58 protein-coding genes and 2 tRNA genes (1 of these 60 running past the window's edge) are annotated in these 56,438 nt (G+C 54.7%); 38 read left to right on the plus strand and 22 right to left on the minus strand.

The window, feature by feature from the left end:
* The 4 genes from PHF39_RS05175 to PHF39_RS05190 all read right to left on the minus strand — a co-directional run.
* On the minus strand, nt 1–662 hold a 662-nt coding region (locus PHF39_RS05175; RefSeq protein WP_300221101.1), incomplete at its 3' end, for a methyltransferase domain-containing protein.
* Nucleotides 662–1,003, minus strand: coding sequence for a nascent polypeptide-associated complex protein (locus PHF39_RS05180; protein WP_300221104.1), 342 nt, complete (start codon nt 1,001–1,003; stop codon nt 662–664). The genes PHF39_RS05175 and PHF39_RS05180, both read right to left, overlap by 1 nt.
* Nucleotides 927–1,454: a PUA domain-containing protein gene (locus PHF39_RS05185; RefSeq protein ID WP_366144177.1), complete on the minus strand. Its 528-nt coding sequence runs from the start codon at nt 1,452–1,454 to the stop codon at nt 927–929. Before PHF39_RS05185 ends, PHF39_RS05180 begins: the two co-directional genes overlap by 77 nt.
* Nucleotides 1,426–2,832, minus strand: coding sequence for a DHH family phosphoesterase (locus tag PHF39_RS05190; RefSeq protein WP_300221107.1), 1,407 nt, complete (start codon nt 2,830–2,832; stop codon nt 1,426–1,428). The genes PHF39_RS05185 and PHF39_RS05190 overlap by 29 nt, the downstream gene beginning before the upstream one ends.
* 37 nt (nt 2,833–2,869) lie before the next feature.
* On the opposite strand from PHF39_RS05190, the gene PHF39_RS05195 reads away from it, so the two are divergent.
* The 11 genes from PHF39_RS05195 (at nt 2,870) to PHF39_RS05245 (ending at nt 9,593) form a co-directional block, all read left to right on the plus strand.
* Complete coding sequence (locus PHF39_RS05195) at nt 2,870–4,270, plus strand: NAD(P)H-hydrate dehydratase (RefSeq protein WP_300221110.1); 1,401 nt, start codon at nt 2,870–2,872, stop codon at nt 4,268–4,270.
* The gene (gene moaC, locus PHF39_RS05200; RefSeq protein WP_300221409.1) at nt 4,270–4,737 is read left to right on the plus strand and encodes a cyclic pyranopterin monophosphate synthase MoaC; all 468 of its coding nucleotides are present in this window, start codon (nt 4,270–4,272) and stop codon (nt 4,735–4,737) included. Before PHF39_RS05195 ends, moaC begins: the two co-directional genes overlap by 1 nt.
* A 421-nt stretch (nt 4,738–5,158) precedes the next feature.
* Nucleotides 5,159–5,749: a 50S ribosomal protein L15e gene (locus PHF39_RS05205; protein ID WP_300221113.1), complete on the plus strand. Its 591-nt coding sequence runs from the start codon at nt 5,159–5,161 to the stop codon at nt 5,747–5,749.
* A gap of 32 nt (nt 5,750–5,781) precedes the next feature.
* Entirely contained in the window at nt 5,782–6,423 is a 642-nt protein-coding gene (locus PHF39_RS05210; protein WP_300221116.1) for an RNase P subunit p30 family protein, read from the plus strand.
* A complete protein-coding gene (locus PHF39_RS05215) occupies nt 6,424–6,915 on the plus strand; it encodes an Rpp14/Pop5 family protein (RefSeq protein ID WP_300221119.1) in 492 nt (163 codons plus the stop codon). It begins immediately after the preceding gene.
* A complete protein-coding gene (gene psmA, locus PHF39_RS05220; protein WP_300221121.1) occupies nt 6,915–7,637 on the plus strand; it encodes an archaeal proteasome endopeptidase complex subunit alpha in 723 nt (240 codons plus the stop codon). The genes PHF39_RS05215 and psmA overlap by 1 nt, the downstream gene beginning before the upstream one ends.
* A 4-nt stretch (nt 7,638–7,641) precedes the next feature.
* A complete protein-coding gene (locus PHF39_RS05225; RefSeq protein WP_300221123.1) occupies nt 7,642–8,346 on the plus strand; it encodes a ribosome assembly factor SBDS in 705 nt (234 codons plus the stop codon).
* A gap of 43 nt (nt 8,347–8,389) precedes the next feature.
* A complete protein-coding gene (locus tag PHF39_RS05230; RefSeq protein WP_015285172.1) occupies nt 8,390–8,686 on the plus strand; it encodes a 50S ribosomal protein L37ae in 297 nt (98 codons plus the stop codon).
* Between the two features lie 14 nt (nt 8,687–8,700).
* On the plus strand, nt 8,701–8,835 hold the full coding sequence (locus tag PHF39_RS05235) for a DNA-directed RNA polymerase subunit P (protein WP_012107386.1): 135 nt from the start codon (nt 8,701–8,703) through the stop codon (nt 8,833–8,835).
* A 67-nt stretch (nt 8,836–8,902) separates the two neighbouring features.
* Nucleotides 8,903–9,187: a KEOPS complex subunit Pcc1 gene (locus PHF39_RS05240; RefSeq protein WP_300221125.1), complete on the plus strand. Its 285-nt coding sequence runs from the start codon at nt 8,903–8,905 to the stop codon at nt 9,185–9,187.
* 43 nt (nt 9,188–9,230) lie between these two features.
* Nucleotides 9,231–9,593, plus strand: a complete 363-nt coding sequence (locus PHF39_RS05245) for a prefoldin subunit beta (RefSeq protein WP_300221127.1) — start codon at nt 9,231–9,233, stop codon at nt 9,591–9,593.
* A 40-nt stretch (nt 9,594–9,633) separates the two neighbouring features.
* Here the strand turns inward: PHF39_RS05245 and PHF39_RS05250 are convergent, their stop codons facing one another.
* From PHF39_RS05250 to PHF39_RS05260, 3 genes are all read right to left on the minus strand, one after another.
* The gene (locus PHF39_RS05250) at nt 9,634–10,581 is read right to left on the minus strand and encodes a PepSY domain-containing protein (protein WP_300221129.1); all 948 of its coding nucleotides are present in this window, start codon (nt 10,579–10,581) and stop codon (nt 9,634–9,636) included.
* Nucleotides 10,582–10,804: 223 nt separating this feature from the next.
* Complete coding sequence (locus PHF39_RS05255; protein WP_300221131.1) at nt 10,805–12,322, minus strand: 2-isopropylmalate synthase; 1,518 nt, start codon at nt 12,320–12,322, stop codon at nt 10,805–10,807.
* 40 nt (nt 12,323–12,362) lie between these two features.
* Nucleotides 12,363–12,548, minus strand: a complete 186-nt coding sequence (locus tag PHF39_RS05260; protein WP_300221134.1) for a hypothetical protein — start codon at nt 12,546–12,548, stop codon at nt 12,363–12,365.
* Between the two features lie 6 nt (nt 12,549–12,554).
* Here PHF39_RS05260 and PHF39_RS05265 point away from each other — a divergent pair, with 6 nt between their 5' ends.
* The 5 genes from PHF39_RS05265 (at nt 12,555) to PHF39_RS05285 (ending at nt 14,084) form a co-directional block, all read left to right on the plus strand.
* Nucleotides 12,555–13,109, plus strand: a complete 555-nt coding sequence (locus PHF39_RS05265; RefSeq protein ID WP_300221137.1) for a uracil-DNA glycosylase family protein — start codon at nt 12,555–12,557, stop codon at nt 13,107–13,109.
* A 192-nt stretch (nt 13,110–13,301) separates the two neighbouring features.
* Nucleotides 13,302–13,407 (plus strand) — tRNA-Tyr (locus PHF39_RS05270).
* 14 nt (nt 13,408–13,421) lie between these two features.
* Nucleotides 13,422–13,494, plus strand: a tRNA-Asp gene (locus PHF39_RS05275).
* Nucleotides 13,495–13,650: 156 nt separating this feature from the next.
* On the plus strand, nt 13,651–13,866 hold the full coding sequence (locus PHF39_RS05280) for a type II toxin-antitoxin system HicB family antitoxin (protein WP_300221140.1): 216 nt from the start codon (nt 13,651–13,653) through the stop codon (nt 13,864–13,866).
* A complete protein-coding gene (locus tag PHF39_RS05285; RefSeq protein WP_300221143.1) occupies nt 13,863–14,084 on the plus strand; it encodes a type II toxin-antitoxin system HicA family toxin in 222 nt (73 codons plus the stop codon). The genes PHF39_RS05280 and PHF39_RS05285 overlap by 4 nt, the downstream gene beginning before the upstream one ends.
* Nucleotides 14,085–14,190: 106 nt before the next feature.
* On the opposite strand, the gene PHF39_RS05290 is transcribed toward PHF39_RS05285, so the two are convergent.
* Both PHF39_RS05290 and PHF39_RS05295 read right to left on the minus strand, forming a co-directional pair.
* Nucleotides 14,191–15,609 carry a cache domain-containing protein gene (locus tag PHF39_RS05290; RefSeq protein WP_300221146.1) on the minus strand — a complete coding sequence of 473 codons (1,419 nt, stop codon included), beginning with the start codon at nt 15,607–15,609 and terminating at the stop codon, nt 14,191–14,193.
* Between the two features lie 115 nt (nt 15,610–15,724).
* Nucleotides 15,725–16,009 (minus strand): hypothetical protein, encoded by a 285-nt coding sequence (locus PHF39_RS05295; protein ID WP_300221149.1) that lies wholly within the window; start codon nt 16,007–16,009, stop codon nt 15,725–15,727.
* A 304-nt stretch (nt 16,010–16,313) separates the two neighbouring features.
* Between PHF39_RS05295 and PHF39_RS05300 the strand changes: the two genes are divergently transcribed.
* Nucleotides 16,314–16,892, plus strand: a complete 579-nt coding sequence (locus tag PHF39_RS05300) for a Yip1 family protein (RefSeq protein ID WP_300221152.1) — start codon at nt 16,314–16,316, stop codon at nt 16,890–16,892.
* Nucleotides 16,893–16,966: 74 nt separating this feature from the next.
* Here the strand turns inward: PHF39_RS05300 and PHF39_RS05305 are convergent, their stop codons facing one another.
* The gene (locus tag PHF39_RS05305) at nt 16,967–17,437 is read right to left on the minus strand and encodes a YkgJ family cysteine cluster protein (RefSeq protein WP_300221155.1); all 471 of its coding nucleotides are present in this window, start codon (nt 17,435–17,437) and stop codon (nt 16,967–16,969) included.
* Between the two features lie 61 nt (nt 17,438–17,498).
* Nucleotides 17,499–18,128 (minus strand): hypothetical protein, encoded by a 630-nt coding sequence (locus tag PHF39_RS05310; protein ID WP_300221158.1) that lies wholly within the window; start codon nt 18,126–18,128, stop codon nt 17,499–17,501.
* 116 nt (nt 18,129–18,244) lie between these two features.
* On the opposite strand from PHF39_RS05310, the gene PHF39_RS05315 reads away from it, so the two are divergent.
* From PHF39_RS05315 to PHF39_RS05325, 3 genes are all read left to right on the plus strand, one after another.
* Entirely contained in the window at nt 18,245–18,694 is a 450-nt protein-coding gene (locus tag PHF39_RS05315; protein ID WP_300221161.1) for a hypothetical protein, read from the plus strand.
* Nucleotides 18,695–18,806: 112 nt separating this feature from the next.
* Nucleotides 18,807–20,117 carry a zinc-ribbon domain-containing protein gene (locus PHF39_RS05320; RefSeq protein WP_300221164.1) on the plus strand — a complete coding sequence of 437 codons (1,311 nt, stop codon included), beginning with the start codon at nt 18,807–18,809 and terminating at the stop codon, nt 20,115–20,117.
* A gap of 153 nt (nt 20,118–20,270) precedes the next feature.
* The gene (locus PHF39_RS05325) at nt 20,271–20,903 is read left to right on the plus strand and encodes a PH domain-containing protein (RefSeq protein ID WP_300221167.1); all 633 of its coding nucleotides are present in this window, start codon (nt 20,271–20,273) and stop codon (nt 20,901–20,903) included.
* 5 nt (nt 20,904–20,908) lie between these two features.
* On the opposite strand, the gene PHF39_RS05330 is transcribed toward PHF39_RS05325, so the two are convergent.
* On the minus strand, nt 20,909–21,826 hold the full coding sequence (locus PHF39_RS05330; protein WP_300221170.1) for a DUF4349 domain-containing protein: 918 nt from the start codon (nt 21,824–21,826) through the stop codon (nt 20,909–20,911).
* Between the two features lie 224 nt (nt 21,827–22,050).
* On the opposite strand from PHF39_RS05330, the gene PHF39_RS05335 reads away from it, so the two are divergent.
* The 4 genes from PHF39_RS05335 (at nt 22,051) to PHF39_RS05350 (ending at nt 26,092) form a co-directional block, all read left to right on the plus strand.
* Nucleotides 22,051–22,668 carry a HEAT repeat domain-containing protein gene (locus tag PHF39_RS05335; protein ID WP_300221174.1) on the plus strand — a complete coding sequence of 206 codons (618 nt, stop codon included), beginning with the start codon at nt 22,051–22,053 and terminating at the stop codon, nt 22,666–22,668.
* Between the two features lie 230 nt (nt 22,669–22,898).
* Complete coding sequence (locus PHF39_RS05340) at nt 22,899–25,046, plus strand: PAS domain-containing protein (RefSeq protein ID WP_300221177.1); 2,148 nt, start codon at nt 22,899–22,901, stop codon at nt 25,044–25,046.
* A 145-nt stretch (nt 25,047–25,191) separates the two neighbouring features.
* Entirely contained in the window at nt 25,192–25,809 is a 618-nt protein-coding gene (locus PHF39_RS05345) for a superoxide dismutase (protein ID WP_300221180.1), read from the plus strand.
* A gap of 136 nt (nt 25,810–25,945) precedes the next feature.
* The gene (locus PHF39_RS05350; RefSeq protein WP_300221183.1) at nt 25,946–26,092 is read left to right on the plus strand and encodes a hypothetical protein; all 147 of its coding nucleotides are present in this window, start codon (nt 25,946–25,948) and stop codon (nt 26,090–26,092) included.
* Nucleotides 26,093–26,173: 81 nt separating this feature from the next.
* Here the strand turns inward: PHF39_RS05350 and PHF39_RS05355 are convergent, their stop codons facing one another.
* Nucleotides 26,174–26,725 (minus strand): NYN domain-containing protein, encoded by a 552-nt coding sequence (locus tag PHF39_RS05355; RefSeq protein ID WP_015285191.1) that lies wholly within the window; start codon nt 26,723–26,725, stop codon nt 26,174–26,176.
* Nucleotides 26,726–27,153: 428 nt separating this feature from the next.
* On the opposite strand from PHF39_RS05355, the gene PHF39_RS05360 reads away from it, so the two are divergent.
* Nucleotides 27,154–27,780 carry an ArsR family transcriptional regulator gene (locus tag PHF39_RS05360; RefSeq protein WP_300221187.1) on the plus strand — a complete coding sequence of 209 codons (627 nt, stop codon included), beginning with the start codon at nt 27,154–27,156 and terminating at the stop codon, nt 27,778–27,780.
* Nucleotides 27,770–28,189, plus strand: coding sequence for a hypothetical protein (locus PHF39_RS05365; RefSeq protein WP_300221190.1), 420 nt, complete (start codon nt 27,770–27,772; stop codon nt 28,187–28,189). The genes PHF39_RS05360 and PHF39_RS05365 overlap by 11 nt, the downstream gene beginning before the upstream one ends.
* Nucleotides 28,190–28,449: 260 nt before the next feature.
* Here PHF39_RS05365 and nrdD read toward each other — a convergent pair whose 3' ends face one another.
* Nucleotides 28,450–30,636 (minus strand): anaerobic ribonucleoside-triphosphate reductase, encoded by a 2,187-nt coding sequence (nrdD, locus tag PHF39_RS05370; RefSeq protein ID WP_300221193.1) that lies wholly within the window; start codon nt 30,634–30,636, stop codon nt 28,450–28,452.
* A complete protein-coding gene (locus tag PHF39_RS05375; protein WP_300221195.1) occupies nt 30,633–30,902 on the minus strand; it encodes a glutaredoxin family protein in 270 nt (89 codons plus the stop codon). Before PHF39_RS05375 ends, nrdD begins: the two co-directional genes overlap by 4 nt.
* Before the next feature lie 137 nt (nt 30,903–31,039).
* On the opposite strand from PHF39_RS05375, the gene thpR reads away from it, so the two are divergent.
* Nucleotides 31,040–31,579, plus strand: a complete 540-nt coding sequence (gene thpR, locus PHF39_RS05380; RefSeq protein ID WP_300221199.1) for an RNA 2',3'-cyclic phosphodiesterase — start codon at nt 31,040–31,042, stop codon at nt 31,577–31,579.
* Nucleotides 31,573–32,955, plus strand: a complete 1,383-nt coding sequence (gene cca / locus PHF39_RS05385) for a CCA tRNA nucleotidyltransferase (RefSeq protein ID WP_300221412.1) — start codon at nt 31,573–31,575, stop codon at nt 32,953–32,955. The genes thpR and cca overlap by 7 nt, the downstream gene beginning before the upstream one ends.
* 239 nt (nt 32,956–33,194) lie before the next feature.
* On the opposite strand, the gene PHF39_RS05390 is transcribed toward cca, so the two are convergent.
* Nucleotides 33,195–34,193: a DUF3883 domain-containing protein gene (locus tag PHF39_RS05390; protein ID WP_300221202.1), complete on the minus strand. Its 999-nt coding sequence runs from the start codon at nt 34,191–34,193 to the stop codon at nt 33,195–33,197.
* A gap of 603 nt (nt 34,194–34,796) precedes the next feature.
* Between PHF39_RS05390 and PHF39_RS05395 the strand changes: the two genes are divergently transcribed.
* The 5 genes from PHF39_RS05395 (at nt 34,797) to glnA (PHF39_RS05415) (ending at nt 43,807) form a co-directional block, all read left to right on the plus strand.
* Nucleotides 34,797–35,321 (plus strand): hypothetical protein, encoded by a 525-nt coding sequence (locus PHF39_RS05395; protein ID WP_300221205.1) that lies wholly within the window; start codon nt 34,797–34,799, stop codon nt 35,319–35,321.
* A 731-nt stretch (nt 35,322–36,052) separates the two neighbouring features.
* The gene (locus PHF39_RS05400) at nt 36,053–38,179 is read left to right on the plus strand and encodes a M3 family metallopeptidase (RefSeq protein WP_300221207.1); all 2,127 of its coding nucleotides are present in this window, start codon (nt 36,053–36,055) and stop codon (nt 38,177–38,179) included.
* Nucleotides 38,180–38,674: 495 nt separating this feature from the next.
* A complete protein-coding gene (locus tag PHF39_RS05405; protein ID WP_300221210.1) occupies nt 38,675–40,261 on the plus strand; it encodes a TIGR03768 family metallophosphoesterase in 1,587 nt (528 codons plus the stop codon).
* Nucleotides 40,262–41,136: 875 nt separating this feature from the next.
* Nucleotides 41,137–42,138, plus strand: a complete 1,002-nt coding sequence (locus tag PHF39_RS05410; RefSeq protein ID WP_300221213.1) for a competence protein CoiA family protein — start codon at nt 41,137–41,139, stop codon at nt 42,136–42,138.
* Between the two features lie 331 nt (nt 42,139–42,469).
* Entirely contained in the window at nt 42,470–43,807 is a 1,338-nt protein-coding gene (glnA, locus tag PHF39_RS05415; protein ID WP_300221216.1) for a type I glutamate--ammonia ligase, read from the plus strand.
* A gap of 302 nt (nt 43,808–44,109) precedes the next feature.
* On the opposite strand, the gene PHF39_RS05420 is transcribed toward glnA (PHF39_RS05415), so the two are convergent.
* From PHF39_RS05420 to PHF39_RS05435, 4 genes are read right to left on the minus strand one after another with little or no spacing between them, the layout of a single operon-like run.
* Nucleotides 44,110–45,132: a Coenzyme F420 hydrogenase/dehydrogenase, beta subunit C-terminal domain gene (locus PHF39_RS05420; RefSeq protein WP_300221219.1), complete on the minus strand. Its 1,023-nt coding sequence runs from the start codon at nt 45,130–45,132 to the stop codon at nt 44,110–44,112.
* 5 nt (nt 45,133–45,137) lie between these two features.
* Nucleotides 45,138–45,881 carry a hypothetical protein gene (locus PHF39_RS05425; RefSeq protein ID WP_300221222.1) on the minus strand — a complete coding sequence of 248 codons (744 nt, stop codon included), beginning with the start codon at nt 45,879–45,881 and terminating at the stop codon, nt 45,138–45,140.
* A gap of 3 nt (nt 45,882–45,884) precedes the next feature.
* Nucleotides 45,885–47,396, minus strand: coding sequence for a glutamate synthase-related protein (locus PHF39_RS05430; RefSeq protein ID WP_300221225.1), 1,512 nt, complete (start codon nt 47,394–47,396; stop codon nt 45,885–45,887).
* Nucleotides 47,393–48,445 (minus strand): glutamine amidotransferase family protein, encoded by a 1,053-nt coding sequence (locus tag PHF39_RS05435; RefSeq protein ID WP_300221228.1) that lies wholly within the window; start codon nt 48,443–48,445, stop codon nt 47,393–47,395. The genes PHF39_RS05430 and PHF39_RS05435 overlap by 4 nt, the downstream gene beginning before the upstream one ends.
* A gap of 127 nt (nt 48,446–48,572) precedes the next feature.
* Here PHF39_RS05435 and glnA (PHF39_RS05440) point away from each other — a divergent pair, with 127 nt between their 5' ends.
* The 5 genes from glnA (PHF39_RS05440) to PHF39_RS05460 all read left to right on the plus strand — a co-directional run bounded on the left by glnA (PHF39_RS05440) (nt 48,573) and on the right by PHF39_RS05460 (nt 54,927).
* Nucleotides 48,573–49,898, plus strand: a complete 1,326-nt coding sequence (gene glnA / locus PHF39_RS05440; RefSeq protein ID WP_300221231.1) for a type I glutamate--ammonia ligase — start codon at nt 48,573–48,575, stop codon at nt 49,896–49,898.
* A 214-nt stretch (nt 49,899–50,112) separates the two neighbouring features.
* Entirely contained in the window at nt 50,113–52,656 is a 2,544-nt protein-coding gene (locus tag PHF39_RS05445) for a PEP/pyruvate-binding domain-containing protein (protein ID WP_300221234.1), read from the plus strand.
* A 218-nt stretch (nt 52,657–52,874) separates the two neighbouring features.
* A complete protein-coding gene (locus PHF39_RS05450; protein WP_300221237.1) occupies nt 52,875–54,077 on the plus strand; it encodes an ammonium transporter in 1,203 nt (400 codons plus the stop codon).
* Nucleotides 54,078–54,094: 17 nt separating this feature from the next.
* Nucleotides 54,095–54,559 (plus strand): P-II family nitrogen regulator, encoded by a 465-nt coding sequence (locus PHF39_RS05455; protein ID WP_366144179.1) that lies wholly within the window; start codon nt 54,095–54,097, stop codon nt 54,557–54,559.
* A 14-nt stretch (nt 54,560–54,573) separates the two neighbouring features.
* Nucleotides 54,574–54,927 (plus strand): P-II family nitrogen regulator, encoded by a 354-nt coding sequence (locus PHF39_RS05460; RefSeq protein ID WP_300221415.1) that lies wholly within the window; start codon nt 54,574–54,576, stop codon nt 54,925–54,927.
* Nucleotides 54,928–54,997: 70 nt separating this feature from the next.
* Here PHF39_RS05460 and PHF39_RS05465 read toward each other — a convergent pair whose 3' ends face one another.
* A complete protein-coding gene (locus PHF39_RS05465) occupies nt 54,998–56,149 on the minus strand; it encodes a hypothetical protein (RefSeq protein ID WP_300221240.1) in 1,152 nt (383 codons plus the stop codon).
* 148 nt (nt 56,150–56,297) lie between these two features.
* Nucleotides 56,298–56,438, minus strand: the 3' end of a protein-coding gene (gene gdhA / locus PHF39_RS05470; RefSeq protein WP_300221243.1) for an NADP-specific glutamate dehydrogenase. 1,212 nt of this gene lie beyond the right edge of the window; only the last 141 of its 1,353 coding nucleotides appear in the window; its start codon lies beyond the right edge, outside the window; its stop codon occupies nt 56,298–56,300.

Here is a 56,438-nt window from a genome sequence, read left to right on the forward strand (position 1 = left end):
TTCGACCGGGTCATCTCCCGCTCGATCAGTTCGTGGGTGTGGACTTCCGCAAACTTCTCTGAAGCAGCGTCGACCACGATTGCCATCTGTTCCAGAAAGGGCGTGTAGCACGCAAGGTATCCTCCGGGCCGGAGCAGAGAGTATGCATGCGCAACATGCTCCGGCTGGATCTGCATGTCCAGGTGCACGACATCGAATGTGCCTTCCGCGGCAAGGAAGTCAGCGGCAATGGCTTCGACATTGGCGAGCTTTGCGTCCGTGATATTTTTCTTTGCCAGCGTGGAGAACTCCGGGCGGACCTCGTAGGTCTTCACGCTCTTTGCAACGCCGCCAAAGTAGATCGCGGCGATTCCGCTGCCGGTGCCGGCATCGAGCACGTCATCGTTGTGGTTCATGCCGGTGTAGGCGATGACAAGGCCGATGTCTTTTGGGAGCATCGGGGCTCCTGAGCGCTTCCCGTACGTGAAGAAGTCGGTTGGCCGGGGGATGCGGATGGTGAACTCCGCACCGGAGTGGGTGGTAATAATATCGCCGGGGCTCTTCCCGACAATCTGGGCAAGGTCAAGCTGGCCCTTGTCGGTGCCGAGACTCCCCGGCCCTGCTTTTACGAAAAATTCCCGTCCTGCCCCTGAGAGCAGGACCCGATCGCCAGTCTCGATCATCACGATGCGAGCTTCATGATGGCTTCGGCAATATCGCCCTTTGATGCAACCAGGGCTTCCTTTGCCTTCTCTTCAGAGACATTAGCCTGTGCGGCAACCATCGTGACATCCTCTTTTGGGATCTCGATTGCCGCAGCCTCGAACCGGGGCGTGCCGGAGATCTGGTAGGTTGTCGCACCCTGCATGGTCATGGCCGTAACTTCTGTGCCGGCATCAAAGATCCAGTTGCCTTTCGGCGTTTTGATAACGATACTCTGCACGTCTTCAATCTGCTCGACATTCATGCCGAGCTTCTTCATCATCGCCCTCATCTGGCGCGGATTGATGTTTCCCGGAAGCATCCTTCTCACTACCCTGCCGTACTTTTACCGCTACTCCGTAATTAAATGCAAGCATCTCGGGGCCTGAAACAGCCGCAGCGCCGCAGGCTACCAGCCGATCGTCCCCTGCCACAACGATAACATCATCCCCCGCGCGGATCTGCGGGTCGGCTGCGGTCACGTGCTTGGCAAAGGCGTTCTTCCCTTTTGCCACGAACTCTGCCACATCATCGCGGATGGTGACGCGGTATCCCGGAGCGGGCAGAGCCTCCTTCAGCCTGCGGGCACCTTCGATCCCGAGGGTCAGCCTCCCGTCCGATGCACGGACGGTCGCAAGCCGAATCCCTTCAAAAAGCACCTGCCGGACCCGTCCCGTGGTGGAATGGATGAACGTGCAGCCCTCGGGAAAGAGGGACGGCCCCACGTTCCCGCCGAACTGGAAGTCAGCGATTACCTGGACCCTTCGCAGCAAACTGTTCTCCGAGTATCCGGTTGACACGAATAACAAACTCCTCTTCCGCGGGTTTGGGAATATATGCGCCCGCTGCAATCTTATGCCCTCCGCCCCCGCCGCCGTATTCAGCCGATGCATCCGCGAGGGCTTTCTGGAGGTCGATTCCTTTCTCGACAACGCGCTCCGTTGTCCGCATCGAGACCTTGGTCAGGTTCCGGTCCTCCGGCACCTCGCACATGATCAGGACGGGCTTGCTGGAATTCAGTTTCGAGAGCGCCATGCCCGCGCCGATCCCGACAATCGTGTCGGGGTATTTCCCGCCCACGTGCAGCCACTGGAGGTATTCCAGCTCTTTCACGCCCCGCTCAACGATATACTGGAGGAGCTCGCGGAGGATGGCCCGGTGGTTGTTGAGCATGTGCTCGGCATCGCGGTACGCAGTGCCCCGGTCCCCGCGGAGGATGGCCCCTCCAATCTGGGGTTTAGACCAACGGCCGCAGGCATTGAGCAGGGTCGCGTACTCCTGGGCGTTCCGCAGGGGGGTCCTCGGGATCTCACCCGGGAACCTGTAGGATTCCATGAGCAACCGGTCGGTCTTCTCGCCGTTTGCCATCAGCTGCTGGGCGAGTCCTGAGATGATAGTCCTCCGTTCTTCATCGGAGAGTTCTTCCCATACATACCAGCGCCCGTCCGGGGCCTGCTGGCGGATGCCGAGTTTCTTTAAAAACTGCCGCGCTGCTTCGGGATTGTTGCTGATGCCCTTTACGAACGGGTCGTCATTGTAAGCGAGCGAGAGGTGGACCGGGCGGGTCGCTGTTCCGTAACAGTTCAGGTCCTTTTTCCGGACATCAACCGACCCGTGCCGGATCCCGTCCTCAACAATGATCTCCCGGGCAGGCCCGACAAGCCCGCATTTCTCGCGGGCCATCATGTCGCCGACATTGCCGATTACGGCCAGTTGTGCAAGGTCGATGTTAGCATCATCCAGCTCTTTTGCCACAAGGTACGAGACACCGGCTGCGCTCATCCGCGTGTGGCCGTAGGGGAGGCAGTTGACCTGCGTATACTCCCGCTCGCAGGGCTGGCTGACGTGGTGGTCGATGATAAGGACGTCCTTTTCGGTCAATCCCCGGTCGAGCATCAGGTTCTGCTGGCCGGCACCAAGGTCGGCAAAGATCTTAAGCGAGGTATCGTCCGGAACCTGCGGCATGGTCAGCGGCTCGAGCTGGCGCACGAAGACGGATTTGACCGGTATCTCAAGACGGGATATCGCCTGCGAGAGGATCCCCTCGCAGCTGATGCCGTCCGCATCGATGTGGGAGATGATGGTGATCTCCGGGGCTGCCGCGATCTGCTCCGCGGCCGCCTTTACATCATCGCAAAAACCCATTGCCATATATTTAGGGAGTTCAAACAGATGAATTGTACCAGCTATGCCTGCGAAACGCTCTCCTGAGTTCGTGGATACGGGGCTCATCACCCCTGCCCGGATGCGCGTTGTCGATGCCAATGCCATCGCGCTTGGCGTTACCGAGCTGCAGCTGATGGAGAGCGCAGGACGAGGGCTTGCCGAGCAGGTGCTCACGTTTGGCCCGTCGCGGGTGCTCATCCTCTGCGGGAAAGGCAATAACGGGGGGGATGGGATGGTTGCGGCCCGCCACCTCCGGCGCCACGCGGAGACGGAGGTATGTTACCTTGAAGCGGGGCCGCGAAGCAGTGCCTGCGAGCACCAGTTCCGTGCCGTGAAACACGCTCACGTGGGAATGCACCCGCTTGCGTCCCGCGACGATCTCGAACCCCTCTGCCCGCTCTTTGAGAAGGCGGAAGTCATTGTCGATGCGCTGCTCGGGACCGGGATGAGCGGGAGCCTGAAGGAACCACTGAAAACCTGCGTGGCAATGGCCAATGCCTCCCCCTCGAAGATCGTTGCCGCCGATATCCCAACCCCGGGGATGCGGGCAGACAGGATCTGCGCCTTCCACCGGCCCAAGGTCGAAGGGTCAAAGGTCATCGACATTGGGATCCCGGTGGAAGCCGAATGCTTCACCGGCCCGGGAGAGCTCACGCTTATCCCCCCGCGGGCAAAGAGATCGCACAAGGGCCATGGTGGCGAGGTGCTCATCATCGGCGGCGGCCCGTACCAGGGTGCGCCATGGCTCGCAGGACTCGGGGCGCTCCGGACCGGGGCGGATATCGTGCGGATTGCATCGCCGGTCTTCGAGCCGGTCCCCGACCTGATCTACGAGCGGCTGGAGGGAAAGGCCATCAGCCCTGAACACACGGAACGGCTCATCGCGCTTGTGGAGAAGGCTGATGCGGTTGTCTGCGGAAACGGCCTCGGTGCGGAGAGCCACGGGATCGTGACGGCCATTGCGCCGCACTGTAAAAAGGCAGTCTTCGACGCCGATGCCCTCCGGCTTCCCCTGCCCGTTGCCGCCGGCGAAACGATCTATACTCCGCACGCCGGCGAATTTGCGCGGCTCACCGGGAAAACCCTACCGGAGGATACCCGGGGCCGGGCACGAGTACTCAAGGGTACGGGGCTGCCGGGCACTGTCATCCTCAAGGGGCATATCGATATCATTTCCGATGGAAAACAGGTCAGGTTCAACCGGACCGGTGATCCTGCGATGACGGTCGGGGGAACGGGCGACGTGCTGGCCGGGATTGCCGGGGCCCTCCTCTGCCGGCTCCCCGCGTTCGATGCGGCCTGTATTGCTGCATATGTCAGCGGGAAGGCCGGGGAAGCGGTGGTTGCCGAGCGGGGCGGTGGGATCCTCCCCTCGGATCTGGTGGACAAGATCCCATCGATCCTTTTCAGGAAAGGTGCATGATGCCAAAATTCACTCATATCGAGAACGACAGGGCACAGATGGTGGATATCAGCGGCAAGGGTGAGGTCGTGCGAGAGGCGACTGCCGCAGGGAAGATCTTTCTCCGGCCGGAGACCCTGAAGGCAATACGCGAAGGAACGGTTGTCAAGGGTAACGTGCTTGCCACGGCCCGCGTTGCGGCAACGCTTGCGGTCAAGAACACCGCGTCCATCATCCCCATGTGCCACCCCATACCCATCAGTTCGATCTCGGTCGATTTCACTGATGGCGATGGGTATATCGAAGCGGTCGTTGTCGTGAAGATGACGGGCCGGACCGGTGTGGAGATGGAGGCGCTGACGGGGGTGTCGGTGGCTCTGCTGACGGTGTGGGATATGGTGAAATCGGCGGAGAAGGATTCTGCCGGACAGTACCCAGTTACTGCTATTACTGATATCCGGGTTGTGGAGAAGAAGAAGGGGAAGTGAGTACTCTTTTTTCCTGACGATTCTTTGACGCTCTTGGGGACTCGAAGAACGCAGAGGGGTTCTTCTCATCCTCATGGCTCTGATGAACTACTCGGACTTCGCCCCGCCACTGGGGCATCCCCCTTGCGATTCGACTACGCGCGAAACGCCTCGTCGGGTTTCGCGCTAGCCATTACCTGCTCAAGGCTGTAATCGGTAATTGAGGCCGCCGCGGGGAGCCCTTCGGGGCGGCGGCAGGCATCATAATCGGGGGTATGGGGGCATCAGCCCCCATCATTATTGTAGCGGTAACGTGAGATTCTTCATAAATCTCCCGCACCCCTCCTTTATTACCCCCATGAACCAATCTATACAGGCATACGGGATCCGTCCCTTGCACAAGGAATGTAGCCCTCTTTGGGCCGAACCTTAGGTGATTACCATGGTAAAGTCAATGTATGCGTTCGTCAGGGACGCATGGAAGAGACCTGACAAGTCAGAGGTTGCAGAGCTCCTCTGGAACAGGATGCAGGGATGGCGCCGCGAAGGCTCCGTTATCCGCATCGAGCGCCCGACCCGTATCGACCGCGCCCGCGCTCTTGGTTACAAGGCCAAGCAGGGTATCGCAGTCGCCCGCGTGCAGGTCCGCCGCGGTGGCCGCCGGGCATCCCGGTACGTCCGCGCACGCCGCTCCGCCCGGATGGGCAAGAACCGGCTCACGGCCGGCAAGAGCATCCAGCGCATTGCCGAGGAACGCGCGTCCCGGAAGTTCCCGAACATGGAAGTCCTGAACTCCTACTGGGTAGGGCAGGATGGCAAGCGGAAATACTACGAGGTCATTCTCGTTGACGGACACCACCCCGCAATCCAGGCGGATAAGCGCCTCTCGTGGCTTGCAGACCCTGCCCACCGCGGCCGTGCCGAGCGCGGCAAGACCTTTGCCGGCCGGAAGGGCCGTGGCATGAGGACCCGCGGCAAGGGTACCGAGAAGACCCGCCCGAGCATCCGGTCCCACGCGAACCGGGGCAAGTAACCTTCTTCTTTTTTTAGCACAACGTTATTCTCATGAAGATCACCGATGCGGCAGTCTGCCCGTACCCGAACGGGGATTCATCGGTGCGCAGGCTTGCGCTGGAAGCGGAAGCGCTGGGGTTCGACAGCCTTGTTGCCGTTGATACTCCGTCCGCAACCTATGGGGACGTGGATGTCCGGTGCGGGCTGTTCATCCAGAACACGGGCATGAAGGATGTCATTTCCCAGGTGAAACGGGTGAATGATCCTGGCACGGTCGTGTCGGTGAGGGCGGGGGATGCCGGGTTCAACCGGGGCGTGGTCGGTCTAAAGGGAGTGCATATCCTCCGCGGGCTCCATGCAGCCGACAAAAACGCCTTCGACCATGTGACCGCGAAGATGGCTGCGGACAACCGCGTTGCCGTGGATATCGATCTCTCGTGTTTAATCTCGGCACGGGGGATTGCACGCCAGAAGGCGATCCAGCGTTACCGCGATGTGATGGTGCTCGAACAGCGCTTTGAGTTCCCCCTCACGCTCTCGACCTATGCACGTTCGGTGCTGGACCTGCGGGCGGTCCGGGAGATCAGCGGTCTCTGTATGCTTGTTGGCATGGACCTTCCGGATGTCGAGAAAGCGCTTGCCGGTGTCGGTGCGGTCACTGCCCTCCCGGAACCTGCCGTGAAGGTGGTCTAGATGGCGGTCCGCCCTCCCACGCTCCGCGACAAACGGCGCTATCTTCTCGTGCGAGTCGATCCCCCGGGAACCACCATCGACCAGAAGGAACTCTATTATGCGGTATCGGACGCGGTCTCCTCGCTCTGGGGGGATGCCGTTGCCGGCATAATCGTCCAGGCCGTAATCTGTGCCGAGGGCGATTACGTGGTCATCCGGTGCCGGCGGGGGACCGAACGCGAGCTTGCGATTGCGCTCTCAACGGTCACCCGGCTCCGCGATGCGAAGATCGCCCTGCGGATCATCTCTGCATCGGGGACCATCGAGAGCCTGCGGGACCGGATGAAACCCCGGCCCCCGCCCCCCTCACCGGATGTAGTGCCGGAATACCGGTTTTTCGGGAAGGACTACGTTGCCGTTCACTGTGACGGTCAGAAGGTTGATGTGATTGAAAAGGGATTTAAAAATACAAGCCGATTGTTTCTGACAACAGAAGATATGGAGACTGAATAATGCAACCACAATACCAGATGGGATATGACCGGGCCATCACCGTCTTTTCGCCTGACGGCCGGCTCTACCAGGTGGAGTATGCCCGCGAGGCCGTGAAGCGCGGGACCACAGCCGTAGGGATCAAGGCAAAGGACGGGGTCGTCCTGATCGTTGACAAGCGCGTCAGCTCCAAGCTGCTCGAGGCCTCGTCCATCGAGAAGATCTTCAAGATTGACGAGCATATCGGGGTAGCGTCCAGCGGCCTTGTCGGGGATGCCCGTGCGCTCGTTGACCGGGCACGCGTGGAGTGCCAGATCAACCGGGTCTCCTACGATGAACCGATCGAGGTCGAGGCCCTGTCCAAGAAGCTCTGCGACCACATGCAGAACCTCACCCAGTACGGCGGCATCCGCCCGTATGGAACCGCTCTCCTTATTGCCGGTGTCAGCGATGGCGACTGCCGGCTCTTCGAGACCGATCCTTCGGGCACGCTCCTTGAATACAAGGCAACGGGTATCGGCATCGGCCGTCCCGCCGCGATGAAGGTCTTCGAGGAAGAGTACAATCCCGATGCCGAGATAAAAGACGTGATCCTCCTTGGCCTCAAGGCGCTCCACTCGGCAACCGAAGGCAAGTTCGATGTCGACACGGTCGAGATCGGGGTCATCGGCAAGGAAAACCCGGCGTTCCGCAAGATGAGCCGCGAAGAAGTGGCCTCGTTCGTGGAACAGTTCAAGCCGTGATCGTATGATTCCGCTCGACCATGCCGTGGTGGCGCGCCTCGAAAGCCACGGGGAGCGCTTCGAGATCCTTGTAGATCCCCATGGGGCCGCGCTGGTCCGGCAGGGACAGCCGGTGGAGATCGAGGACGTGGTAGCCGCGCTCAATGTTTTTGGCAATTCCTCGAAGGCGACCCGCGCTTCCGATGAATCGCTCATGAAGGTCTTCCAGACAACGGACTTCGATGCGGTTGCGCGGAAGATCATCATCAAGGGCGAGATCCACCTCACAGCAGACCAGCGCAAGCAGATGGTCGAGGAGAAGCGCCGGCAGGTCATCACGTTCATTTCCCGGAACGCGGTCAACCCGCAGGACGGGCACCCCCATCCCCCGCAACGGATCGAGCGGGCCATGGAAGAGGCACGGGTGAATATCGACCCGTTCAAGCATGTCGATGAGCAGGTGAAGGAGACGGTGAAAGCCCTGCGCCCCCTCCTCCCCATACGGTTTGAGGAACTCCGGCTTGCGATCAAGATACCGCCGGATTATGCAGCGCGTTCCTACGGCGACATCGCAGCAGCAGCCACCATGGAGAAGGACGAATGGTTAAAGGACGGCTCATGGGTCTGCGTTGTGCGGATCCCCGCGGGTATCCAGGGCGAGTTCTACGACCTGATCAACAAGCTCTCCAAGGGCGAGGGGCAGGTCAAGATCCTCAATCAAGTATATTAGCACAGACGTCAAATAAAAGAAGACAGATTGGTGGGGATCCATCATGGCAAGTTCAACAACTCACAAGGCAAAAGGAAAAGTGACCGGCAGCGCCGGGCGGTTCGGCTGCCGGTATGGCAGGTTTGTACGGAAGCGGGTAACCGATATCGAGAAGATTTCGCGCGCCCTCCACACCTGCCCCAAGTGCGACATGCAGTCTGTCAGCCGGGTCGGTACGGGCATCTGGGAATGCCGCAAGTGCGGGTACAAGTTCGCGGGCGGCACGTACCAGCCCGTGACCCCGACCATGAAGGTTGCCCAGCGTGCGATCGACCGCACGGTTGAAGAGATCAGGAAATAACCGGTTATACAGTTATGGCAAGTACCTACAAGTGTGCACGGTGCAAACAGAAAGTCGAGATCGACGTCAATGTCCGGTGCCCCTACTGCGGCCACCGGATCCTGTTCAAGGAACGCGGCGCGGCGATCAAGGAACTGAAAGCCCGGTAAGCACCGTCCCGTAACCCCGGGACATATCTATATCTCTTTTTCACCAATAATCCGGAGAGGGCATCCCATGCCACAGCACGAAGCCGTCTTCCGGTTCACCACAGAACATGCCGAAAATATCTACCGCTCGCTGCTCCCGGAACTGGAAGACGAGGTGAACCCCCGTTCATCCGTGTCCTGCCGGCTTGAAGGCTGCGACACCCTTGTCCTTACGGTGACAGCTCAGGATACGTCCTCGCTCCGGGCTGCGCTGAACATGTACCTGCGGCTTGTCACTGTGGCAGATGAGGTAACCGGAATTGCGCAAAATCACGAACCGCGCGACACCAGCGGTCCCGTATCAAAGGAATAATGCTTTTTATCACCGGCGCCGATATACTCTGCAGGATTTTTCTATGAACAATATCTCACCCAAGGTCCAGAACCAGCTGGCCATGCTCCAGCAGGTCCAGCAGCAGCTCCAGACGATCCTCCAGCAGAAGGCCCAGTTCGAGATGGCAGTCCGCGAGGCAAAGCGTGCACAGGAAGAGATCGCGGACTCTCCTGAAGACGCGGTCATGTACATGAGCGTTGGCACGGTCATGATGCAGAAGAAGAAGGAGGTTGTGAACACCAAGCTTACCGAGAAGGTCGAGACCCTTGAGCTCCGGATCAAGTCTCTCGAAAAGCAGGAGAAGATGCTCCAGGGCAAGTTCGAGCAGCTCCAGGCGCAGATCAAGGCAGCCATCGAGGGCAAGGGCGCCCCGACGGCTGCGTAAATTCTTTTTTCTTCCTGAACCCCTTCTGTATGTATCCGCATTATTGGCAAGGGTCGAATTTCACGACGTTTCCGGTGATGGCATCGATATAGACTGCGCCTCCGCGGTGGTCTTCAAACCCGAAACGGAGATCCATATACCGTAACTCCACCTGTACTATCCAGACTTTCCGGTTATCTCTATCCGGCATGACGGTCAGTAATACCGACGTTTCGTTACTGCTGATGTTACTGATTTTTGTTTTCTCGATCACGTACCTGGTGGCTGTATCAATCGCCTGGTTTTTCGAAATGCGGACCGGTTCCAATCTTGGTGCCGTCTTGTCCCGGGCATGGTAAGACCTGACACTCCCGTCAGTGTTGAGAGAGACATGGACCAGGTTCCCATTATTAATACTCTGGTCCTGTTCATTCCAGGTATAGGAATACTCGGTTGCTGCATCACCATGATCAATCGCTTGCGATTCTGTCAGCACCATATTTCGCCTGTTGAAGTTATAGTAATGGAGTAGTGCAAATGTCCTTGCGGAGTTTTTTGCCTGTTCCAGGCTGAGGGGGCCTTGATTTTCCTTCCGAACCTGAACAAACTGGGCCCCGGTCACCATTCCTGTTTTTGGGTCAACGATGAAATGATTGTCATTCACCCGGTATGAATCATAAGGTTCGCCCGCAACATTCACCATCCTCTCTTCAAAGACCACGACTACATCCGGATCCCCGATAAACTGACGGATGGACTCCGTCGGGTCAATTGGTTTGTTTTCTGAAACCGGTCCGGGGCCTGCAACAAACAAGAGACCTCCTGTTATTGCAATAACCGCTACAATTCCCAAAATGGGGTAGAAGATTTTTTTATCCGGCAACCTCATAATAAAAGTCCAATCTGATAAAATAGAATTTAAACATATTTTACTATTGCGATAATTCTCGGAAAAAGATGAGGAAATACCAAAATACCCGGAAAATTGTTCGATAGAAATCCTTTTCACAACGCACTCAGTTGAATTACGAGTGTGACCCCCTCTCTCCCCCAAGGGGGGAGGCAGCCCAAGGGGACAAGCGCCCTTGACCCCCCCGTTTTCTTTAAGGCTCGCATACAACCAGGTTCCACGGGGCGAGGGTCGGCAGACCCCGAGCACCCGTGGCCCCATCCTAGACTAGCACTATTCCACATAGGTTTTCTACAGAGCACGGAAAAAAGAGTGATTCCGGTTACGCCCGGTTGATCAGGTTCACGGCGTTCACCATTGCCTCGACCGATGACAGCACAATGTCATCGCCACTGCCACTGGCGTCAAAGATCCTGCCGCGCTCGTCCTCGACCGCGATGGTGACGTGGCACATCGCGTCCGAGCCGCCCGAGATCGCCTCGATGTTGAACTCCTTGAGCTGGAGTTTTGCTGGGGTGATCCCGAGGATCGCGTTCAGCGCCGCGTCAACCGGGCCGTTCCCTACTGCCGAGAAGACATGCTCCGTGCCGTTCACCTTTGCCCGGACGCTGGCCGTCGGGATGGCGTGGTTGCCCGTCATGATGGCAATGTCCTGGAGGTCGAATATCTTGTGGTTGAACTCGATGCCCATCACGCTCTCTGCAATCTCGTAGAGATCGGCATCGGTAACCCGTTTGCCACGGTTCGCGATGGCCTTGACCTTCTCGATGATAGCCTTGAGTTGTGTTTCACTGGGATCGATGTGGGCATCGGCAAGCATCTGCCGCACCGCGTGATGCCCTACGTGTTTCCCGAGCGTCAGCCGCCTGCGGTGACCGACCATCTCGGGCGTCATGATGCCCGGCTCAAACGTGGCCGCGTTCTGGAGCACGCCATGCGAGTGGATACCGCTCTCGTGCGAGAAGACATTCTCCCCGACAACCGGCTGGATGGGCGGGATGCCGAGGCCGGAGAAGCGGGAGACGAGGCGTGAGGTCTCAACGAGGCGCTCTTTTGCTATCCCCGTTTTGATCCGGTACATCGACTCCATGATCATGACGGTCTGGGCAAGATCGGCATTGCCGGCCCGTTCCCCGAGACCGTTCACGGTTACCTGCACCTGCGAGGCGCCGGCCTCGACTGCCGCGATGGTGTTTGCCACCGCGAGGCCGAAGTCGTTGTGGCAGTGGACATCGATGGGGCACCGGACCTCTTTATTGATCCGGGTAATCAGCGTCTTCATCGCGGACGGTGAGATGACTCCCACCGTGTCGGGCACGTTGATGATCGTTGCACCGGCATCTGCGGCAGTCTGGAATACCTCTATCAGGTAGTCCCAGTCCGTTCTCGTCGCGTCCATGGCGGAGAACATGCAGAGGTTGGAGCGTTTCCGGATATAGCCGATGATGTCGGCCGTGATCTCCAGGACCTCTTTTCTCGATTTCTTGATCGTGTTCTCGCGCTGGATGTCCGAAGTCGGGATGAAGACATGCACCATGTCGACATTGCAGTCAAGGCAGGTGTCTACATCGGCTTTCACGGAGCGGGCAAGCCCGCAGATCTTTGATTCCAGGCCGAGGTTCTTTATTGCCGTTACCGTCTCTTTCTCGGCTTTCGAAGACGCAGGGAAACCTGCCTCTATCGCGTGAATGCCGATTGCGGAGAGCTGGCGGGCAATATCGAGCTTCTGTTCGAATGTGAATGCAATACCCGGGGTCTGTTCTCCGTCACGTAATGTCGTGTCAAAAACAGTGACTTCTTCACGAGCTGCGCTATCGGTGAAGAAGACGATCCCCCGCAAAATCCTTGCGAGTAACCATACACAATTGTTGGCCCGCGTGTTATTTAAACAATCGCTGCACCAGATCCGGTTTCGGACGAATGGGATCTTTCCAGCCACGAGCATGATGCAGGGATATGCGGATCACTTCCGGCACCCACGGGCAGATTTTATATAACGAAAAATTCCAGAGCGAATTATGGGTATCAATACCTTCACGTGCGATTATCCCTGCACGGATGTCCATCCGAATATGATCTTCCCCAAGCCGGATCTCAATCCCCAAAAGATCAGGATTGTCATGGTATCCGAGTGTCCTCCTGCCAACCGGACGGATTACTTTTATGAGAGCGGTTCCGGCGCCTTTTTCCAGACAACAAAAACGGCATTCCGTGATGCAGGAGCAGTCATTGAAACCTATGAAGACCTGGCCAGAATGGGCATCTATCTTACGACTGCCATCAAATGCAACAAGACCGGTTATCTCGTTTCTGCAAAGACCATAAAAGAATGTGCGTTACGGTTTTTGAAACCTGAGCTGGAGCAGTTTCCCGATATCAGGATGATCCTGTGCATGGGAGACTTTGCTATAAAAGCCGTCAATTACGTCTATAAGGAAAAATATGGCAAAAGCCCGATCCCCGCAGGGTCTACTTACAAAATACGCAAACAGGAATATAGCCAGAACGGCATCCGGTTTCTCCCTTCATATACCCATACCGGGGACAGTTTCAATATCGAAAAGGTGAAGCGGCAGATGATTGCCGAAGATATACAGACTGCCCTGGCGTACCTGAAGTCTCATTGATTGGTTTGCGGCTGGGGAACTGTCTGGTGCAGGCGGGGAAAGCCATGTACGACCTGTTTTTCCCAAAAGAAATCTGCGCATCGTGCACGGTGAAATGGATCCTGGGATGAATCCAGGCATTTTAACCCGGAACCACCGGGGATCTTACGATACGTTTAATAGTAAACTTGCCCTACATTAGTAGCGCAGTGCCCCGCCTTAACTCAGCCTGGTAGAGTGCGCGGCTGTAGTATGGTTTGCCGATTCAGGCAACTGCGCGGCTACCGCGATGTCCCCGGTTCGAATCTGGGAGGCGGGATTACTGTAACAATTGCCCAGGTAGTGTAGTGGCCTATCATGATTGCCTGTCACGCAATCGACTCGGATTCGAATTCCGACCTGGGCGTACTCTTTTCGGGTCAGATGCCTGAAAAACCATAACCTGCTAGCGAAGGCAGGGCTTTTGTCAAATAGACCGGCTCGCAGAACGAGGATCTGGCCCAGGGCAACACAACATATTTGATTTCCGGGTACGCATATAGCCAGTAAGGATAGAACATCTATGAAACTCGGCATTATCCTCGAGGAGGAAGAGGATGGTACTTACTCTGTTCACTGTCCTGCCCTTAAGGGATGCCATTCTCAGGGAAAAAACCGCGAGGAAGCACTGAAAAATATCCAGGATGCCATCGATCTTTATCTTGAAGTATCCCGGGAAATGGCAGAAAAGGCAGCCAAAGGCCAGCCAAAGAGTACTCTTGTCGAGATCGCAGTATGACCGGCGATCGCCTTCTCCCGGTTTCCGGCAGGGAGATGGTGAAGGTCTTTTCCCGGCTCGGTTTTTCTGTCATACGCCAGCGAGGGAGCCATATTGTGATGGCCCGTGACGAGGAGATTCTTGTCATCCCCGATCACGATGTGGTTGCAAAGGGAACGGAGCGCGACCTGATTCGGGATGCGGGGATTTCCGTGAGTGAATTTAACCGGATGTTGTAAAGGCGCACACGTATCAGCATCATAATCCGGATTCCCCAAGGACTTACCTTTAAGAAAAAGAAGATAGAGTAACAATTCCCGTCAGGGAACAGATGTTGGTAGCCCATCAGGTTTTCTGCACACCGTAGATCCCGCTCCCGATCCACCAGGTGTCATCAACTGCCTTCGCGTACAGCAGTTTCGGTACAGAAGTCCCCCGTCCTCTGGCCGTGTCCATGAACATCGCGTGCGTGAACCCGGTCCCGCTCCGGATCGCATTGATATTGAGGACCGTGGTCTTTGAGCCGTACGGATCCGAGTAGTCCATCCAGTTCTTGCCAATGCCTTCCTTCCAGTACGGGTCGGCAAGGAGCGTCCCGTTGAAGTCCTCGGCCCAGACAAAGAGGTCGCCGTTCACGAACTCTCCTTTGGGATTGTTGATCTCCGCAAGCGTCCTTTCCTTCCCGTTGACCTTCGCGTAGGTTACGGCCCGGTCAACAAGGTCGTACAGTTCCGTTCGCGTATGGCTGCGCACGGTAATTCCGGTCAGGTTGCCCTCTCGGAGCTGCTCGTACTCCGGCACAATGATGCCGGAGAAAACCCAGTACGTGTCATCAACGGGCTCGGCATAATCGATCTTTGGCGCATACCCTGTCCGGCCATCCTTTGTCACGGCCGCAACCGTGTACGAATACCCGCCGCCCTGGAGGGCAAGGTCCCGCATCTCGCGGATTGTAGTCACGCCATCAGGGTCATGGTAGTTGATGAGGTTGATCCGGTTGTTCGCGGTATCAGGAGTGAGGGAATTAGCGAGCACCGTGCCGTTGTAGTCCACCGCGATGAGCGTGAGTTCACCATCAGCAAACTGTCCTTTGGGATCATTGAAGGCAATGAGCGCCTTTTCTTTGCCGTTCTCCTTTGCATAGGACACGGCACTCTTTACGAATGTTGTCAGGTTCCCGACCGTATACTCGCGGCTTTTCGGGCCGATACCGATCGAGGGATAGACCATTCCGGATCCGGCATACGTTCCGGCACCGATATAGTAGCTCCCGTCCACATCAGCGACAACCGAGAGTTTCGGGGTGATGGTCTTTTTGTCCTGCGGGTTGGGGTAATCGTAACTCACATACCCGATCCCGTATCGTGCGGTCTCCTGCAGGTTCTTAACAAGGGGGACGCCATACCGGTCCGTCATGTTCCCGATGTTTGTCCCGACAAGTTCCTGTTCGAAGGGTTCTGCAAGTGCGGTTCCGTCATACCTCTCAGTAAAGATGTAAACGCCGTTCCTGACAAACGAACCGTTCGGATCATTGAATTCAGCAATGGCTTTCTCCTTCCCATTCTCCTTTGCATAGAGAACGGCCTCCTTCACCTGGTCTGTCAGGTCAGCAGGAGTGATCTTTGCAGGCGATAGCCCGGTGGCAGGGGAAGCCGGGGGAGCCGGAGTCTGGCCCTTCTGCGCCGGAAGGGTTCCGGTGCAGCCTGCAGCAAGGATAAGCCCGGTGATCAGGAGAAAAATGAGGATTGGTGCCCACGGTTTCATGCCCGAATCTCTTGGTCCAAAACCATAAAAAAATACTGAAACAGGGGAAAGCCCCTGCGACAGGTGCATCCGGAATATGGCAGGATGCGATTAAAATCCCTGCGATCGTGAAAATTTATTCTGCGGCAGGAGCCTGGATCAGCAGGCGCCCCCGGGAAGTGAGCCTGAGAACGACTTCACTGCTGGATTTGCCCCCGTCAAGACACCCCCTGGACAAGAGACCCCTGACGCTGGACCGGATGAGGCTCTCGCTGAAACCGGGGTACAGCGTCTGTACAACCTGCCCGATGCGACAACTCTGGTTGTCGGCAACGGCCCGGAGGATAGCGAGATGAGCTGCTGTTGGCGTGAAAACCTCGGGTGGGGCAAATTCGATTGCTTTCATGGTTGTTTCTTTCATGATAGGTCCTGGTGATGGTGAAACACAACTGTTTCAGGCAGTAAAAGAACGAATCACCACTATACTCTTAGCTCTCTGACATAATGTAACCATGGTTGCCGTGCCCGGGGCAGATTTCCGCGGGAAGGGTAAAAACAACCGTTCTGCATAGTCAGTCATGATTCACGGGGAAAAAAGGTTCATGCGCCGGATGTTTTTCCAAAGCCGGACAATAGTTACTGTATCGTAAAACCGGTGACACAACACAGGGAAGAACCAGGGCCCCCCAGGGGAATTAATATATCAGCGGGTATCACCTTTTCCCATGATGATCGATGCGATAATTGCGAAGGTGAAGGGGTTCATCGTGAATCCGGTGGAGAGTTTCCGGGCTGCACGCCCCGATACACCTGACATCATTGTGCCTTATTTCATCGCTTTGCTCCTCATCCACACAGTCATGACGGCGATCATATCTCTTGCCGGCATCAGTGTCATGGGAATGCTTTCGCCCATGATGCCGGGGTTCGCGATGCCGGTCGTGATCTTCTTTGGCGTGCTTATCGGGGGTGCGATCGTTACCATCCTCTTCTCGCTCTGGCTGCACCTGTGGGTGTACCTGCTTGGCGGGAGGAAGGGACTTTTTGAAACTGCAAAAGCCGTTATCTATGGCATGACCCCTGGTATGATTCTCGGCTGGATACCGTTCATCGGTTTCCTCTTCTGCCTCTGGTCGATTGTCCTGCAGATCATCGGCATCCGCGAGCTGCAGGAAATGAGCAGTGGAAAAGCTCTCGTTGCCATGATCATTGCCGTGATGGTACCGCTCATCGTTGTTGTGCTCCTGGCGATGTATTTCTTTGTCAGCATGGTTTCCGTCTCTCCCATTCCGGTTGTACCGTAAATCTGCGGATAACCTTTTTTTTAATGACATCCTGAAAACGTGGAGTGTGAGCTGGGGAGAGGCGACCGATCCGGTCATTCCACAAGGAAATCTTTTTGCCGGAGAAATGCAGCGATCCAGGGTTCAGCCTCTTCATCGGATCGCGGCCGTTTCCGTTCAACCTCATCCCATGCTGACCTGAGCTCATGGTCTTCGGAATGCAGGGCGAGCGCCCCGGTTACGTACCCAAGAGACCTCCCCCGGATATCGGATACCTTCAGTGCAACACACCGGTAAAACTTGCACTGGGGCGGGCTGTCGCGGTGGATGGTGCAGCGCAGGAGATCCCCGTCCGGGCGGAGGAAGCGGCAGGCATGGGGGTGCGAATCGGGAAATGTGTGATCTTTGAAGATCTCGCGCTTCTCCTCGTCAACCTCCGCCGTGAATGGTGTGCCGGTGGAGACGGATTCGCAGGCAAACGAGAACGGCCCGGTCTGCTCTTCGATCACGATATAGTCGCCCAGGAACATGCAGCAGGATCCGCACTGGCGGCAGGAGAAGACCATGGTTGTACCCTGATGTACAGTCAGGGAGGGCGTGGTAAAAAAGGGATCGAAGTGTGCCGGTTCACCGGATTTTATCAGCCGCCGTGGCTGCAAGTGATTTTAAGAGTTCATAGTCCGTACTGGTGCCGGCCAGTGCAATCTTTTCGTACACGTTCTTTTTTGTGAAGATCACTGTATAGGTGACAACGGGAGTTATTCCGGAAGTGCTGACCTCGCGCCACGCGATGCTTCGGTCTCCTGTCTGCGGGAACGGCACCTGGTAGTCCGTCCGGCTGTCCTCTTCAGGAAGCAGTTTCTCTTTTTTTAGCGAGTACACGTCCCTGACGGTTTTCAGGGGATACACCGCAATCTCCTGGGTGATCATCGTGATATCATTCAGGTCCGTGTCCATGCGGTAGTAGGTGACCTCGTATCCCTGCTGCCAGCCCAGGTCCCGGTACACCTGTCCCGCACTGGCATAGGATGTGAACGTCCGGTCTTTCAGGCGATAGTCAGAAGGGAGGTCTTCTTTACTGAGTGCCAGGTCAGAAAGAGGTACCGATGCCACCGGGCTCTCGGGAGCAGGAGTGGGGACTGGTGTTACCAGGGTCTGGACTACCACGGGCGCCGGGACCTCGGCAACGCAACCGGCAGAGACAAGAAGGCAGATCAGGCCTGCCGGCAGAAACCACAGCCGGGAAGGTAATCCCATAGCGTACTCCATGGAAGAAGGGGTTTAAATTATTGGTGGATGCCCCGGGTTCAATGCATAATTGCGCAAGCGCTATTATGCCGGGCCGCAGAAACCTTGCTTGGAGAGGAGTACAGATGCCTTCAGCCAGTATTGCCATGCTTGACAAAGACCACCATATCCATATGGTCCCTGCAGAGCGGGTTCTTATGATGAGTATCGAGCATTCCGCGGCGAGAAAAATCGATAACGAGCGGTTCGAGATCGAATGCCAACTCAGGCTCTCGGTCGAGACGTTCCCCCACCCGTTTTCAGACGTTATCCGGTTTACGTTTGCTGCAACTACAGTACCAGACCAGAAGATGATGACCGAGATAACGTTTGTCCAGAACCATATAATAAAGTCCATCTTTGACAAGAACCTTGCCGGGGATATGACGGTCTGCGCCCCGGACGATCCCCGTTCCAGCGAGATCGGCATCACCATCTCGTCAGAGATCAAGGCACAGATGGCGGCTTCAAAGCAGTTCCGGGAAGTCCTTGCACGGAACGGTGCCCTGCCGGAATCTGTGGTCTTCACGCTGTAACAGGGCGGTCCGTGTACAGCGGGGGTTATGCGAAACGCGCATCCCGATAAATATCTTTTTCCCGTGTCAGGTCGAACAACTAGCATCCAGAAAAAACTTCAGGCGTGATTGTATGGGCGATCCAGAACTTTACCGTGGTGAACAGGTCCTGTTGAGGACACCGGGGGTGCACGTCAAGTCGATCCCGTTTGAGGGCATCCTCACCAACATGCGTATCATTCTCGTTGACCGTGCGAAGAACATCCTCCCGACAAGGGAGGTCGCATACGACATGATCATGGAGGCCGAGATTGGAGAGAACGCGATTGGCGACGAGATCCTTACCCTTACCGTCCAGACTGCAACCGGCGAGAACCGCCAGATGATCCTGACCTTCCCGCAGCGGCAGGGCGGCACCCGGTCACGCGAGCGTGATGAATGGGTACGGATCATCCAGCAGGAGGTCTCCGCTGCCCGTAACGCAGCAGTGCACGACGCGGTCACCGCCCCGCAGACTGTTTCAGTGAGACGGAGTGCCCCGGCAGAAGCGTACGAGAGCCCGGCCCCGGAAGATCCTGCGGGGGCATCACCTGACGAGATCGTATACTGCACGAAATGCGGGAACCGTGTTCTTACCGATTCCGCGTTCTGCAACAAGTGCGGCACGCCCATTGTCGCACCTGCCCCGGCTTCCCGGCAGGCACCCCCGCCAGCCCGGTCACCTGCCTATGAAAAAGCCGCGGCAGGTGTTCCCATGGACTCCCCGCGATCATCACAGCCCCCGGCGGCCAGCCCCGCCACACCCCCGCAGAAGCCGGCAAAGAAGGGATTCTTATCCGGTATCCTGGGTGGAGGGAAGAAGAAGGCAGCACCCCGGCCGGCAGTTCCTGCACCGGCAAGGAGACCCCGGCGAAGCATGATGCCGGGAAAGAACGTCATCATGGGGGGAATCATCGTCATTGTCCTCATCGTGCTGCTTGCAGCAGCTGCATTTGTTGTCCTGCCGATGCTCTCGTCCGGTCCTTCTTCTGAAGGAGAGCCCACGACACCGGGTGAACCTGTGGCAGGAGAGACACCATCGGGCAGCAGCGCTGCTGAACCATCCAGGCCTCTGAGCAACACCGGTGTAGCCTCCATCACGGTAAAGGAGACCACTGCTCCCACCGTTCCCGTCTCCGGTGTGTGGGTTATGATTAATTACATTGGCAGTTACAAGGGGACATACGGGATGTCATCGGATCTCCAGAAACTGGAAGATTCCGGTTCCCGGCTCTATGAAGTAGTGAATGCAACAGGAACCGTCCAGGCCGATGTTGAGAAGAAGGACAGTTCCACAAAACACGAGCTCTCGGTTGCGATCTACAAGGACGGGGCACTCCTGAAAAGCGACGCCACCAAGGAATCCTACGGGAAGGTAAGCATCTCTGCCGATGCCGGAAGTTAACGTGCGGCCCTTCCGGTAGTGGCAAGTGCATCAACAACCATTTCACCACCCTCTTTTTGACAAACGCAATGCCGGGAATAAAAAACTCCCTCGCGCTCTGTTCATTCTCCCCATCTTTTATCCTGAGGAGATCAATACTCCTGCGGTGATACTATGACCACACCCGATCTGTTTCCCCGGAAGGTCCCTTTCAAACCTTCACCGGCATTTGTTCCCTGGTTTATAATCGATTTCATCCTCTTCCTTGGTCTCATTGCCTGCTGTACAGTCCTCCCCATGGTCCTGGCAGCCGGCCCGGAGATCGATCCTGTCGTCACAGGCGCAGTTCTTGTTGGATTCCTTATCATCACCGTCCTCTTTATTGCCTGGACCCGGCTCTATTACGCCACCATGGAGTACGAACTTCACGACGACGAGATGCGCTGGCGCCGTGGCGTCTGGTTCCGGACAACCGGGATCGTTCCCTATAACCGGATCACGAACCTCGACCTGAAACAGGGCCCGGTCATGCGCTGGCTGGGGATCTCCACGATCTCCATCCAGACCGCGGGGTATTCAGGCCAGGCGGTTCCCGAGATCCGGATCGAGGCCATCGAACATGCAGAAGAACTCCGGGAGATCCTCCGCGGCTCTGTCCGTGCGTGCAGTGGCACAAACGACGGCACGGGGACCGGCGCGAATGTTTCTTTGGCTCCCGGATCTCCGGTTGCAACAACCGGCACAAGCATCCTGATCCTGGACGAACTCAAACGGATCCGCCAGCTGCTGGAACAGCAAAAAAGATAATTGTTTTATTGTTTCTTTTCAAGGATTTGGGCAGCCGGTCCTTTCCTTTTTTTCTGCCATGTGTAGATCCAGTACCCGATCGCGCCGATGATAACAAGCGGGAGGAGCGTGAAGAAGAGAACGATCAACGCGTCGATCATTCCGAGGAACCCGTCAATCCCTTCATTGATTGCTGACACGAAATCATGGCCTGCCTGCCCGCCAACCGGTTCAGGCTCCTGGAGATAGACCGTGATGGTTGAGAGATCGATCCTGCTGTCGAGATAATTCAGCCGGCCATTGAGCCGGTCAAGTTCGGTCTGAACCCGGTCGATCTGTTCCTGCACCTTGATGATGTCCTCAACCCGGGTGCTCTGTTTCATGATCGCATTGTACTGCGCGAGCTGGTTGGTGTACGAAGCCTTCCGTGCCTCGAGATCGACATACTGCTCGGTCACGTCCTGTCCGCTCGTGGATATCGACTTGAGCGTTCCGAGGCCTTTTACCCCTTCAATAGCTGTATCGAATGATGCCTGGGGAATACGAATGGTCACCGTTCCCGTGAGCTGGTTCTGATAATTCTTACGGATGCTTGTCGATGAGAGGTATCCCCCGCTGGACGTTGCAAGGGACTTGAGCGATTCTGCGGCCCCGGTAACATCCCTGACCTCCACGGTCATATCAGCGGTCTTGATGATCTTTGTCTCGACTGTGGCGGAATCCGCGCCGTAATTACCCGAGGTAGGTGCAGGCATGGGGGTTGCGGCCACAGATCCACTGATTTTCTGTGGTGTGCCGCCCCATCCGTTGTCATAGACCACCTCGGTCCGTACACTGTCCTGCGATGTTGTATACCCGGAGGCTTGGGTGCGGAGTCCTGTACAGCCCGCTGCAGCGGCAACGGCAATGCAGATGATCAGGAGCACGATGACTTTCTGGTTCATACTAGTCCATCGTGGCAGAAAATATAAAAACCCGCCGTATACTGCGATTTTTTTGGCACTTATGGAGAAATCCTGTACCAGGTAATGGCATATTTATTGTTTGGTATCGCTGCGTCTCAAAATGATGTATCTTCATCGTACCTGTCCCTGGATTACCTGTCGCTTCTCCCAGTTCAGTCACGGCATTTTTTATACATCGACAGGCGATACTTCAATGATGCAGTATGACAAATGATCAACCCATGGAAGAGAATGCACCAAAGAAACCGGAGAACGCTCTCCAGCTCGAAGCGCTGGGACTCGAAGACCTTGCGCGGGAACTCCGCAACAACACCGATCCCCTCGTGCGGCAGTACGCTGCCTATCTCCTGGGAAAGGCCCACAATCCCTACGCCATCCAGCCGCTTATCGAAGCCCTTGCGGATTTTGACAAATCTGTCCGGGAGCAGGCGACCCTTGCACTTTCAAGGATTGGAAAGGCTGCAATAGAGCCCCTTGCCGAAGTCATGCATGAGCCAAAGTGGCAGACCCGGTACCGCGCTGCCGAAGCTCTTGGCAGGATTGCAGACGAAAATGCGGTAAAACCCCTCATCCAGGCACTGAAGGACAACCGTGACCACGTGCGCTACATGGCGGCAAAGGGCCTGAAGCAACTGGGGGACTCCAATGCAATCGAGCCCATGGTCATCCTCCTCAAAGACGAGAACCCGTACGTGAAGATGATGGCTGTCAGAGCACTCGGCACCATTGGCGGAGATAAAGCATCCGATGCGCTGAAGGCTGCGCTGGCGGAAGAGAAAGACGAGAAGATCCGAAAAGCAATTACTGAAGCGCTCCAATAATTCATCCGGGGTCCTTATGACCATTGGTGCATGCACCACGTAAAACTAAAAAGATCTCTTTTTTATTATCGTAAATGATATGAAAAATGACTGGATCGCGACCGTACGGGATCATGGACAGATAATCCCGTTCCTGCCCGAAGTTCAGGCACCCGGCCGCTATTCTATCCTTTCAGCTCCGGCGCGGACCGGGTTGCTGTCTGGAGCATACCAGAAAGCGAGTGGCTCGAATGGTTAAAGAAAAAAGTTCCCGGAGATCGAACCGGTCTTTTTCCTTTTATATCCTCATCTTCATGGTCCTTTTGATCGTCTGTATTGTCGGCCTTCTCACCGTCAATGCTTATGTCTTCACAAGAGAGAACTTCGACCGTGAATACCAGAACCTGGAGAGCCAGACGGAATGGAATGTTGTCGAGGCATTACGTCTGACCGACACCGCGACAACGATCCTCGATGACAGCCTGAACGACAAGATGCGGGACGGGCTCAACAAGGTCAATGTCGAGTATGAGCGTGTCAATGGCGATCCCTCACAGATGAATCTTACCGCGCTGAAAGCAGCACTGGGGACCGGGTATGATATCTATATCATTGATGAGAATGGCGTGATTGTCGAGACAACGTACCTGCCTGAAGTTGGCCAGGACTTCCGGTCCATCCCCTACTTTTACCAGTACCTGACAAAGATCCGGAATGCGGAAGGATTCTTTCCCGATCGCGTTGTCCATGAGCTTCTCGGGGCAGGGCAGTACCGGAAATACGCGTACATGCCTACGGCTGACCACAGGTATGTACTTGAACTCGGGCTTGGCGGGGAGTCCTTTGATGCTGTCAACGATGCACTGGACGATCACAAAAATGTGAAAAAAATCATCATGTCTAATCCGTATGTCGAGGATTTCACCACCTTCAATACGCTTGGTTTGCGTGTCAGCAACAATACAGCTCCCCCCGAACCGGTAAAGAGCCAGCTTGCGGAAGTGATCCGCACGCGGGCGAACCTTGAGATTGTCGATACGGCGAATTCACGGACAACGCATTACCTGTTCATCGATCTCCATGACACCCTGTACGGGTCGGATCCCAGCAGGATCGTGATGATCACGTATAATACACAGTTGATCGAGGATGCTCTCAACAACCTGCTGATCTATCACATCGTTGTTGCGCTGATCGCAATCATCACCGGCTGTATTATGGCATTTTTCCTTTCCCGGCACATGACCCAGCCAATCCAGGCTATTGTCGAAGATGTTGACATCATTGCCCGGGGCAACCTCAACCACCGGATCCGTGAGACAAGAAACATCGAGTTTGCGATTCTTGAAAATGGTATCAACACCATGGTCGATTCGCTCAAAGCCGCGTTCCAGAAGATGAAGGATGACGAGATCTTCCAGAACGAGATGATCGATCAACTCCCGGTGGCCATCTTCATCACCCGGGCTTCTGACGGGAAATATATTTTCTGGAATAAGATGAGCGAGAACCTGTTTGGGATCCCTGCATCAGAGACCCTCGGGAAGACCGATGCGGAGCTCTTCTCTCCTGACGTTGTCACCGCGATCCAGGAGGAGAACAGCGGGATCTTCTCCCGCCCCGGAGAAGTCCGCAATAAAATTATTTCAAAACGGGACAACGGCGGAACGATCATCCACATGATCATTGTCCCGGTCTTTGACTCGCACGGGACTCCCCAGTATCTCCTGGGGATCTCTGAGGATGTCAGCCAGCAGAACATCAACCTCAAGATGGACCTCCTCTTTTCCATAACGCGGCACGACATTCTCGACAACCTGTCGGTTATCATGAACCATCTCGAACGGGCCCAGCTCAAGAACACGCACGAGGAGATGCAGCAGTTCTTTGACAAGACGGTCGGGTCTATCGAGTCCATCCGCAACCAGATCGCGTACATGAGAGCGCTCCAGGAACTGGGTTTCATCTCTCCCAAATGGCAGCGGGTGGAGCAGGCGTTCCGCGATGCGGTTCTCCTCCTGCCACAACATCGTGCATCCATCAAAACGGAAGCGCGGGAAGTGGAGATCTTTGCCGATCCCCTTCTGCCGCGTGTCTTTTTCAACCTGCTGGAGAATTCTCTTCGCAACACTACCCTTGCCAAACCGGAGATCACCCTGTTCACGAAGAGGGAACCCGATGATCTGCTCATCGTATATGCCGATAATGGCTACTCGATCCCGGCAGACGTAAAAGAGAAGATCTTCGAAGGGGGCGTTGACACCGGCCCAATACGGAGCCTCTTCCTTATCCGCGAGCTGCTCGGGTTCACCGGAATTACGATACGGGAAACCGGGACTCCAAAAACCGGGGTCCGGTTCGAGATCCGGGTGCCAAAGGGGAAATACCGCTTCCTGTAAGTGTCAGCATGTTCAGATTTAATGGAAGAGCACCCCGGGCTTATCATACCCACGGCGGAGTTTGCGCGGGGACTCTGCAGCAATGCAATGACTCAAATACGTGGATTGGGATACTATCCACAGACCCCCTTCTGGAGGAACTTTTATGGAATCAAAACTCTATACCCTGCCGAAACTGCCGTATGATTACAAGGCACTGGCGCCGTATATGTCGGAGGAACAGCTCACCCTGCACCACACCAAGCACCACCAGGCGTACGTGACCGGTGCGAATGCTATCTTCGAAAAGCTGGACAAGGCACGGAAGGAGAAAACGGACCTTGACATGAAAGCCACGTTAAAGGAGCTCTCGTTCCATATCGCGGGCTTCCGTCTCCACAACCTCTTCTGGGAGAACCTTGCGCCCGCGGGAAAGGGCGGGGGCGGCGTCCCGAAAGGTGAACTTGCCAAAGCGATCGATGGTGAGTTCGGCAGCTTCGACCGGTTCAAAAAGGAGTTCACGCAGGCCGCATCCAGCGCTGAGGGATCCGGGTGGGCTGTACTGACCCATTGCATGAAAACCAACCGGCTCATTATCATGCAGGTGGAGAAGCACAACGTGAACCTTGTCCCCGGGTTCCGGATTCTCATGGCCCTCGATGTCTGGGAGCACGCATACTATGTCGATTACAAAAATGACCGTGCGAAATTCATCGAAGGGTTCTGGAATATCGTGAAGTGGGATTCTGTGAATGCACGCTATATCAGCCACATAAAGAAATGATCGCGGTTGCCCTGCAACCCGACCGTTCAGGATCAATTCCCCTCTTTTTTTCATTGAACCTGCAGGTTCCCTGATCGTACCCGCAGGATTTTTACAATTAATATCCTGTTTGCCCCAACACTCACGCGATACATCCATGTCAGATGGCTATTCAATCCGGAGATATCGCCGCAGGACCTCCCTGGGATCAGCGGAGACCAACCGGTGGCGCAGTTCTGTCCTGATGGCGGTCATGGCCCTCGCAGGCATGGCCGGAATCCTGCTCGCGGTGCTCTGTGCCTGAAAAGAGATGGTTCTGGTGCATCTTAGTGACTTTTAGTGTTTGCACTATCGTTGGTGCAAAACGAGATGTGAAGATTGAAAATTAATGAAAGGCCACAGATTCCAATATTTGTCTCGTAATTAAAATTTTATCATCGGCTGCTGTGAGTAATTCATCATGAACAGAAAAATCAGAATAATAGAGTTTTACAAGAACGCCAGCATCTTTTGCAGTTTGAATGGCAGGAACAAAATCGCTATCACCTGCAATTAGGATTGCAGTTCCAATATTTCTTGTCCAACTCAATTGTGCCAAATCTACAGCCAGTAAAACATCCATCCTTTTTTGTCTGAAATCAACTTCCCCACGCTCGTTATAATATTTTTGTAATCTTCCCAACTTAATTTGGAATCTTGATAGTTGTTCTAATCTGTGGAGAAATTTGCTCATATTTGCGTATTTTTGTTTTTCAATTTCAGTTGGGGGAGAACTTTGGTAGGGCATACAATTGTAATAATATGTTCGTAATCTTTCACAATCTCCACACACCAAATCTGAAAATTTTTCATAATCTATTCTACGGCCGGGTAAAACAGCAAGAAGGAGTTTGTTTAGATATCCACCATCGATTAGAACAACAGCTCTACCATTCAAAAAAAACCACCAATTAATGAATTACTATCGTTCCAAAAGGGACGATAGCGATTATAATGATTATAGATATAGACGAATTCAATATATCAAATTATCGCATTATCAATACAATGAATTGTCAATGACCAATTGATCGAGTGAAAAAGAATTTGTTTTGATTTTGTCGCCAACCCAATCATAAATATCCATCGATTCCCTGTTAAACCAATCTTAATACGGACCATCTTTGCCGATGTCAAGTGATTTTCATTATTTTTTTAAGAGAATCTAATCAATCACTACTTCACATTGATCTTATATTGATGGATTAAAAATAGTGTTGAGTCACGCCGCACACCTCGCCACGTTTCACGTCATGAAGTCACGAGGATGCACCAGAACCAAAGAGATCGAATTTTAAATAGGAATCACACTAACATAATGTAAACATGAATGAGGCTCTTGAGGTAGCACGGCTTCTTGATATCCTGGGAAACCGCAACCGGAGGCGCATTATCGAGCTGCTCCGCCAGAAGCCCTGCTTTGTCACCGAGATCTCAGAGACCCTGATGCTCTCCCCTAAGGCGGTCATCGACCATCTCCAGATGATGGAGCGCGAGGCTATCCTTTCCTGCGAGATGGATGACCGGCGGAGAAAGTACTATTACCTTGCCAACGACATCTTAATCGACATCAGTCTCAAGGAATTGCGCATCGCTGTTCCTCGTCCGGACCCCGAAACAATAAAAAACGACCAGCTGAAAAAGTCTGTCGCCATGCTGGCACGGATGATCCAGGCGCATGACCAGATCCTTGCCAGTCTTGAGCAGGTCAACCATGACATCGAGAGCAAGATCAACGACCTTGCCCAGATCCATAAGGATATATTCGAAAGCGATGGAGAGATCAGTGTTGTGATCGCCCTGTCCCACCAGCCGCTCACCCTTGCAGAGCTCGAACAGGCCACGGAACTTCCCCGGTCGCGCCTTGTCGGGATCATAAAACAGTTTGAACGGAAGGGTATTGCAAAAAAGGAGAAAGACCGGTATATTCTTGGAGGTGTCTATGCAGAATAACCCGGGCGGGCCCTATGATGATGTCTTTAACAACCTTGCACGGATCGTGGAAGATATCGTGAAGAGCATGCCCGAGAGCCAGCATGCCCGCATCATCGGGTACACGATCATCACCCGCCAGGCTGACAGCGGAGATCCGGAAGTATTCCGGCTGAATAGTCCTGAGGATGATGGGGAGGTCCCGTACGAAGTTGTCGAGACCGACAACGAGCTGTTCATAACCGCCGAACTCCCCAGCGACCTGAAGAATGCCCCGTTTGCGGATATCGAAACCCAGTGCGTACGGATCATTGCCGATGACCGGATTACAACCATCATGCTCGATGGACCGATTGACCGTATCCACAGTTATTACCGTGTCCACCGCGGGATCATGGACATCTCGTTAAGAAAGATCCGGCATCTCTGATCTCTTTTTTTTCAGGCTTGCATTTATCGAATGATCCTGAGAGGCTTCCGTTTTGGCAAATGATAAAAAAATTGCTCTATTGAAATGATTATTCATACGATAGGGGCTGATGCCCCCATACCCCCGGTTGTGATGAACGGCTGCCGAAGTCGAAGAACGCATCCGCGTTCTTCTCATCCTCCTGGTTTTTCAAACCAGTCGGAGGCGCAAAGGGGGGCAATCATAACAGGGGGATATGGAAATCTACTGAGCTAAAAAAGTTAAACTTTCACCGGGAAATCGGACGGCGTCGCGTGGCTGACCGGTTTCTTGCCGGACTTCATCTCGTGGAACTGCCGGAGCGCGACTGTAATGTCCCGGGTAAATGCGAAGTACCCGATCTGGGTGTTGCGGCAGAGTCTCATTGCCATGTCCATGAGGCCCCGGGGGTCCGGCCGTGCTTCGCCAAGCCAGATGTGGAAGATGTTGCCGCCGTCCACAATCGGGAAGAAGACATGCTCGATATCCATGCGCTTTGTCAGGGGCACGTTCGCCCCGGGGGCAACATGGGTGCCGTTCGTGTAATAGATCGGCAGGTCGCGGACCTTGCCCAGTTTTGGCAGGCTGTAGTCCAAATCTCCCTTGATCACCTTTACGGCAGCGTCATGGTACCGGCGGTCGAGAAGATCGGCCACTGCGAACCGCTGGCCGGTTGTTTCTGCCGGGGTGCGGGCAAGGGCGATCGTCATGTTGTTCTTCTGCGAGAGCTCGCGGCCATAGAGTTCCATCTCGGTCATGGCCCGGATGGCAAGCTTGAATGCCTCCTTTGACTCGTGGAGCTGCTTGCCGGTATGGTGCTGGACCATCTCGTTGACACCGACGACACCGATCGTGTACACCAGCCCCTCAAGATCGACTGCAAGGGCGCCCCGCTCCCCGGTGTTCGGGTCCTTCGGGCGCTGCATGGCAAACGGCATCCGGCTGTTGGACCGGATCAAATCCATCCAGCGCCGCTTGATCTTGAAGATCTCGACCGAGACATCCATGAGCTTCTTCAGCTCGGCAAAGAGGCGTGCGTCATCTCCCTCCGCCTTGTACGCTGCACGCGGGCAGTTGACCGAGACGACCTGCCATGATCCCATCGAGAAATGGCGGCCGTTCTCGAAGAAAAGTTTCTTGTCAAAGTCCGAGTCCTCGTCCGCCACCGCGGAGAACTGGTAAGCGCAGCACTGGTAACAGGAGATCCCTTTGCCGGCGCCGCGGTAGGCCGGGAGCTGGTTGTCGTAATACGGTGTTCCGAACTTCGAGGCCAGCTCGAAGGTCATGAGGTAGAGGTCCTGGTACGTGGGGAGTTCGGGGTGTTTTTTGTTGAACTCCTCGCGTTCCTGCATGAAGTCGGGCTCGATGGAGATCTCGGGCTTGGGGAAGTTGAAGGGCTTGCCCCAGTAGTCGCCTCCGAGCATAACTTCCATCAGGGCCTTGAAGAGGAGCCGCACTTCCCGCTCGAACTCGCCATACGTCCGGTGCGGTGCGGCCGATCCGTCCCAGACCTTTCCCTTGTAGATGCAGGGCTTGTCCTGCCAGAGGGTCGGGACACCGGGAGAGAGCTGGATGGACGAGAAGACCAGCTGGCCGCCCCGGGCAACCATCATCTGGGTCATCTCGTATACGAACATCTGGACCATCTGCTTGATCTCCTCGTACTCCATCCCTTCCATGTACGGGGCAAGGAACGTGAGGAAATTATAGTAGCCCTGGCCGCCGGCAAAGTTCGTCTGGGCGGACCCGAGGGCCTTCACCGCATGGAGGATAGCGACCTCGGCACGCTTGGCCGGGCCGGCAACCGATGCCTTGGTGCCGTTGCCATCCGGCATCAGGCCGTAATAGAGGAAGTAGCGCAGGTCCCAGTCCTGGCAGAAGGGCCGCGTGCCGAAGTATTCGAGGTCATGGATGTGCATCTCGCCCGAGAGGTGGTGGTCGGCAAGGGAGGGGGGCAGCTGGAGGAGGTATTGTTCTTTCGAGATCTTGTCTGCCTTCTTCTTGTGGGAGGTCTCCGCATTCTCCTGCAGGTTCGCGTTGTCGTGGGCTTCGAACCCTTTCCCCACATCGATCAAGTGAGCGTCGAAGACCGGCGTACCGACACGGGTCGAGACGTTCCGGTACTGGACCATGCCGCGTTCAAGGAGAGTGATGTTGACGATCTCGCGGATGAGCGGGCCGGAGAGAGACTTGAGCCCCATGTTCTTGATTTTGTGTTCGACATCGAGGGCGATCTCCTGCGCGGTCTCCTCTGAAGCACCTTTGTACCCGTAGAAGGTCTCGACAAGCTTTGTCTCTTCCACGATCTGGCGGACGATGCGGCTCCGGTCCCATTCAACGATATGCCCGTCGGTCGTCCTGACCGGGGGGAGGGAAGGAGTATACTCGCCAAAGATGGTCTGCTGGCGGGTCTCCTGCCGGCTCATCATTCACCCGCGATCAGCTGGCTGAGGTGCTCGTTGTCGAGTTTTCCCGCAGGAAAGAGGTCGGCCGAGGTGAAAAAATCCTCGCTCTTCTGGAGCACCGGGGCCTCGTTCACGAACACCCCGTTCACCCGCAGTTCGGTCAGCGACTCGGCAGTTGACAGGTCGCGCTCGATATAGGGATATCCCCCGGTCTTCAAAAATGACTTGAGGAGTTCGCAATTCGGGCAGTGCTCAAGCGTGTATACGATCAATTGTGGAGAATCCGTCACAAAAAACACCCTCAACTCTGTTAATGATCCATTAGGTGGTATGTGAATAAAAAAATCATGGTTTGCGAAGCATTTCCCGGCTGCCCGCGACACCGGGCGATTACCCTTATCAGGGAATTGGAACAATAACTACCGTAATGGTCAGGACGTTTGTCGCGCTGGAGCTCTCCGAAACAGTACGCGGGCAGCTGAAGGAGGCCCAGGATGTACTGCGGGCCAGTTCGTCCCGGCTTACGTTTGTCGACCCGTCCCTCATCCACATCACCGTGAAGTTTCTGGGCGAAGTGGATGACAAGATGCTCGTGCGAATCAAAGATGCCCTGAAGCTGGTACCGTTTCAGCCATTTCCCGTTTCAGCCGGGAACGTGACCGTGAACAACCCGAAACGTCCGCATACCGTCTGGTGTGCGATCGATGACAAGGGGAATGGCGAACGGCTCCTCTCCCTTGTCGAGGATGCCCTCTCCCCTATGGGATTTCCCCGCGAGAGCCGGAAGTTCACCCCCCATGCAACGGTGGCACGGGTGAAGTATTCCGATCCTTCGCTCTTCGCGGCCCTCGACCAGCTCAAAGGCCGGAGCTATGGAGAATGTATGGTCAGCGGCCTGAAACTCAAGAAGAGCACCCTGACCCCCCGGGGCCCGGTGTACGAGGACCTGCTGGAGGTGAACTGGTGACCCGGAGTTCTCTGGAAGAGACCGTGCTTGCCGGCCTGCGCCCCTCGCAGGAAGAGAAGGACCATGTCTGCGGGATTGGCCAGCGGATCTTGGAGAAGATCCGGCAGAGCGGCAAGGCCGAGGGGATGGTCGTGGGATCGATCGCCCGGCACACGTGGGTGAAGGGAGACCGCGACCTCGATGTCTTCATGCTGTTCGATCCCTCCCTGACCCGGGAACAACTCGAAACCGAAGGGCTGGCACTGGCACGGAGCATTGCAGCGGCGTTCACCGACAACTACCACGAGAAGTATGCTGAGCACCCGTACATCAACGCCACGATCGAAGACGTTGACGTGGACCTGGTCCCCTGCTACAAGGTGGAGAGCGCTTCACGGATCCAGAGCGCTGTTGACCGGACGCCGTTCCATACGCGGTACATCACGGATAAGATCAACGGGTTGATCGACGATGTCCTCCTCCTCAAGCGTTTCGCCAAGGCCGGCGGGATCTATGGCTCCGACCAGATGACGGAGGGATTCTCCGGGTATCTCTGCGAGCTCCTCGTCCTGCATTACGGGGGCTTCACCCCTCTCCTGAAGGCCGCTGCCGAATGGAAGCCCCGGACCCTGATCGATGTGGAGAACCATGTGGCCAAGGAGTTTAACGAACCGCTTGTCATGATCGATCCGGTCGACCCGAAGCGGAATGTCGCAGCCGCGGTCTCGGTCGATCGCATGGCCGAGTTCGTGGAGCTGGCACGGGGATACCTTGAGTCGCCATCGGCGGCGTTCTTTGAGATGCCGGTGAGTTGTGCCATAACGCGTTCCACGCTGGAAGACCTGCTCCGGGATCGCGGGACGAAGTTGTACTCCCTGACCTTCCGGACACCTCCCTATATCGAGGAGATCGTTGTCCCCCAGCTGAAGCGGAGCACCATCGGGATTGCCGAACATCTGGAACGGAACGGGTTCTCCGTGCACCATGCCCACTATCACATGGGGCTGGAGGAGTGCATGATTCTCATCGAACTGCTGGTGGATGATCTCCCCGCGATCCGGAGCCATGCCGGCCCCCCTGTCTGGAACCGGGTGAATGCGGAAAAGTTCCGGACCAAGTATCTCTCGGCCGATCTCCCCGGGCCGTTCATCAGCGGCGGGAGGTACGAGACCGAAGTGCCCCGGGAGTTCCGCCATGCCGGCGACCTGCTCCGCTCCGAAGGGATGCAGCAGGTGAGCCACGGGAAACATATCCGGCTCGCGATGGAGAACGGATGGCAGGTCAGGGAAGGCGGGGACTGTTGGAGCCCGGCGTTCTCCGCCTTCATCGCGGTTTTCTTCAACCGGCGCTCGCCGCTCGTGCGCCATGCGGCAGGGGCGTGTCTGCCGGAGCGGTGAACGGTTTACTCAGTCTACAGATTGGAGACTGTCGGAAAAGGATAATCTCTCTCTCTGGATGCAGATCGGTTTAGATTTGCCGTAGATCTGGAGAAACTTAGCGCCCTTATCACGCTTACAACAGGGATGGGTCAAATCCTCGTAACAACATTCTTTTACTGATGATGCAATGGATTAGTTTCTCGGAAGGTGGATCTGTTTCAGTATGCGTGACTCATCCAGTGCCGTTGGAAATATTTTTAAATTGTGTTCTTTCTAGTTCTTTTAACAATTGAAAATGGAACAAATGCCTTATACTCAGACGGATGTAAGTAATCACAGTTGAGGTCTTTACCTGAAATGAATCTAACTTTTGGGTTTGTCTCTCCTGCATTAACGACAAAATACAAGAAATAATTTTTTGTACTTTGACTTCGTTGCCATTGATTTTCTGAAATAAAAAATGAATAACAGCCATTGGTTACTTGAACAGCCTTTACCTCAATTTTCCTTTCAGAACCATCTTCATTATAGGATAAAATATCATATCCAAAGTCAGGATTAGAGGAGATTGTAGGATCGATTTTTTTTGCTAATTCAGGTTTTTTTGCTTTAACCAATCTTTTTATCTCAGCATGATACACGATAAATTCAGCACGGGCACCTAAAGTCGCCCTTGCTTTATTACGGCTGTCAAAATCGATTTGTTTTGATCTGCCATTTTCTCCATCTTTTAGACTTGTTTTTTCCTTTTTCTGGCGTGCCTTATCAATTGAAAGTGGTTCGGGTATTGGGATCTTGATGTCCGATTCGGAAGGTAGTGAAAGTTCAATTAGCGTAGTTCTGTCTTCTTCCAATGATTTCTCTAGATCTTGAGTTTTACGTTTAGTGCTGCATCGACCGAATATATTTTCAAACGCTGTCACTAATTCAGGTCGCAATATCCATGGAAAACGGCCATCTTTTTCATATCCTAAAAAAGGAACATGCCACCATCGAGGCTTTCCGTTTTTCCCCAAGGGAGTTCGCGCACGTGTCTCTTTGATTACGCGTTTACTAAACCGACTGATTTGTAAATTAATTGGCCCATGATGTGTATACGATGTCATTGGTACAATTTCTGAAGCTCGAATCTCATGATTTGGGCTTTCATATACTATTTTTAAAATCTTCATATCTTGTTCTGTGGTCACATCGTTGTTAGTAAGCAGTTCAGTCCAAGCATCAGCATTTATATCCAAAGGATCGTTATAAAACATCAGATTTCACACCATACTTACCAAAAATATTTTTTTATATATCATCAATATTTTGATTTATTTCGCAACCTTTCAACGCTACCAAAATGATTCATCCGGATTTATTTGTCACATATTCTTCGGATCAAAGAACATCAATGTCGGGTCCATAGCTGAGATTCGAGATGGGTATTCCATCTTTATAACACCAGACTGTGAAATTGAAGTCTAAATTGAAGTTGCGATTCTTCCCCCTCCTCGCTACGCTCGGAGTCGCTCGGGCGCGGCGCCTGTCGGGCCCTCGCTGGGCAAGGGACTGTATGCAAATTCTCGTACAGGTAAGTGCGTAGCGCAAAAGTCGGCAGACCTTTTGCGCGTTGGCCTCACAAATTTTATTTTTGTTTTCAAAATTCCGAAAAAATCCTGAAAAGTTATCTCTCAAAAAATTTTGATAAACATTTTCCAAAATTTTTCCTACAAAATTTTTTAAAAAATTTCACAAAAGATTCAACCCAACCTCCCCCATCCTCTCAAAATATATACATGAATTAAAATAACAAAAAGTACATCAAAACAGGAGATGCACCTTATCGAAGAAAAAATACTAAACATGGAGGCTACCTAATGTCCCGCGGCCGGTTCCCGGCAAAAGCGCTCGCAGCCGCGATGGAGATTGCGGTGAAACGGGGACTCGTCCGGATGTACGAACGCGGGCCGGGCAGCCTCGCCACGTTTGCGATCGTTCGCCCGGGGTTGCTTGCCGAGGTCCGGGTCAAACGGTTGCGGCGGATGGATTGCACGAGTGCGTCGCTCAATCGCGATGCAGCGCAGGAGATCGCGGGCCTGAAAATGTACCCGTCCTGCCCACAGATCTCCCGCGAGCTCTGGGTTGTCTCGCAGGATTATTTCATCCGCTTCTTCCGGATCATGGACAACGGGATCCTTGAGTTGAGAAATGATGGCGAGCCCCTGCCGGCCGGTGCCGTGGTGCGGCCTGACCAGATCCCGGGGCCGGTGCGGTTCCTCCGGCGCCGGAGAAGGGAGTTAAGTGGGATGGCGAAAACCCGGAAGCTGCCCCCGTCTGAGGCTGTCGTCTCCCGAGAATCCGGTTCACAATCGAAGAGCCCTTCGGACTGTTCGAAGACCTGACTGTCTTCTCATCTCTCAGGTCTGGTGACCTTCGAGTTCTCCAGCTCCAGGTCGGATGACCTGTCGCACATCGCAGAGCCCTTCGGACTGTTCGAAGACCTGACTGTCTTCTCATCTCTCAGGTCTGGTGACCTTCGAGTTCTCCAGCTCCTGGTCAGATGACCTGTCGCACATTGAAGAGCCCTTCGGACTGTTCGAAGACCTGACTGTCTTCTCATCTCTCAGGTCTGGTGACCTTCGAGTTCTCCAGCTCCAGGTCAGATGACCTGTCGCACATTGAAGAGCTCATCGGACACCACACATGCTCCAGGTCAAATGACTAGCTGCACGTCGGAGACCGATCCTCAGGAGAGCACTCCTTCATCCTGAAAACCGTTTTCTCAAATCGAGCGTATTTCTTCAATCGAGGGCTATTTTGACCCCCTTTGATTTTCCAGTGATTTTTCAGGAACCGTGAAACTGACTTATTCACATGGATCACCTGACATAAACTCCCGGAAACGCTCATTTTGGACTCCGATTTCGAGGGTTTTACGTCGGCAGGCCCAAATTGCGCTAATAGAACCCTAATAGATCGCAAAAGTCGGTACCGATCGGGCTATAGTGGGGGTATTTCGGCGCCCGGATCACCGGATCCGGGGCTCCCAACAAAAAGATCACCGAAGGGATACCCGGGTCCCACCCCCCGGATCTTTTATCGTCCGTTATAGCGCAGGTAGTACTGATCGTCCATGCAGACAGACCTCCGGAACATCCTGAATTATTCTCTTGCTGCAAGCGCTGTTACGCTCATTATCGCGCTCTTACTCATCGCAGGGTGTCTCCAGACCGGTACGCCGGCAGGCATCCCGGCACAGAATGGCACGGGACCGGCAGCGCCGATCCCTGCCCGGTATGGGGCCGGGGAAATTACCCGGCTTAATCACGAAGCGGAAAAAACCGCCACTGCCTCGCTCGACGCGATCGCTGCCCTTCCCCCAAAAGAACGTACGGTCGACAACACCCTCCTTGCGTACGACCGGGTGATCTCGGATTACAACGATGCCGTCGGACCCCTCATCCTCATGCGGTATGTGTACCCGGATCCTGCCATAGCCGCGGAAGGCAGCAAGGCTGCAACATCCTCCCAAATCTTCCTCAACGGGGTAACGACCCGGCGCGACCTGTACGATGCGCTGAAGGGCCCGGTGCCACGGACCCCCGATGAATCCCGGCTCTACAACGAAACCCTCCGGGAGTTCGAGCACAACGGGCTTGCACTTCCCGATGACCGGCTCGCAAAGGTCAGGGCACTGCGGGCAGACCTGAGTGCGCTTGAATCGCAGTACATGTACAACCTGAACAACGACAACTCCACGCTTGAGTTCACGTCGGAGGAACTGCGGGGCGTCCCGCCTGCAACGATTGCCGGCTTTAAACAGACACCGCAGGGAACGTATCTCGTCACCACGAAATACCCGGATTACACGGCTGTGATGGCGAACGCTGAACCGGGCCAGACCCGGAAGAAGATGTACGCTGCCTACTATAACCGGCAGGCAGAGGCGAACACCCCCCTGCTTGAACAGGCGATCGTTCTCCGCCAGCAGGCTGCACAGGAGCTCGGGTACGCCACGTGGGCCGACTTCCGGCTGGACGGGCGGATGGCAAAAAGCACCGCGAGTGCCATGACGTTCCTCACGTCCTTACAGAAACCCCTGCGGGAGAAGACCGCCTTGGAATTTTCCGATCTCCTCGCGATCAAGAACGAGATCGATCCCGGGGCAACGGCGCTCGATCCCTGGGATATTGCATACCTGCAGGAGATCCAGAAGAAACGGCAGTATAGGTACAGCGACGAGGAGGTGCGGCAATACTTCCCGATGGACAACGCACTTGCGGGCATGTTCTCGATCTATGGTAACCTCTTTGGCATCCGGTTCGATGAGGTGAAGGGTGCCCCGGTCTGGTCGCCCGAGGTGCGCCTGTTCGCTGTAAGGAACCTCTCCGACAACGCCACGGTCGGGTACCTGTATCTCGATCTTTATCCCCGTGATGGGAAGGACGGGTGGTTCTCCGAGTCAGAGGTTATCAAAGGAAGAGAGACCAATGGGTCATACACGGTCCCGGTTGTGGCCATTGTTGCAAATTTCCAGGCCCCGTCGGGGGACCGGCCCTCGCTTTTGACCCCGTATGATCTGGAGACGCTCTTCCATGAAGGCGGGCATGCCATGCACAGCCTTCTCACGACGGCGCCCTATGGTACGATGTCCGGGACCAGCGTTGAGTGGGATTTCGTCGAAACCCCCTCGCAGGCCCTTGAGGAGTGGGTCTGGGACCCGCAGGTGCTGGAATCCCTGTCAGGCCACTATACCAATACGTCCCGCAGGATCCCCCCGGACCTCCGCGACCGGGTCATTGCCGCACATAAAGCCACGATGGGAAGTAAGTACAGCAGCCGGATGGAGAAATCCCTGGAGGACATGCGCTTCCACACGGCTTCTGGGCCGGTCAACGTGACCGGCATATGGTACCAGACGTACGAGGAAGTGTGGGGCATACCTCCGCTCGCAGGTACGCACCAGCCGGCATCGTTCGACCATGTCATGGACGCGTACGATGCAGGGTATTACAGTTATCTCTGGGCGAAAGTGTACGCCCTGAATATCGCTGACAGGTTCAGCCAGGACGGGATGACCAACCAGACCACCGGCATGAAATTCCGGCAGGAGATCCTTGCCCGTGGCAACATGGAGGACGGCAGCGTTCTCCTGAACAATTTCCTTGGGCATGAGCCCGGGACGGAGGCGTTGTACCGCCAGATCGGGATCACCCGGCCGCAGACCGGGTCCGGGGCCGAAGGACCTCCTCGTTTTTAAAAATAAAAAAAAATTTGCATTCAACCGGGTTGATGTAAAAAACCGGATCGCGATCGGGCGGGACCGGTTACGTTCGCTAAAAGACCCGGTAAAACTTTTTGCAGTAACGTCTTGGGAAATTTTTTTTAACAAGGTCTGGTTGTTCCGGATTTGTTTTTTTAACCAGGGTCGTGATCGCGCCAAAAATTTTTGAGCAAAGTCTGAATAAATTTTTCACGCATGGTCTGCTGAAAAAAATATGAGCAGGGTCTGCCCGGAAAATTTTCGAGTAAGGAAGGCACGGCGGATCTTTGCCTGTACACGGGGGACAGGATAGTTTTAATCCAAGAGTTTTCAAACGTTAGCCCTATGAAAGGAGCGCTGAAGATCGGAATCATCCTGACGTGTTTTTTTGTTGCTGTAATCGGGGGATCGCTGGTTTTCTTACAAACCGGGATCCCTGGAGGGGAGTATCCGATAAATTCCACCGTCTCTACAACGATTGAGCGGACCATCATGCCGGTACCTGTGCCTCCCGGTGCACCGGCTCTTCTCCCGCACCAGGTCCCAGACTACTCCGCCAATGGATATGGCCAGTGGCGGTTTGGCGAGGGGCTTGGTTATGAGAAACGACTGGACCTGATGCCCGCGGAATATTCCGCAAGCGACGTTGTTCCCGCTGCGCGGCTTCTTAATTATTTTGTCATGACCGATATCCACATCACGGACAAAGAATCTCCGGGGCAGGTGATCTATTATGGCTATAAGTGGGGGATGATCTCCGGATATTCTCCGGTAATGCTGTATTCAACCCATGTTCTTGATGCCGCAGTCCGGACGGTAAACGTCCTTCACGAGGAAAAACCGTTTGACTTTGGTATTTTTCTGGGAGACGCGATCAACAGCGGCCAGTACAACGAACTCCGGTGGTATATCGATGTGCTTGACGGCAAAACGGTAAAACCCGATTCCGGGGTGATGGACGATCCCGTTCCCGGGCCGCTCAATGATTACCAGGACCGGTTCAAGGCAGCCGGTCTGAATGCATCGATTCCCTGGTACCAGGCAATCGGCAACCACGATCATTTCTGGATGGGATTGTTCCCGCCGGACAATTACATCAAAAGTACCCTTACCGGTAATTCCATCCTCAACATGGGCAATGTCCTCACCAGCAAACTCCGGATACAAAGCCGTGGTTATTATATGGGGGCTGTCGATGGGCGGACTCCCTATGGGGACATTACCGGTGCAGGGAATGTAAGCGAATTTCCGGACGGGCCTCCCACCGTACCTGCGGATCCTGATCGACGGTTCCTTTCACGAAACGAATGGATCAGTGAATTTTTCCGTACCTCATCGGGCCCGGCAGGACATGGTTTCAGCCAGTCTGACATAACAACGGGATTTGCCTGTTATTCGTTCGAACCGGCATCGGATGTACCGGTCAAGGTCATTGTACTCGATGATACCATGAAAGACGAAAATATGCCGGATGGCTCCAGCAACGGATTTGGGTCGCTGGATAAGGAACGGTATGCGTGGCTGGTCCATGAACTCGATGCGGGCCAGGCTGAAGGAAAGCTCATGATCATTGCAGCACACACACCGGTGGGTGTGGAACTGCCAGAGACCGGCCTGGGATCGTTGATGGCCTGGGACAAATATGCGGCCGTATCCGATACGGACCTGGTGGCAAAACTTCATACCTATCCCAATCTTCTCCTCTGGATCGCGGGGCATCGTCACCAGAACACCATCACCGCGTTTACATCCCCGGATGCAGCCCATCCTGAACTCGGCTTCTGGGAGGTTGAGACGGCATCGTTACGCGAGTTCCCCCAGCAGTTCCGCACCTTTGAGATTGTCCGCAACAGCGACAATACGGTCTCTATCTTTGCAACCGATGTTGATCCGTCTGTCAGTGAAGGGACTCCTGCTGCCCTGTCACGGTCCTATGCAATCGCGGCTCACCAGATATTCAATCTCACGACCGATCCCAGTCCGTCCGGTTCGTACAATGCAGAACTGGTCAAGCAGCTCAGTCCGGAGATGCAGGTGAAGCTCCAGAACTACGGGACTCCGGCAGGCAGGCAGCGCTGAGGGTGGCAGCGAGCCGGGCCGGATTTTTTTTTCGAGCCGCTGCCGGCCGGGACCGTGGTGCGGCCCGACCAGGTGCCGGGGCCGGTGCGGTACCTCCGGCGCCGCAGACGGGAGCTGGCTGGGAAGGTAAAGACCCGGAATCTGCCCGTGGCTGAGGAGGCAACCCTCCAGCCGGAGGTGCAGTCTCCGACGGAGAAGGACCCTCAAGGGAGTACCCACACTCTTTAAAATCCGTTTTCTCAAATTGGGCGTATTTCTTCAATCGGGGGTTATTTTGGCCCCTTTTATTTTCACCGCGATTTTTCCATAATAGTGAACCTGACATATTCACCTGGATCACCTGACATAAACTTCCGGAAACGCTCATTTTAGGCTCCGATTTTGAGGGTTTTACGACGGCAGGCCCAAATTGCGCTAATAGAACCCTAACAGATCTCAAAAGTCACCTGCGATCGGGCTATGGGGAGGGTATTCGGGCGGCTGGATCGATGGATCCGGGTGTCCGGGAAGGTTTTTACTGACAATATATTATTATGAAAATACGATATCTCCCCCTCCCCGCTTATGCAGGGAGTCGCTCGGGGGGCTCGTCGCCCCCTCGCTGGGCAACGGCCCGAACGCAACCAAGAATACCAGTAAGTGAGTTGCGCAATGTCGAGACTCATCTGAGTCGAGACACGAGAAGAATTGCAGGGCAATTCTTCGAAGAGTCGGCAGACCTTTTGTGCGTGGGCCTCACCATTTTATTTTTGTTTTCTAAATTCCGGAAAAACCGGAAAAAATTTCTCTAAAAAATTCTGGTAAACATTTTTGGGATTTTTTTTGAAAAATGAATTTGTGAAATATTTTCATGTAAAAACAATCATTAGAAATTAATGCGTTGGGCATTATCTGAAGATAATGAATTGATTGAAGCCACGACTCGTGGCATTGTAGGTTATTGTCCCCTATGTAGTGCGAAGGTTATTTCTCGTCCCGGAAAAATCAGAAACCCTCATTGGGCTCATAAATCTGGAAGGGACTGTGATTCATGGGGGGAGGAAACACCTTGGCATTATCAATGGAAAAATGAAGTTGATAAAAAATTTCATGAAAAAACTGTCGAAAAAAACGGTATTAAACATAGAGCCGATATTCAATTAGAATCCGGCATTACTTTTGAATTTCAAAAAAAATCATTAAAGATTGAAGAACGGAAGGCACGTGAGGAGTTTTACAATAATCTGATATGGGTAATCTATTTTGAAAATGGTAAAATATTGCAAACAGATATCAGAAAAATGTATCAACCTACATTAGGCGACTCACTAATCGAAGTAAAAGGTTTCAGTGAACGATTTCTGTTTCCTCCGCATCCAAGCCCAATTTTTTTGGATTTTAACGATGGTCAGATGTTTTGGATAAGAGAATTTGATGAATATTGTTTCGGACAAATAACAAGGATGTACGGAAGATTCCTAAAAAAAACTGAATTTATCGATCGTTATTTACTGGATCCTAATTTTTCTGACATTGAAGAATTAAAAATTGCACATTACCATAGAGATTACGAAGTGAAACAAAAAGAATTGTTTTCCGTTAAAAACGAATTACGTGAATTACAAGAGGAATATAGCATTCTAATGCTGCAAAAACAAAAAGAGGAGCGCCTCGCATTGCAGCAAAAAGAGTCTGATGAACGTAGTCAAAAAGCACAAAAGAAATTTGATGACTATAATCGAACAAGAAGAGAGATCATTGAATCTATTAACCAAATAAAAAATATTGATTCTTGGGGTCTTTCAACAGAATTAAATGATGAATTAATCGCACTTGAAAATAAGTTAAAACAATATATGATAAAAGAATGTCACGATGATTTGTTCTGGTGTGAATAATTGAAAGGATATTAATTGAGGTTTTCTGCTATTATCAACTGATAATTTCCCATCAGCCCCAATGAGATCAGGTCATGCAACTCGGATATCTAATCGCAGCGCATCAAACTGCAATCCCGGGTAGCTCGGAAAAACAGAACCCCATGGAAGCCCCTCGCTCCCTGATCGATCGTTCTCTTACCGGCCAGCACCCGCCTTTTTTACGCTTTCCACCACACATATTATGAGAATAGAAACTGATTCAGTACTGTCGATCACTTCCTTATGGGCATTGAATTATTTATCGGGATGAGCAGCACCACGGGGAAACAGATCATCATGGTAGGTGAACATGTCGTCTAACAAACCAGCAGCGGTAACGAAAATCCTCAAAAGGATTGAGGTGGACAAGGTAAAATTCATCCGGCTCCAGTTCACGGATATCCAGGGCCAGCCGAAAAATGTTGCGATTCCGGCGATCCAGGCAGAGAAAGCGCTGACCGAAGGCATCTGGTTCGATGGGTCCTCCATCGAGGGTTTTGCCCGGGTTGAGGAATCCGACATGATCCTCAAGCCGGACATGGCAAGTTACGCCGTACTGCCCTGGAGGCAGGGCGATGCAAAGGTTGCGCGATTCATCTGCGATATCCAGACGTACGGGAATAAGCCCTTTGAAGGCGATCCGCGATATGCGCTCCATAAGGCGATTGCCGAAGCTGCCAAGATGGGGTTCACGTTCAATACCGGCCCCGAACTCGAGTTCTTCCTGTTCCGGATGGTCAATGGTCTCCCTACCACCGAGTTCGAGGACCACGGGGATTACTTTGACCTTGCACCCACCGATTCGGCAGAGGATGTCCGCCGCGATGTCGTTCTCGCGCTCAGCGATATGGGGTTCGAGATCGAGGCATCGCACCACGAGGTTGCAGACAGCCAGCACGAGATCGACTTTAAGTATGGTGATGCCCTGACCACTGCTGACCGGGTCATTACATTCAAGTTTGCGACAAAATCCATCGCGTTACAGTATGGACTCCATGCTTCCTTCATGGCAAAACCCATTGCCGGGATTGCCGGGAGCGGGATGCACACCCACGGATCCCTTTGGAAGAACGGGAAAAATGCATTCTATGACCCGAACGCAGAACTCCAGCTCTCGGACACTGCGATGTATTACATCGGGGGCATCTTAAAGCACGCAAAGGCCATCACCCGCCTTGCAAATCCGACCATCAACTCGTACAAACGCCTGGTTCCCGGGTACGAGGCCCCGTGTTATATCTCGTGGAGCGCGGCAAACCGCACGGCGCTTGTCCGTGTCCCGGCTGCCCGCGGCAACAGCACCCGTGCCGAGTTCCGGAGTCCTGATCCCATGTGCAACCCGTACCTGATGTTTGCTGCAATGCTTTCCGCGGGTCTCGACGGGATCAAAAACAAGATCATGCCCCCGGAGATGAGAAACTCCAACATCTACCACATGGATGAGAAGACGCGGAAGAAGAACAAGATCGATATGCTGCCCGGAAGCCTCATGGAGTCCAATGCCGCGCTTGTGAAAGACGATGTGCTCTGTAAAATTCTTGGCGAACACATTGTCTCGAACCTGACACGCATTGCGGAAATGGAGACCGAGTCCTTCAACCTTGCCGTCCATCCGTGGGAACTGGACCGGTACCTGGCAACCTACTGATTTTTCCCCCACTCTGTAAAGATGGGGGCTGATGCCCCCATACCCCCAATCAGGATGCTTGCCGCCGCCCCGAAGGGCGCCCCGCGGCGGCCTCAATTTTTTTATGAAAAAAACTCCTTGTCGAAGTATCACTATCAGGTAATGCAGAGGCATCCTCAGCGCCCCCGCCCCCATTGGGGGCAGGGCTGGCGCAAGGGGGACAATTATCCAAAAGAAATTTTTACAAAGCACAATGTTCTGCCAGCGATTGTCTGTTGGAACTCACAACCTTACAAAAAAGAAATTCAGTGCCGATCGGAAAATTATTTCCGCCGGTTCTTTTTGATCTTGGCCTTTGCCAGTTTTTCTATCGCAGGAATGTCTGCTCCTTCTTTGACGAGAAGTTTTTGGGCCTGAACTGTCGCGTCAACAAATGCCTTGCCGGTGGTATTCCGGATGAGGAGCGTGGTCATGCCTGCCGGGCTGCCAACGGATCCGGCAGAGATATCGGCATAGAGAGCAGTAAAGTCCGTGCAGGAATGGCAGCCTTTTCGGATGCAGGCTTCCAGCTCCGAAAGAGGGATGCTCGTGCTGCTGCCATCAGTCTTCTCGATGGTGAGTTTTCCTTTCACATCGAGTTTTTTGATCTGGAATGGCTCAAGCTTGTTGCCCACCTGGAGCTGGGAGTGAATGAGCGAGGAATAGTCGAACGACTCGGTACAGAACAGGCCGATCACAAGGCGGATGGCCCTGGCATAGGGCCTGAGGAGATCATTGTCACTGGTCCGGATCTTTCCGAGAGCCTGGACTGCACAGGGGACCCCGATGACAGCAATCCACCGGTATTTCTTCTCAACAACGGCGGTTTTCAGCGCTGCAAGGAGCGGCACCCACCAGCTGTACCGGCTGCCGGCAACGCTGATGAGCGCTTCGGACTGTGTGATGATTACAGACGAGGATTTCAGGGTGAACCGGTCCTCGCTCACGGTAACAACTGCATCAATGAGCCCTGTATTAAGTGCGTGGGCAAGGATTGCTGTGACCGCACCCCCGCTCTGCGCGTGGGGAACTTCCGATGCAGACCGGGCAGACAGGACTTCGAGATACGTGCCCAGCGTCTCCTCCGGCTGCGGCCCGGTCCTCGGGCATGCTGCATAACATGCGCCGCAGGGAACTAAATCCGTTGCCTCTTTGCAATAGCCGGAACTGACCGGGCTTGTGACCATTTCTCCTTGGGGAAACGATAGCGCATCTGCCGGGCAGACTGCAATACAGGCACCACAGCCCGAGCATATTCCGGTCTCCCAGACCTCCTTTTTCAGATCAAGATAATTTTTTTGTGCCATTGCTCTCACTCCCACGTGTACTTGCTGGCAAAGGGCCGTTTGCTCGCGGGTACGATCTTCGAATACTCTGCGGAAAAGACCGGGTCCGGATCGATGGTGAAGGTCCGGACAAAATCTTCGAGGATTGGCCGAATCGCCTTTTTCTCATCTTCGGTGAGTTTCTTCTGTTCCGCTCCCCCCCCAAGGCAGGTATTGTCAATGCGGCCCCGAACAATGATCTCACCGCCATGAATGCCGCTCCCGACACCCCGCCCGCTGACGGGAGCTACTCCGTCTGTGCCCAGGACAATCACGAGCCCTCCCGCCATGTACTCCCCGAGAAACGCTCGGGCAGAGCCTCCGACAACAAGGATGGGGCGTTTCGTTTGGTATTCCTTCATGTTGATGCCCCCGCGGTACCCGATATTGTCCCGGACATAGACCCGGCCGCCCCGCATGCTGTGGGCTACCGCATCCCCGGCACTGCCATGGATGACGACCTTGCCGTTGTCCATGGTGTTGCCGGGGGCATGATCGGCATTGCCGTGGACGATGACGGTCGGGCCGCTCATGAACATGGCGAGGTCCCCGCCCGGTACGCCATTGACCGTTATGGTTACATCATCTCCCCGGATCCCGTCGCCGATGAACCGCTGGCCGAGGACGTTGTCGAGAATGATGTCCTTCTCGCCGCTGGCAACGAGAGCCCGGACCCGCTGGTTGAGGACCTGGTACGGCATGTCTTTTGCATTGATGCGAACTTCTCCCATTGCCTATGCTCCTACGGTTTTTACGTCAAGCACGTTCATCAGCCCTTCATCGAGCATGTATCCCCGGAGCCGGTCACGGTTGCCGCGCAGGCTCTCGATGCTGTTGATCCCGGCGGCCCCCATCAGTTCGGCAAGTTCAAGGGTCCACCCGTGGATCAGGTTCTCGACCTGGACTGCGTTAACCTCCGGGTCCAGCCGGGCAACAAGTTCCGGCTTCTGGGTTGCGATCCCCCAGGCGCAGGTGCCGCGGTAGCAGGTGCCGCAGACCCGGCAGCCCATGGCAATGAGCGCGGATGTCCCGATATACACGGCATCGGCGCCAAGGCAGATGATCTTCGCTACATCGGCGCTTTCCCGGATCCCGCCGCTTGCGATGATGGAGACTTCGTTGCGGATCCCCTGTTGCCGGAGTTTTGCGTCAACACTAGCGACGGCAGCTTCAACCGGAATGCCGACATGATCGCGGAACACCCGGGGCGTTGCGCCGCTGCCCCCGCGGAAACCGTCCACGACAACAGCATCCGCCCCGGACCGGGCAATACCGGCGGCGATGGCAGCCGAGTTGTGGACCGCTGCGATCTTTACGAAGACCGGTTTTTTCCATTCGGTTGCTTCTTTCAGGCCACGGACAAGTTGTTTTAAGTCCTCGATGCTGTAGATGTCGTGGTGTGGTGCCGGGCTGATTGCATCGCTGCCCTCCGGGATCATGCGGGTGCAGGAGATATCGGCACAGACCTTATCACCCGGGAGGTGTCCCCCGATACCCGGTTTTGCACCCTGCCCGATCTTGATCTCGATGGCAGCTCCCCGCTCAAGATAATTGATGTCCACGCCGAACCGGCCGGATGCTACCTGGACGATCATGTGGTCCTGGTACGGGTAGAGCGATTCGTGGAGCCCCCCTTCCCCTGTGCCCATGAATGTCCCGATGCGGCTTGCTGCTTTTACCAGGGCCGTCTGGGCGTTTAAGCTGATAGCCCCGTAACTCATGTGACCGATCATGACGGGAGTCTCGATCTGGAGATTGGGCGAGAGTTTTGTGCAGAGCTGGACATCGCCATTTTCGAGGTGCCGCAGGTCAAGGGATGACGGCTTCTTCCCGATATAGGTACGCAGTTCCATGGGCTCCCGGAGCGGGTCGATGCTGGGGTTGGTCACCTGGCAGGCGTCCAGGAGGAGGCGGTCGAAGATGATCGGGTAGGGCAGTGCATTTCCCATGCCGGCAAGGACAATCTTTCCGGTCTTTGCCTGGTTGAAGATCGCTTCCCGCGCCTCGCGTGTCCATACCGGGTGGCTCCGGTAATCCCCGGGCTTCTCTTCAATCTCGATTGCGTCGCGCGGACAGAAGGCAAGGCAGCGGTGGCAGGCAACGCAGTTGCGTGATTGTATCTGGATCCCGTCGCCCTCTTCACGGAACACTCCGTATGAGCAGTTCTCGATACAGCGTTTGCACTGCATGCAGCGTTCCGTGTCGATCTTCACCCGGTATTTCAGGGGAGTGCTGCCGATGCTCATGCGTACAACCTCCCGATTACCGGTTCACCGGCACCGGGCATCCGGATGTTCGTAACATCGTCATCGATCCTGCGGATCGCCGCCTCCTCGCTGGAGATGAAGAGCCGGTCGCCACTCTCCGCGGCAACGAGGGGACGGAGCTTGATGCGATCGGTGAACCCACAGAGCAGGTTCTCTTTTGCCACGCAGATCGCAAAGGGTCCGTTCATCAGCGCAGGGCCGTAGGCAAGCCGGAGGGCCCGGTTCAGTTCCTGGTCTTTCTTCTGCATGCGGTCGATCTCATCCCAGAATGGGGGCGCGAATGCCCGGACTGCCATTTCTTCCGAGAGCCCGTGCTTCCGCACAAGGAGATCGATGAGGTATGCAACGACTTCCGTGTCCGTGTGCATCGTGCACTTGTACCCGAAACTTTCTATGTACCTCCGGTTTGTGCCATAGGAGGTGATCTCGCCATTGTGGACAACACTCCAGTTCAGCAGGTTGAACGGGTGTGCGCCTCCCCACCAGCCGGCCGTGTTCGTCGGGTAGCGGTTATGCGCAAGCCAGAGGTATCCCTTGTAATCCTGGATCCGGTAAAAGTTCGCCACGTCTTCCGGCCAGCCGGCTGCTTTGAAGACGCCCAGGTTTTTTCCGGAGGAAAAGATTAGCGCGCCGTTCCTCTCGCTGTTGACTTTCATCACAAGCGAGGTGATGATGTCTTCCTCCGGTGAGGTGCTCTTGGGCATCATGCTCGGGTTCGGCCGGAAAAAGTAGCGCCAGGGAGTATGGACTTTACGCAGGCCGGGCTGCTCATACGTTTTTATCTGTTCGTCATGGATGATCATGCCCCATTTCTCTAGGAGGTCTTCAAGCGGAACCTTGTGTTCACGGATGTTATCAAAGAAGACATGAAGGGCATAGTACTCCTTGTAATCCGGATAAATGCCGTATGCAACATATCCGGATCCTTCACCGCTGCCCCGCTCGTCCATCGAAGCAAGTGCCTCCCGGATCTTCGAGCCGTCCATGCACTGGCGGCTCCGGTCAATTACACCAATTATTCCACACATAGCATCACGAATAATCCTGGTTTCTCCTTACTGGCACTGAATCCTTATCCAGTGAGTGGTTGCAAGGCTGCATAATCAGGTTAGTTCAATAAGTATTTATATTGGCTGATGGAACATTCCTTCCAGTATGACAACGGACGTACAAAAACTTCTGAAAAAAATGGAAGCGGAGAACGTCAAATTCATCCGCCTGCAGTTCACGGATATCCAGGGTTTGCCGAAAAACGTGTCAATCCCGGCCATCCAGGCAGAGAAAGCACTGACCGACGGCATCTGGTTTGACGGTTCTTCGATTGAGGGCTTTGCGCGGATCGAGGAGTCCGACATGCTCCTCAAACCGGACCCCGCAACCTATGCGGTTCTCCCCTGGAGGCCGAATGAGGGAAAGGTCGCACGCTTCATCTGTGATATCCAGACCTATGGCAACAAGCCGTTTGAGGGTGATCCCCGCAATGTGCTCAGGAAGACCATTGCCGAAGCAGCGAAGATGGGATTCACGTTCAACACCGGCCCGGAACTGGAGTTTTTCCTGTTCCGGATGATCGATGGTATGCCGACAACAGAGTTCGAGGACCGCGGGGCCTACTTCGATCTTGCGCCAACGGACGCTGCAGAAGATGTCCGCCGCGATGTTGTCCTCGCCCTCAGTGACATGGGATTCGAGATCGAGGCTTCCCATCACGAAGTCGCAGACAGCCAGCACGAGATCGATTTCAAGTACGGCGATGTGCTCACTACCGCAGACCGGGTCATCACCTTCAAGTTTGCCGCAAAGTCCATTGCCCTGCAGTATGGCTTGCATGCCTCATTCATGGCAAAGCCGATTGCCGGCATCAACGGCAGTGGTATGCACACCCACGGATCCCTTTCAAAGAATGGCAAAAATGCATTCTATGATCCCAATGCAGAGCTCCAGCTCTCCGATACCGCAATGTACTACATAGGCGGTCTCCTGAAACATGCAAAGGCGATCACCCGCGTGGCAAACCCGACCATCAACTCGTACAAGCGCCTCGTCCCCGGGTATGAAGCGCCCTGTTACATTTCCTGGAGCGCAGCCAACCGCTCGGCCCTTGTCCGCATACCGGCAGCCCGAGGCAACAGCACGCGTGCTGAGTTCCGGAGCCCGGACCCCATGTGCAACCCGTACCTCACCTTTGCCTGCATGCTTGCTGCCGGGCTCGATGGTGTCAAAAACAAGATCATGCCGCCGGACATGACCAACTCCAACATCTATCACATGGATGCAAAGCTCAGGAAGAAGCTCCGTATCGACATGCTGCCGGGAAGCCTTGCGGAATCTAATGCCGCGCTTCTCAAGGATGATGTGCTCTGCAAAACCCTGGGCGTTCACGTTGTCGACAATCTCAGCCGCCTTGCAGAGTTGGAGACCGATGCATTCCGGCTCACGGTTCACCCATGGGAACTTGACCGGTACCTGGCAACCTATTGAAGCCGTAGCTTTGTGAAGGATATGGAACGCAGGATTGTACCAGAAGATCAGACAAACGGGATGCGGGGTGCGACCTGCATCCCTCGCTCTGCAATCCACGTTCCCGTATTTTTTTCCTGGCCGCCGGAAATGCGGCACGTCCCCGGATCGGTAAACCGCTCCTGCCGTTCCTGCGGATCCAATGGTTGTCTTTCCATCACGGGCAGGTGCAACGATGCATGACCGGGTAAGCACCGGGATGTCCGGCTTCGACCGGGTCATCGATGGCCTGCGGCTCGGGGATAATGTTGTCTGGCAGGTGGACTCGATCCCGGACTACCAGCGGATGGTGGAGCCCTATGCCCGGCAGGCTTTGCTGGATGGCCGGAGGCTCGTGTATGTCCGGTTCGGGAGCCATGAACCGCTGTTGCAGGAAGCGGCGGAGATCCAGGTTTATCACGTTGATCCAACGCTGGGATTCGAGCACTTTGCAACAGAGGTGCACAATCTCGTTGAACGCGAAGGGAAGAAGGCCTTCTATGTCTTTGACTGCCTGACGGACCTCCTCCAGTACTGGTACTCTGACCTGATGATAGGGAATTTTTTCCGGGTCAGCTGCCCCTTCCTGTACGAACTGGACACGATTGCCTACTTTGCCATCATCCGTAATGCCCATACGTACGGGACCATTGCCGGGATCCGGGAGACAACCCAGCTCCTTCTCGATCTGTATCTCGTGAACGGCAGGATCTACATCCACCCGCTCAAGGTCTGGCAGCGCTACTCCCCGACCATGTTCTTCCCGCACCTGATCCGCGGGAACGAGGCCGTGTGCATCACCGCGAGTTCTGAAGTCGCAGAGCTCTTCTCCAGTGTCGAGCGCAAAGGCGAGAGGCTGGATTACTGGACGGTGGCGTTTGATCGTGCACACGAAGCCCTCGCCCTTCCGGCAAAACAACAGGAACCGGTCAAGCGTTCGCTCATGAACATCCTGATTGGCAGGCCATCCCGGATGTTCGAACTCTGTGCCCGGTACTTCTCCCTTGCCGATATTCTCGCTATCGGCTCGCGGGAAGTCGGGACCGGATTTATCGGCGGGAAGAGCGTGGGCATGCTGCTTGCACGGAAGATTCTGGAGAAAGACGGGGGCGACCGGTTCACGCCCTATTTGGAACCGCACGACTCGTTCTACCTCGGGTCAGACATCTTCTACACCTACATTGTCCAGAACGGATGGTGGCGTCTCCGTACAAAACAGAAAACCCGGGAGGGATATTACAAGTACGCGCCCGAGCTCCAGGAGAAACTCCTGCAGGGAGAGTTCCCCAACACGATCCGCGAACAGTTCATGCAGATGCTGGAGTACTTCGGGCAGTCGCCTATCATCGTGCGTTCCAGTTCTCTGCTTGAAGATGATTTCGGGAATTCCTTTTCCGGTAAGTACAAGAGCGTGTTCTGTGCAAACCAGGGAAGCCCGGAAGAACGGTATGAAGCCTTTGAAAAAGCCGTCCGCACGGTGTATGCCAGCACCATGGGAGAGGACGCTCTCGACTACCGGATGACCCGGGGGCTCGTTGACCAGGACGAGCAGATGGCGATTCTGGTCCAGCGGGTGTCGGGGGACCAGTACGAGGATGACTATTTCCCACACGTTGCCGGGGTGGGAAATTCTTCGAACCTCTACATCTGGGAAAAAACCATGGACATGGATGCCGGGATGCTGCGGCTGGTCTTCGGGCTCGGTACTCGCGCCGTGGACCGGACTGTCGGCGATTATGCCCGGATTGTCTGCCTGGACGATCCCTCGCGCCTGCCACCGATGAGTTATGGCGATGAGAAGAAATTCTCCCAGCACATGGTCGATGTTCTCTCTCTTACGGAGAATATATGGTGCAACCGGGCACTGGAAGAATTTGTGTCGTATGATCTGAAAGCGGACCGGGCACTCTTCATGAGTGTCGATTCCCAGACCGTGAACCGGCTGCGGGAGATCGGGCGGACGGATATCAAAGTACCCTACATCCTCGATTTCAAGAACCTGCTCACTGAGACGGAATTTCCTGCGCTGATGAAAGACATGCTCGCGCTGCTTTCAACCGTGTACGATTATCCTGTTGATATCGAGTTCACCGCGAATTTCAAATCGGAACGTAACTTCCGGGTGAATCTTTTACAGTGCCGCCCGCTCCAGACGCGTGGCCTTGGGAGGACCGTGGAGCTGCCGTATCTTGCCGATGTCAATGACTGCATTTTTTCCGGCAAAGGAAATTTTATGGGGGGGAATGTTCGGATCCCGCTCGACTTTATCATTTACATCAGCCCCCAGGAGTATCTACAGCTGAGCGAACAGGACAAGCATGCGGTTGCACGGCAGATTGGGGTCCTGAACAGCCGGCTGAAAGGAAAGATCGTGATGCTGCTTGGCCCGGGCAGATGGGGCACAACGACGCCGATGCTGGGAGTGCCGGTACGGTTTGCCGAGATCAGCAACATGGCGATTATTGGTGAGGTGGCATCCATGGAAGCCGGGTTCATGCCGGAATTATCCTATGGCAGCCATTTCTTCCAGGACATTGTGGAGTCCGGCATTTTTTATGTGGCGATTTTTGACGGGCAGAAAGATGTTGTCTTCAACCCCCACCGTATCCGGGATCAGGCAAATCGTATCGCAGAAATTTCCGGGGAGAATGATCAGCTTTCGCATGTTATTCACGTGGTCCCGGCTCCGGGAATTGAAGTCTATTCAGATATCATAACGCAGACCGTCCTGTGTAAATGAAATGAAAAATGTTCGGGGAAAAATCATGAAAAAAGGTACCATGAATCTGCAATGAAAACGGCCTCCCTGGAACAGGGGGAACTCACTCCAAAAAGAGAGGTACCGGATTTATCTTCCGGCACTAGCCTCCCTGGAAGGAGATGTTCCTGAAAGGATCACGGGAAGATCCGTGGTCTTTCTGCTAAGGGGATAGTGCAAACAGATAGCAGGTGAAAAAAATGGCACTAGATTCTGGAGCAACTGCATGGATCCTTGCCTCAACGGCGCTCGTCATGCTCATGACGCCCGCGGTGGGATTCTTTTATGGGGGACTTGTTCGCAGGAAAAATCTGATCTCCATGATCACCCTGTCGTTCGTCGCCTTTGCACTGGTGAGTATCCAGTGGGTTGTGATCGGGTACTCGTTTGCATTTGGATCCGATGTCAACGGGTTCATCGGAAATCTTGAGTACATGGGATTGAACAACGTGACCATGGAACCCGGGGCCTTCAGTCCGATCGTGCCGGGGCTCTTGTTCATGGTCTTCCAGCTCGTGTTCGCTGCGGTGACGATGGCTATCGTAACGTCGGGCATTGCCGAACGCGTCAAATTCAGTGCGTATCTGGTGTTTGCCCTGATCTGGACAACGATTGTCTACGATCCGCTCGCGCACTGGGTGTGGGGCGGCGGCTGGGCGGCACAGTTCGGTGCGCTGGATTTTGCTGGGGGGACGGTAGTCCACATCAGCTCAGGATTTGCAGCGCTTGCGCTCGCCCTGGTCATCGGGAAACGTGTCGGCTTTGGCAAATATGTAATGGAACCGAACAATATCCCGCTGACCATTCTTGGGGCGGCGCTCCTCTGGTTCGGGTGGTTCGGGTTCAATGCCGGCAGCGCGGTTGCGGCAAACGGCCTTGCAGCGAATGCGTTTGTGACAACAAACACGGCAGCAGCTGCGGGTGCGCTTGCCTGGATGATCGTCAGCTGGCTCAACGGCAGGCCAAGTTCCCTCGGGTTCGTCAGCGGTGCTGTTGCAGGGCTTGTATCGATCACACCGGCAGCGGGGTTCGTGACACCGATGGCAGCAATCGTGATCGGCGCTGTCGGGGGTGTGTTCTGCTACTGCATCATGCTCTGGCGCATCAGGAAAGGCCTTGATGAGAGCCTTGACGCGTGGGCAATCCACGGCATGGGCGGTCTCTGGGGTGCACTCGCAACCGGTATCTTTGCGGTGGCTGCCGTTAACGGTGCATCGGGTCTTATCGAAGGAAATGTGCACCAGTTTGTGGCAAACGCAGCGGGAGCGTTTGCAGCGGTTGCTTATGCATTCGTGGTTACCTACCTCCTTGCACTTGCAATCGACAAGACGATCGGCCTGCGCGTATCGGAAGAAGAAGAGTATGTCGGCCTTGATCTATCGCAGCACGGTGAACGCTGCTAAAATGGGGGTGAACCAGTATGAAAATGATCAAAGCAATCATCAAACCGGAACGATTTGAGTATGTAAAAAAAGCACTGGAGGATAGTGGCTTTCCCGGCATGACGGTGACGGAAGTCCAGGGGCGGGGCGACCAGAAAGGGATCACCCTGGAGTACCGCAGCGGCCACATGACCGTTGATCTCCTGCCCAAGATCCAGATCGAGATCGTGGTCGAATACAATAAAGTCGAACACGTCATCACCACGATATTGGAAGCCTGCCGTACCGGAAAGGTGGGAGACGGGCGGATCTTTGTGATGCCGGTTGAACGGGCAATCCGGATCCGGACTGGTGAGACCCTGGAGGAAAAAACCGTGGGCGGGACGTTTGGTGTCCCGGCATCCAATCCTCCTGTTGAATTCACGACCAGCGTTGAGGACGAGGAGATGATGGTCTGGCTGGATCTTGCAGGCTCCCAGCCAACTAAGAAGAGCGGGGTGTGAAGACCCTGAAACTGGTGAGGGCACTATTCCCGCCGGATAAGATAACAATCATCACCCGGGCGCTGGAAGAGAACGGATTTTTCCGTATGTTCTTCACACCCGTTGAGGGAACGGGTACTCAGAGCCCCTCCTCTTTTTTTGCATGCAGGAGTTTTCGAAATTCAAATCTTTTACCCTGGATCCAACTCGAGATGGTTGTTGATTATTCCCGGGTTGATGACCTCATTGCCACCCTTATGGACACCTGCCAGACCCGGGGGATCGACATTCACATCTACATAATTCCGGTGGAAAAAGCAATCCGGATCGGGAATGGAGAAATCCCCGACGATTCCCTGGCTGGCGGCTCATACGGAATCGCGGCATGAGCGCACGGCGGAAGCGGGGAATCCCTGAGCGGAAAAAAGTTGTGCGTTTCAAAAATCTACAGGAAAACTGTTATCCGGTCCTTTGCCGTTCGTGGATGGTGAACGCGTCGATGATCTGCAGCGTGATCCGGGCCCCGAGCGTGGGCTGGATGGTTTCCAGCCAGAGGAAAAAACCGACCTTGGGGGGTGTGGGGCGCTCAAACTTGAAATGCCCGTCTTTCATCTGCACGAGTTTATGGTACTCCTTCTTCTGCCGCGACCTCAGGTAAATGATCAGTTCATACCCGGGAAGATCGGTTGCGATGATCGCCTTGGAGTACTGCTTTGAGAAATCCTCAATTACAATTTTTTTCCCCTTCACGGTCATCCCCCATGTCTCGCAGACCGCCCTGATCGCCGGGGGGAAGAGCCCGCCATAGAGCACCTTTTTCACAAGCTGGCCGGTTGGCCCGGGAATTTCAGGATTGATCCGGCCGGGCGTATGTGTGATCTCGGTAAAAATCCGGTTCTTCACTTCATCGTGGTTGCCCTTGTAATTGAACGGGTGTTTCATCCGGATATCCGTTGCCCGGATCAGTTTTTTGTGGTCCTTTGGTTCATTGTAGATGATGCGGGGGCGGTAGTGCTTGACAAGCGACTTGATCTCCTCGCAGGAACTGGTATGGATGATCGCGTTGGTCTTGTCCTTTGCCAGCCGTTTGACAACGGAATAGTTGGAGAGATCGAACGATGAGACAAGGAGGAACGGCGTTGTCTTCTGGTTGTAGAGGTATCCCAGCAGTTTCTTCTTGTACGCGATCTCGATCTCGAACTCTTTTAAGTCAGCCGGCGAGGTGACCACTTCAGCAAAGGCAACATGGTTGTTTGAATCCACGAGCAGCATGTCGAACTCGGCAAGGTCCTGGCCATTGCCCCGGATGGTGATATCCCCGTATTTTGAGTAGAAGAGCCCGTTCTGCCCGACCTTCACGCTCTCGCGCTGGCGCGGGGCATCGGCACCTTTCATGGCGATATACCGGATCGTGTCGGTCTTTTTTGCAATGTCAAGAAACATCTCGTAGACAATGGCCTCGAACCATCGCCCCTCCGCGGTACGCATCGGCTCGATATCCGGGGAGAAGAGTTTCCGTCTCTCGATCTTGTTCATGTGCCGCGTGGCATTGATGGCAATGGCCGCTGTCGGTTTAAAATGCCGGAAATTCGTATTGAGCCACGGGATCATGATTATGACTATGAATCTCTGTGGTTAATAGTAAATAACCATCTGCCTTTGCGGATTGTATCGGCCCGGCAGGTGAGAGTCAGGCCTGGATCAGTGATGACCGGAGGTGGTGAAGGGCGGTCCGTTCCGGACCCGGAGAAAAAATGGATTATAGAATTCCCTGGGCCTTCATGGCGTTCGCGACTTTCAGGAAGCCCGCGATGTTTGCACCGGCAACGAGGTTTCCTTCCATGCCGTATTCTTTGGATGCATTGTAGGCATTATGGAAGATGTTGATCATGATCTGCTG

It is taken from the genome of Methanoregula sp., from assembly GCF_028712425.1.
In the GTDB taxonomy this organism is placed as follows: domain Archaea; phylum Halobacteriota; class Methanomicrobia; order Methanomicrobiales; family Methanospirillaceae; genus Methanoregula.

What these genes read in the sequence shown, in the direction of transcription:
- PHF39_RS05180 (WP_300221104.1), bottom strand. Translation starts at nt 1,003, where the DNA reads ATGCTTCCGGGAAACATCAATCCGCGCCAGATGAGGGCGATGATGAAG.
- PHF39_RS05190 (WP_300221107.1), bottom strand. Translation starts at nt 2,832, where the DNA reads ATGGCAATGGGTTTTTGCGATGATGTAAAGGCGGCCGCGGAGCAGATC.
- PHF39_RS05195 (WP_300221110.1), top strand. Translation starts at nt 2,870, where the DNA reads ATGCCTGCGAAACGCTCTCCTGAGTTCGTGGATACGGGGCTCATCACC.
- moaC (WP_300221409.1), top strand. Translation starts at nt 4,270, where the DNA reads ATGCCAAAATTCACTCATATCGAGAACGACAGGGCACAGATGGTGGAT.
- PHF39_RS05205 (WP_300221113.1), top strand. Translation starts at nt 5,159, where the DNA reads ATGGTAAAGTCAATGTATGCGTTCGTCAGGGACGCATGGAAGAGACCT.
- PHF39_RS05210 (WP_300221116.1), top strand. Translation starts at nt 5,782, where the DNA reads ATGAAGATCACCGATGCGGCAGTCTGCCCGTACCCGAACGGGGATTCA.
- PHF39_RS05215 (WP_300221119.1), top strand. Translation starts at nt 6,424, where the DNA reads ATGGCGGTCCGCCCTCCCACGCTCCGCGACAAACGGCGCTATCTTCTC.
- psmA (WP_300221121.1), top strand. Translation starts at nt 6,915, where the DNA reads ATGCAACCACAATACCAGATGGGATATGACCGGGCCATCACCGTCTTT.
- PHF39_RS05225 (WP_300221123.1), top strand. Translation starts at nt 7,642, where the DNA reads ATGATTCCGCTCGACCATGCCGTGGTGGCGCGCCTCGAAAGCCACGGG.
- PHF39_RS05230 (WP_015285172.1), top strand. Translation starts at nt 8,390, where the DNA reads ATGGCAAGTTCAACAACTCACAAGGCAAAAGGAAAAGTGACCGGCAGC.
- PHF39_RS05235 (WP_012107386.1), top strand. Translation starts at nt 8,701, where the DNA reads ATGGCAAGTACCTACAAGTGTGCACGGTGCAAACAGAAAGTCGAGATC.
- PHF39_RS05240 (WP_300221125.1), top strand. Translation starts at nt 8,903, where the DNA reads ATGCCACAGCACGAAGCCGTCTTCCGGTTCACCACAGAACATGCCGAA.
- PHF39_RS05245 (WP_300221127.1), top strand. Translation starts at nt 9,231, where the DNA reads ATGAACAATATCTCACCCAAGGTCCAGAACCAGCTGGCCATGCTCCAG.
- PHF39_RS05260 (WP_300221134.1), bottom strand. Translation starts at nt 12,548, where the DNA reads ATGGACATCCGTGCAGGGATAATCGCACGTGAAGGTATTGATACCCAT.
- PHF39_RS05265 (WP_300221137.1), top strand. Translation starts at nt 12,555, where the DNA reads ATGATCTTCCCCAAGCCGGATCTCAATCCCCAAAAGATCAGGATTGTC.
- PHF39_RS05280 (WP_300221140.1), top strand. Translation starts at nt 13,651, where the DNA reads ATGAAACTCGGCATTATCCTCGAGGAGGAAGAGGATGGTACTTACTCT.
- PHF39_RS05285 (WP_300221143.1), top strand. Translation starts at nt 13,863, where the DNA reads ATGACCGGCGATCGCCTTCTCCCGGTTTCCGGCAGGGAGATGGTGAAG.
- PHF39_RS05290 (WP_300221146.1), bottom strand. Translation starts at nt 15,609, where the DNA reads ATGAAACCGTGGGCACCAATCCTCATTTTTCTCCTGATCACCGGGCTT.
- PHF39_RS05295 (WP_300221149.1), bottom strand. Translation starts at nt 16,009, where the DNA reads ATGAAAGAAACAACCATGAAAGCAATCGAATTTGCCCCACCCGAGGTT.
- PHF39_RS05300 (WP_300221152.1), top strand. Translation starts at nt 16,314, where the DNA reads ATGATGATCGATGCGATAATTGCGAAGGTGAAGGGGTTCATCGTGAAT.
- PHF39_RS05305 (WP_300221155.1), bottom strand. Translation starts at nt 17,437, where the DNA reads ATGGTCTTCTCCTGCCGCCAGTGCGGATCCTGCTGCATGTTCCTGGGC.
- PHF39_RS05310 (WP_300221158.1), bottom strand. Translation starts at nt 18,128, where the DNA reads ATGGGATTACCTTCCCGGCTGTGGTTTCTGCCGGCAGGCCTGATCTGC.
- PHF39_RS05315 (WP_300221161.1), top strand. Translation starts at nt 18,245, where the DNA reads ATGCCTTCAGCCAGTATTGCCATGCTTGACAAAGACCACCATATCCAT.
- PHF39_RS05320 (WP_300221164.1), top strand. Translation starts at nt 18,807, where the DNA reads ATGGGCGATCCAGAACTTTACCGTGGTGAACAGGTCCTGTTGAGGACA.
- PHF39_RS05325 (WP_300221167.1), top strand. Translation starts at nt 20,271, where the DNA reads ATGACCACACCCGATCTGTTTCCCCGGAAGGTCCCTTTCAAACCTTCA.
- PHF39_RS05330 (WP_300221170.1), bottom strand. Translation starts at nt 21,826, where the DNA reads ATGAACCAGAAAGTCATCGTGCTCCTGATCATCTGCATTGCCGTTGCC.
- PHF39_RS05335 (WP_300221174.1), top strand. Translation starts at nt 22,051, where the DNA reads ATGACAAATGATCAACCCATGGAAGAGAATGCACCAAAGAAACCGGAG.
- PHF39_RS05340 (WP_300221177.1), top strand. Translation starts at nt 22,899, where the DNA reads ATGGTTAAAGAAAAAAGTTCCCGGAGATCGAACCGGTCTTTTTCCTTT.
- PHF39_RS05345 (WP_300221180.1), top strand. Translation starts at nt 25,192, where the DNA reads ATGGAATCAAAACTCTATACCCTGCCGAAACTGCCGTATGATTACAAG.
- PHF39_RS05350 (WP_300221183.1), top strand. Translation starts at nt 25,946, where the DNA reads ATGTCAGATGGCTATTCAATCCGGAGATATCGCCGCAGGACCTCCCTG.
- PHF39_RS05360 (WP_300221187.1), top strand. Translation starts at nt 27,154, where the DNA reads ATGAATGAGGCTCTTGAGGTAGCACGGCTTCTTGATATCCTGGGAAAC.
- PHF39_RS05365 (WP_300221190.1), top strand. Translation starts at nt 27,770, where the DNA reads ATGCAGAATAACCCGGGCGGGCCCTATGATGATGTCTTTAACAACCTT.
- nrdD (WP_300221193.1), bottom strand. Translation starts at nt 30,636, where the DNA reads ATGATGAGCCGGCAGGAGACCCGCCAGCAGACCATCTTTGGCGAGTAT.
- thpR (WP_300221199.1), top strand. Translation starts at nt 31,040, where the DNA reads ATGGTCAGGACGTTTGTCGCGCTGGAGCTCTCCGAAACAGTACGCGGG.
- PHF39_RS05390 (WP_300221202.1), bottom strand. Translation starts at nt 34,193, where the DNA reads ATGTTTTATAACGATCCTTTGGATATAAATGCTGATGCTTGGACTGAA.
- PHF39_RS05395 (WP_300221205.1), top strand. Translation starts at nt 34,797, where the DNA reads ATGTCCCGCGGCCGGTTCCCGGCAAAAGCGCTCGCAGCCGCGATGGAG.
- PHF39_RS05400 (WP_300221207.1), top strand. Translation starts at nt 36,053, where the DNA reads ATGCAGACAGACCTCCGGAACATCCTGAATTATTCTCTTGCTGCAAGC.
- PHF39_RS05405 (WP_300221210.1), top strand. Translation starts at nt 38,675, where the DNA reads ATGCCGGTACCTGTGCCTCCCGGTGCACCGGCTCTTCTCCCGCACCAG.
- PHF39_RS05410 (WP_300221213.1), top strand. Translation starts at nt 41,137, where the DNA reads ATGCGTTGGGCATTATCTGAAGATAATGAATTGATTGAAGCCACGACT.
- glnA (WP_300221216.1), top strand. Translation starts at nt 42,470, where the DNA reads ATGTCGTCTAACAAACCAGCAGCGGTAACGAAAATCCTCAAAAGGATT.
- PHF39_RS05420 (WP_300221219.1), bottom strand. Translation starts at nt 45,132, where the DNA reads ATGGCACAAAAAAATTATCTTGATCTGAAAAAGGAGGTCTGGGAGACC.
- PHF39_RS05425 (WP_300221222.1), bottom strand. Translation starts at nt 45,881, where the DNA reads ATGGGAGAAGTTCGCATCAATGCAAAAGACATGCCGTACCAGGTCCTC.
- PHF39_RS05430 (WP_300221225.1), bottom strand. Translation starts at nt 47,396, where the DNA reads ATGAGCATCGGCAGCACTCCCCTGAAATACCGGGTGAAGATCGACACG.
- PHF39_RS05435 (WP_300221228.1), bottom strand. Translation starts at nt 48,445, where the DNA reads ATGTGTGGAATAATTGGTGTAATTGACCGGAGCCGCCAGTGCATGGAC.
- glnA (WP_300221231.1), top strand. Translation starts at nt 48,573, where the DNA reads ATGACAACGGACGTACAAAAACTTCTGAAAAAAATGGAAGCGGAGAAC.
- PHF39_RS05445 (WP_300221234.1), top strand. Translation starts at nt 50,113, where the DNA reads ATGCATGACCGGGTAAGCACCGGGATGTCCGGCTTCGACCGGGTCATC.
- PHF39_RS05450 (WP_300221237.1), top strand. Translation starts at nt 52,875, where the DNA reads ATGGCACTAGATTCTGGAGCAACTGCATGGATCCTTGCCTCAACGGCG.
- PHF39_RS05455 (WP_366144179.1), top strand. Translation starts at nt 54,095, where the DNA reads ATGAAAATGATCAAAGCAATCATCAAACCGGAACGATTTGAGTATGTA.
- PHF39_RS05465 (WP_300221240.1), bottom strand. Translation starts at nt 56,149, where the DNA reads ATGATCCCGTGGCTCAATACGAATTTCCGGCATTTTAAACCGACAGCG.